The 57671-nt window shown below is 71.8% G+C and carries 45 protein-coding genes and 1 pseudogene (2 of these 46 cut by a window edge); 34 read left to right on the forward strand and 12 right to left on the reverse strand.

The genetic code is table 11. The features are described 5' to 3' along the window. Positions 1 to 1895 carry the 5' portion of a PhoX family protein gene (locus ABD332_RS40980; protein ID WP_344509039.1) on the reverse strand. It extends 232 nt beyond the left edge of the window, so only the first 1895 of its 2127 coding nucleotides appear in the window; its start codon is at positions 1893 to 1895; its stop codon lies off the left edge, out of view. Positions 1896 to 2038: 143 nt separating this feature from the next. Between ABD332_RS40980 and ABD332_RS40985 the strand changes: the two genes are divergently transcribed. Both ABD332_RS40985 and ABD332_RS40990 read left to right on the forward strand, forming a co-directional pair. Beyond that, positions 2039 to 2563 carry a sigma-70 family RNA polymerase sigma factor gene (locus ABD332_RS40985; RefSeq protein WP_344509041.1) on the forward strand — a complete coding sequence of 175 codons (525 nt, stop codon included), beginning with the start codon at positions 2039 to 2041 and terminating at the stop codon, positions 2561 to 2563. A 19-nt stretch (positions 2564 to 2582) separates the two neighbouring features. Continuing rightward, a complete protein-coding gene (locus tag ABD332_RS40990; protein ID WP_344509043.1) occupies positions 2583 to 3344 on the forward strand; it encodes an anti-sigma factor family protein in 762 nt (253 codons plus the stop codon). A 15-nt stretch (positions 3345 to 3359) separates the two neighbouring features. On the opposite strand, the gene rarD is transcribed toward ABD332_RS40990, so the two are convergent. The 3 genes and pseudogenes from rarD to eccE all read right to left on the reverse strand — a co-directional run bounded on the left by rarD (position 3360) and on the right by eccE (position 7348). Beyond that, complete coding sequence (gene rarD, locus ABD332_RS40995) at positions 3360 to 4286, reverse strand: EamA family transporter RarD (protein WP_344509045.1); 927 nt, start codon at positions 4284 to 4286, stop codon at positions 3360 to 3362. Between the two features lie 139 nt (positions 4287 to 4425). Further along, a pseudogene (locus ABD332_RS41000) lies at positions 4426 to 4785 on the reverse strand (phage holin family protein); the annotation flags it as partial. Between the two features lie 655 nt (positions 4786 to 5440). After that, positions 5441 to 7348, reverse strand: a complete 1908-nt coding sequence (eccE, locus tag ABD332_RS41005; RefSeq protein WP_344509046.1) for a type VII secretion protein EccE — start codon at positions 7346 to 7348, stop codon at positions 5441 to 5443. A 68-nt stretch (positions 7349 to 7416) separates the two neighbouring features. On the opposite strand from eccE, the gene eccB reads away from it, so the two are divergent. Then, positions 7417 to 8724: a type VII secretion protein EccB gene (gene eccB / locus ABD332_RS41010; protein WP_344509048.1), complete on the forward strand. Its 1308-nt coding sequence runs from the start codon at positions 7417 to 7419 to the stop codon at positions 8722 to 8724. Here eccB and ABD332_RS41015 read toward each other — a convergent pair. Further along, positions 8711 to 9508, reverse strand: a complete 798-nt coding sequence (locus ABD332_RS41015) for a DNA adenine methylase (RefSeq protein WP_344509050.1) — start codon at positions 9506 to 9508, stop codon at positions 8711 to 8713. The two genes, eccB and ABD332_RS41015, sit on opposite strands and share 14 nt — an antisense overlap. Positions 9509 to 9634: 126 nt before the next feature. Here ABD332_RS41015 and ABD332_RS41020 point away from each other — a divergent pair, with 126 nt between their 5' ends. Both ABD332_RS41020 and ABD332_RS41025 read left to right on the forward strand, forming a co-directional pair. Beyond that, the gene (locus ABD332_RS41020) at positions 9635 to 9952 is read left to right on the forward strand and encodes a WXG100 family type VII secretion target (protein ID WP_344509052.1); all 318 of its coding nucleotides are present in this window, start codon (positions 9635 to 9637) and stop codon (positions 9950 to 9952) included. Positions 9953 to 9968: 16 nt separating this feature from the next. Then, positions 9969 to 10265, forward strand: coding sequence for a WXG100 family type VII secretion target (locus ABD332_RS41025; RefSeq protein WP_344509053.1), 297 nt, complete (start codon positions 9969 to 9971; stop codon positions 10263 to 10265). A gap of 184 nt (positions 10266 to 10449) precedes the next feature. On the opposite strand, the gene mycP is transcribed toward ABD332_RS41025, so the two are convergent. Continuing rightward, a complete protein-coding gene (gene mycP, locus ABD332_RS41030; protein WP_425552375.1) occupies positions 10450 to 11697 on the reverse strand; it encodes a type VII secretion-associated serine protease mycosin in 1248 nt (415 codons plus the stop codon). Between the two features lie 181 nt (positions 11698 to 11878). Between mycP and ABD332_RS41035 the strand changes: the two genes are divergently transcribed. Both ABD332_RS41035 and ABD332_RS41040 read left to right on the forward strand, forming a co-directional pair. Then, positions 11879 to 16348 (forward strand): SseB family protein, encoded by a 4470-nt coding sequence (locus tag ABD332_RS41035; protein WP_344509057.1) that lies wholly within the window; start codon positions 11879 to 11881, stop codon positions 16346 to 16348. Beyond that, on the forward strand, positions 16345 to 16707 hold the full coding sequence (locus ABD332_RS41040; protein ID WP_344509059.1) for a hypothetical protein: 363 nt from the start codon (positions 16345 to 16347) through the stop codon (positions 16705 to 16707). Before ABD332_RS41035 ends, ABD332_RS41040 begins: the two co-directional genes overlap by 4 nt. Here ABD332_RS41040 and ABD332_RS41045 read toward each other — a convergent pair. Next, on the reverse strand, positions 16704 to 17627 hold the full coding sequence (locus ABD332_RS41045; protein WP_344509061.1) for an alpha/beta fold hydrolase: 924 nt from the start codon (positions 17625 to 17627) through the stop codon (positions 16704 to 16706). The two genes, ABD332_RS41040 and ABD332_RS41045, sit on opposite strands and share 4 nt — an antisense overlap. Before the next feature lie 117 nt (positions 17628 to 17744). On the opposite strand from ABD332_RS41045, the gene ABD332_RS41050 reads away from it, so the two are divergent. From ABD332_RS41050 to ABD332_RS41060, 3 genes are all read left to right on the forward strand, one after another. Further along, on the forward strand, positions 17745 to 18827 hold the full coding sequence (locus tag ABD332_RS41050) for a C45 family autoproteolytic acyltransferase/hydrolase (RefSeq protein ID WP_344509062.1): 1083 nt from the start codon (positions 17745 to 17747) through the stop codon (positions 18825 to 18827). Between the two features lie 278 nt (positions 18828 to 19105). Further along, entirely contained in the window at positions 19106 to 21079 is a 1974-nt protein-coding gene (locus ABD332_RS41055; RefSeq protein WP_344509064.1) for a DUF1800 domain-containing protein, read from the forward strand. A gap of 26 nt (positions 21080 to 21105) precedes the next feature. Then, the gene (locus ABD332_RS41060) at positions 21106 to 22479 is read left to right on the forward strand and encodes a DUF1501 domain-containing protein (protein WP_344509065.1); all 1374 of its coding nucleotides are present in this window, start codon (positions 21106 to 21108) and stop codon (positions 22477 to 22479) included. 990 nt (positions 22480 to 23469) lie between these two features. On the opposite strand, the gene acs is transcribed toward ABD332_RS41060, so the two are convergent. Further along, complete coding sequence (gene acs, locus ABD332_RS41065) at positions 23470 to 25434, reverse strand: acetate--CoA ligase (RefSeq protein ID WP_344509067.1); 1965 nt, start codon at positions 25432 to 25434, stop codon at positions 23470 to 23472. Positions 25435 to 25585: 151 nt separating this feature from the next. Here acs and ABD332_RS41070 point away from each other — a divergent pair, with 151 nt between their 5' ends. Further along, the gene (locus ABD332_RS41070; RefSeq protein WP_344509069.1) at positions 25586 to 26329 is read left to right on the forward strand and encodes an oxidoreductase; all 744 of its coding nucleotides are present in this window, start codon (positions 25586 to 25588) and stop codon (positions 26327 to 26329) included. 239 nt (positions 26330 to 26568) lie between these two features. Here the strand turns inward: ABD332_RS41070 and ABD332_RS41075 are convergent, their stop codons facing one another. After that, entirely contained in the window at positions 26569 to 27381 is an 813-nt protein-coding gene (locus ABD332_RS41075) for an HAD family hydrolase (protein ID WP_344509071.1), read from the reverse strand. Between the two features lie 658 nt (positions 27382 to 28039). Here ABD332_RS41075 and ssd point away from each other — a divergent pair. The 7 genes from ssd (at position 28040) to ABD332_RS41110 (ending at position 33713) form a co-directional block, all read left to right on the forward strand. Further along, a complete protein-coding gene (gene ssd, locus ABD332_RS41080) occupies positions 28040 to 29122 on the forward strand; it encodes a septum site-determining protein Ssd (RefSeq protein ID WP_344509073.1) in 1083 nt (360 codons plus the stop codon). Positions 29123 to 29189: 67 nt separating this feature from the next. Further along, positions 29190 to 30476, forward strand: coding sequence for a TadA family conjugal transfer-associated ATPase (locus ABD332_RS41085; protein WP_344509075.1), 1287 nt, complete (start codon positions 29190 to 29192; stop codon positions 30474 to 30476). Beyond that, complete coding sequence (locus ABD332_RS41090) at positions 30473 to 32080, forward strand: type II secretion system F family protein (protein ID WP_344509077.1); 1608 nt, start codon at positions 30473 to 30475, stop codon at positions 32078 to 32080. Before ABD332_RS41085 ends, ABD332_RS41090 begins: the two co-directional genes overlap by 4 nt. Further along, positions 32080 to 32685 carry a type II secretion system F family protein gene (locus ABD332_RS41095; RefSeq protein WP_344509079.1) on the forward strand — a complete coding sequence of 202 codons (606 nt, stop codon included), beginning with the start codon at positions 32080 to 32082 and terminating at the stop codon, positions 32683 to 32685. The genes ABD332_RS41090 and ABD332_RS41095 overlap by 1 nt, the downstream gene beginning before the upstream one ends. A gap of 55 nt (positions 32686 to 32740) precedes the next feature. Then, complete coding sequence (locus tag ABD332_RS41100; protein WP_344509081.1) at positions 32741 to 32920, forward strand: DUF4244 domain-containing protein; 180 nt, start codon at positions 32741 to 32743, stop codon at positions 32918 to 32920. Then, entirely contained in the window at positions 32917 to 33324 is a 408-nt protein-coding gene (locus ABD332_RS41105; protein WP_344509082.1) for a TadE family type IV pilus minor pilin, read from the forward strand. The genes ABD332_RS41100 and ABD332_RS41105 overlap by 4 nt, the downstream gene beginning before the upstream one ends. After that, a complete protein-coding gene (locus ABD332_RS41110; protein ID WP_344509083.1) occupies positions 33321 to 33713 on the forward strand; it encodes an Rv3654c family TadE-like protein in 393 nt (130 codons plus the stop codon). The genes ABD332_RS41105 and ABD332_RS41110 overlap by 4 nt, the downstream gene beginning before the upstream one ends. Here the strand turns inward: ABD332_RS41110 and ABD332_RS41115 are convergent, their stop codons facing one another. Next, the gene (locus ABD332_RS41115) at positions 33714 to 36497 is read right to left on the reverse strand and encodes a DEAD/DEAH box helicase (RefSeq protein WP_344509085.1); all 2784 of its coding nucleotides are present in this window, start codon (positions 36495 to 36497) and stop codon (positions 33714 to 33716) included. Between the two features lie 155 nt (positions 36498 to 36652). Between ABD332_RS41115 and ABD332_RS41120 the strand changes: the two genes are divergently transcribed. The 6 genes from ABD332_RS41120 to topA all read left to right on the forward strand — a co-directional run bounded on the left by ABD332_RS41120 (position 36653) and on the right by topA (position 45016). Beyond that, positions 36653 to 37015, forward strand: coding sequence for an STAS domain-containing protein (locus ABD332_RS41120; protein WP_344509087.1), 363 nt, complete (start codon positions 36653 to 36655; stop codon positions 37013 to 37015). A gap of 4 nt (positions 37016 to 37019) precedes the next feature. Then, on the forward strand, positions 37020 to 37502 hold the full coding sequence (locus ABD332_RS41125) for an ATP-binding protein (RefSeq protein WP_344509089.1): 483 nt from the start codon (positions 37020 to 37022) through the stop codon (positions 37500 to 37502). A gap of 290 nt (positions 37503 to 37792) precedes the next feature. Beyond that, entirely contained in the window at positions 37793 to 40150 is a 2358-nt protein-coding gene (locus ABD332_RS41130) for a sodium-translocating pyrophosphatase (RefSeq protein WP_344509091.1), read from the forward strand. Between the two features lie 87 nt (positions 40151 to 40237). Then, positions 40238 to 40780, forward strand: a complete 543-nt coding sequence (locus ABD332_RS41135) for a hypothetical protein (RefSeq protein WP_344509093.1) — start codon at positions 40238 to 40240, stop codon at positions 40778 to 40780. Continuing rightward, positions 40777 to 41943 (forward strand): hypothetical protein, encoded by a 1167-nt coding sequence (locus ABD332_RS41140; RefSeq protein WP_344509094.1) that lies wholly within the window; start codon positions 40777 to 40779, stop codon positions 41941 to 41943. Before ABD332_RS41135 ends, ABD332_RS41140 begins: the two co-directional genes overlap by 4 nt. 253 nt (positions 41944 to 42196) lie before the next feature. After that, positions 42197 to 45016: a type I DNA topoisomerase gene (gene topA / locus ABD332_RS41145; protein WP_344509095.1), complete on the forward strand. Its 2820-nt coding sequence runs from the start codon at positions 42197 to 42199 to the stop codon at positions 45014 to 45016. Between the two features lie 1039 nt (positions 45017 to 46055). On the opposite strand, the gene ABD332_RS41150 is transcribed toward topA, so the two are convergent. Beyond that, on the reverse strand, positions 46056 to 47348 hold the full coding sequence (locus tag ABD332_RS41150) for a D-arabinono-1,4-lactone oxidase (RefSeq protein ID WP_344509096.1): 1293 nt from the start codon (positions 47346 to 47348) through the stop codon (positions 46056 to 46058). 225 nt (positions 47349 to 47573) lie between these two features. Between ABD332_RS41150 and ABD332_RS41155 the strand changes: the two genes are divergently transcribed. From ABD332_RS41155 to nadC, 10 genes are all read left to right on the forward strand, one after another. Next, complete coding sequence (locus ABD332_RS41155; protein WP_344509097.1) at positions 47574 to 48119, forward strand: TetR/AcrR family transcriptional regulator; 546 nt, start codon at positions 47574 to 47576, stop codon at positions 48117 to 48119. A gap of 154 nt (positions 48120 to 48273) precedes the next feature. Continuing rightward, positions 48274 to 49293 (forward strand): Rossmann-like and DUF2520 domain-containing protein, encoded by a 1020-nt coding sequence (locus tag ABD332_RS41160; RefSeq protein ID WP_425552376.1) that lies wholly within the window; start codon positions 48274 to 48276, stop codon positions 49291 to 49293. Then, complete coding sequence (gene panC, locus ABD332_RS41165; RefSeq protein ID WP_344509099.1) at positions 49290 to 50102, forward strand: pantoate--beta-alanine ligase; 813 nt, start codon at positions 49290 to 49292, stop codon at positions 50100 to 50102. The genes ABD332_RS41160 and panC overlap by 4 nt, the downstream gene beginning before the upstream one ends. 34 nt (positions 50103 to 50136) lie before the next feature. Further along, positions 50137 to 50559: an aspartate 1-decarboxylase gene (gene panD / locus ABD332_RS41170; protein WP_344509101.1), complete on the forward strand. Its 423-nt coding sequence runs from the start codon at positions 50137 to 50139 to the stop codon at positions 50557 to 50559. An 18-nt stretch (positions 50560 to 50577) separates the two neighbouring features. Beyond that, positions 50578 to 51495, forward strand: a complete 918-nt coding sequence (locus ABD332_RS41175; protein WP_344509103.1) for a septum formation family protein — start codon at positions 50578 to 50580, stop codon at positions 51493 to 51495. A gap of 98 nt (positions 51496 to 51593) precedes the next feature. Beyond that, complete coding sequence (locus ABD332_RS41180; RefSeq protein ID WP_344509105.1) at positions 51594 to 52505, forward strand: septum formation family protein; 912 nt, start codon at positions 51594 to 51596, stop codon at positions 52503 to 52505. A 52-nt stretch (positions 52506 to 52557) separates the two neighbouring features. Beyond that, positions 52558 to 53448, forward strand: coding sequence for a septum formation family protein (locus ABD332_RS41185; RefSeq protein ID WP_344509107.1), 891 nt, complete (start codon positions 52558 to 52560; stop codon positions 53446 to 53448). Between the two features lie 72 nt (positions 53449 to 53520). Continuing rightward, on the forward strand, positions 53521 to 54366 hold the full coding sequence (locus ABD332_RS41190; protein WP_344509109.1) for a septum formation family protein: 846 nt from the start codon (positions 53521 to 53523) through the stop codon (positions 54364 to 54366). A gap of 47 nt (positions 54367 to 54413) precedes the next feature. After that, positions 54414 to 56039: an L-aspartate oxidase gene (locus ABD332_RS41195; protein ID WP_344509111.1), complete on the forward strand. Its 1626-nt coding sequence runs from the start codon at positions 54414 to 54416 to the stop codon at positions 56037 to 56039. 49 nt (positions 56040 to 56088) lie between these two features. Next, positions 56089 to 56967, forward strand: a complete 879-nt coding sequence (gene nadC, locus ABD332_RS41200; RefSeq protein ID WP_344509113.1) for a carboxylating nicotinate-nucleotide diphosphorylase — start codon at positions 56089 to 56091, stop codon at positions 56965 to 56967. 4 nt (positions 56968 to 56971) lie between these two features. Here the strand turns inward: nadC and ABD332_RS41205 are convergent, their stop codons facing one another. Next, positions 56972 to 57671: the final stretch of a hypothetical protein gene (locus tag ABD332_RS41205; RefSeq protein WP_344509115.1), read on the reverse strand. The gene runs 1316 nt beyond the window's last position; 700 of the gene's 2016 nt are visible here — the last part of the coding sequence; the start codon falls outside the window, past its right edge; its stop codon occupies positions 56972 to 56974.

A 57671-nucleotide genomic window follows, 5' to 3' on the forward strand; every position in this document is an offset into this window, starting at 1 on the left:
TCGAGCGGCACCGCGAACAGGCCGTCGTTGGTGCCGAGCGCGTTGCCGTCCGTGGAGATCCACAGGTTGCCGGCGCCGTCGAACGCGACGTTGTCGGGGCAGGAGATCGGCGACACCTGGGCCTTGTCGAAGCCCATGAAGTAGGTCGCCGGGTCCTTCGGGTCGCCGCAGACGATCGGGATCGTCCAGGTGAACGTCGTGCCCGTGTGGTCGCCCTGGTCCTCGGTGATCTCGAAGATGTGGCCGTGCTTGTTGTTCGTGCGCGGGTTCGCCTCGTCGGCGGGCGCCTTGCCGGCCGGGCCGCGCGCGGTGTTGTTCGTCAGCGCGACGTAGATCTTGCCGGTCTTCGGGTTGGGCTCGACGTCCTCGGGGCGGTCCATCTTGGTCGCGCCGACCGCGTCACCCGCGAGGCGCGTGAAGATCAGCACCTCCTCGACCGACATGCCGGGGACCTGCGACCTGCCGTCCTTGACCAGCGCGACCCACTCGCCGGTGCCGTTGAACGCGCCGTCGGCGGGCAGCTTGCCACTGCCGTCGATCTCCGCCGCCGACGTGAAGCCGAGCTTCGCCACGTACAGCGAACCCGACTCCAGCAGCGTCAGGTTGTGCCGGCGGGCGAAGTAGGACTTCCCGCTGTCGAACTTCTTGTCCGACACGAACTTGTACAGGTAGTCGAAACGCTCGTCGTCGCCCATGTACGCCACGGCCTTGCCGTTCTTGGCGATGATGATGTTGGCGCCCTCGTGCTTCACGCGGCCCAGCGCGGTGTGCTTGCGCGGGGTGGAGCCCGGCGTGAACGGGTCGATCTCGACGACCCAGCCGAAGCGGTTGGCCTCGTTCGGGTTCTTCGTCAGGTCGAAGCGGGCGTCGGCGCGGTCCCACTTGCGGCTGCCTGACGGGTAGTGGTTGACCGTGTCGATGCCGTACCGGTTGAACCGGGTCTTCGCCGGCTCGACGGCGGTCTCGGCGCCGACGAAGTACTGGTTGAAGTTCTCCTCGCCCGACAGGATCGTGCCCCACGGGGTCACGCCGCCGGCGCAGTTGTTGAGCGTGCCGATGACGTCGCGGCCCGACGGGTCCGCCGCGGTCTTCAGCAGGGCGTGGCCGGCCGCGGGGCCGGTCATCTTGAAGTGCGTCGCCAGTGCGGTGATCCGGCGGTTGTACCGCCGCGACCCGCGCGACACCGGGGTCCAGCGACCCGAGTCGCCGACCCGCTCCAGCTCGACCACCGACATGCCGTGCGCCGCCATCGCGGTGCGCAGCTGCTCGACCGACAGCCCGTCGATGCCCGGGAAGTTCGGGAACATCAGGTCTTCGTTGGTGTACTCGTGGTTGCACACGAGCAGCGCCCGCTCGCCCCGGCGGTCCAGCGGCAGCACCGCGACGAAGTCGTTGTTGTAGCCGAACTGCTTCGACTGCGCGTCGGCGGACTGCTTCGCGACGTTGAACCGCGGCGCGCCCGGCACGACCTCGTCGCCCCACTTGATGACGACGGCGTGGTCGTACCCGTTGGGGACGACGATGCCGTCGACCTGGTTGGGCGTGACCGCCTTGAACGTCAGCTGCGACGGCTCGGGGCTCTTCGCCGCGAACGTGTCGACCTCGGGCACCACCACGTCAGGCTCGACGGCCTCCCCAGCCGGCGCGGCGAACGCGGGCGTCCCGACGGCGGCTCCCGCCCCGGCCAGGCCCAGCACCAGCGCGCCGGCGCGCATGACGCCCCGCCGCGACACCGCGTTCACCTGGTCGGTGAAGTACGGGTTGTCGGACTGGTTCGGCACCGGGTGCTCGCAGGCGTTGCCACAGCGGTACAGGCAGGTCATTCGGTCACGGCCGCCGTGCGTCACGTTGGCCGCGCCGATGAACGGTAACGGCCGGCGATGGGTATCCGACATTACGGGCTCCTGATCCTGATCAGCGACGGGGGGATGACACGCGACCCTAGGGATGTCGGGTGAATGACATGTGACGCCGCCTTGAACCGCTGTGCGTATTAGTGCGTAGAAGCCAGTGGAAGGGATGCGGATAGTGCCAAAGCGTGAGTACAGACGATGCTGACCTGCTGCTGAAGGCGCTCCACAAGGAGCACGGAGACGCGCTGCTCGCCCACGCGCTGCGAATGACCGGCGGAGACCGTCAACGGGCCGAGGACCTCGTGCAGGAGACCCTGCTGCGGGCCTGGCAACACCCGGAGGCGCTCGACCCGGCGCGCGGCTCGGTGCGGGCCTGGCTCTTCACCACCGCTCGGAACCTTGCCATCGACGCGTGGCGGCGACGCTCCGCGCGGGTCGGCGAGGTCTTCACCGACCAGCTGCCGGAGGCTCCGGTCGCGGTCGACGAGACCGAGCGCGCGGTGGAGTCCTGGGTCCTGGCGGAGGCACTGAACCGGCTTTCCCGACCGCACCGCGAGGTCCTGGTGGAGTGCTTCTACCAGGGACGCTCGGTCGCCGAGGCGGCCGAACGACTGGGCGTGCCCCCGGGCACCGTCAAGTCGCGGACGTACTACGCACTGCGTTCGCTGAAGGTCGTCCTGGAGGAGTTGGGGGTGGGCAATGAGGTGTGAACACCTCCATGACTCGGCCGTGTACGTGCTCGGGGCGCTGTCGCCCGAGGAGCGCGACACGTATGAGCGGCACCTGGCGGGCTGTGCGGAGTGCCAGGCGGAGGTGGCGGAGTTCGGCGACCTGCCGGAGCTGCTCGGCAAGCTTGATCCTGGCGTCGCTTCGTGGGCCGGTCCCTCGGCTGTGCCGCCGTCCTCGCCCTCGTCTTCGTCCTCGTCTTCGGACCTTTCGTGGGCCGGTCCGTCGGTCGCGTCTTCGCCTTCGTCTTCGTGGGCCGGTCCGTCCGCCGTTCCTTCGCCGGCCGATGCTTCGGGGGCTGATCCGCTGCTGCCGCGGGTGCTCGACCGGGCGCGGCACAGCCGGCGCACCGAGCGGCGCCGCCGTCGCTGGCAGACCGCGGGGACGGCGCTCGTCGCCGCCTGCCTGGGCGTGCTCGCCGTGCTCGGGGTGCGGTCCGCAGGGCTCGGACAGCCCGATTTCGTGGCCATGCAGGAGGTCGCGGCGACGGTACCGGTGACCGCCAGCCTCGCGATCGAAGGGCTCGACGACGGCACCCTCGTGCGGATGCGGTGCGCCTACAAGCCCGGCGGTGGCTACGGCAAGTGGACGTACAAGCTCTACGTCGTGCCGAAGTCCGGCGCGCCCCAGGAGCTCGACTCGTGGACCGCCGGTGCCGGCGACGAGTACGAGCTCAAGGCGCACAGCCAGTTCCGGCGCGACAACATCGAGAAGATCGAGATCCGCGGGGCGGACGGCACGCCTCTGCTCGCCCTCGACGCCTGACCTTCGTCGTCTGACTCACACCGCTTCACGGACGGCGGTCGCCGGCTCCTTCACGGCGGCCGCCCTTCGCTTGTGGGTGTGCCGGATCGCGTCGGCGGTGAAGATCGCGAGCGCGCACCACACGACGGCGAACCCGGCCAGCCGCACCGGCGGCATCGGCTCGTGGAACACCAGCACGCCCAGCAGCAGCTGCAGCGTCGGCGTCAGGTACTGCAGGATCCCGAGACCCGACAGCGGCACCCGGTTCGCCGCCTCCGCGAACAGCAGCAACGGCACCGCGGTCAGCAGGCCGCTGCCCGCCAGCATGATCGTGTGCCAGGTCGACACTGTGCCGAACGTCTCCTGGTGCCGGCTCGCCAGCCACGCCAGGAACGCGAGCGCCGGCAGCGTCAGCACCGCCGACTCCAGGAACAGCCCCTCACCGGCGGGCAGCCCGAGCCGCTTCTTGATCAGGCTGTACGTCCCGAACGAACCGGCCAGCGTCAGCGCGATCCACGGCAACCGCCCGTTGTCCACGCTCAGCACGACGACGGCGACCAGACCGACGCCGAGCGCGACCCACTGCAGCCGCCGCAGCCGCTCGCGCAGCACCAGCACGCCGAGCAGGATCACGAACAGCGGGTTGATGAAGTACCCCAGCGACGCCTCGACCACGTGGTCGGTGTCGACGGCGAAGATGTAGACACCCCAGTTGACGGCGATGAACACCGCCGCCGCGGCGATCCCGGCGAGCCGCTTGCCGTCCTTGACCAGCGCCTTCAGGGTCTTCCACCGCGACAGGACGGTCAGCAGCACCGCCACCGAGATCAGCGACCACACGATCCGGTGCGCGAGCACCTCCACCGCCCCCGCCGGCCGCAGCGCCCGGAAGTACAGCGGGAACACGCCCCACATGATGTTGGCGGACAATGCGGACAAATACCCACGGCGCAGCGGTTCCACGCCTCTTACCGTAAGGGGCGGTCGGCCAACCGCCCCTCACCGGGTCGTTCGCCTACCTGTAGTTGCGGGGGTAGTACTGCTGCTGCCGCGACGGCGGGGGCTGCCGGCGCTGGTTTCGGTCCTTGTCGCCACCGTCCGGGATCACGAGGTTGATGACCCAGCTGACGATCCCGATGAACAGCGCCCCGAGCACCGCCGACGGCCAGAAGTTCTCGACGTGGAACGCCAGGTCCAACTGCTCGGCGATCCAGCTCGTCAGCATCAACAGCAGCCCGTTGACGACCAGCGAGATCAGTCCGAGCGTCAGCAGATACGCCCAGCACCCAATGGTCTTGATGATCGGGCGCAACACCGCATTGACGATCCCGAAGATCGCGGCGACGACGAGCACGGTGAGCACCGTCCGCCCAGTCGTCCCCCCAACAGTGATGCCCGGGATCACCAGCGTTGCCAGCCACACCGTGAACGCACTCACGCCGAGCCGGATCAGGATTCCCATGCGGGTGATCGTGCCACGCCCCACCAAGGTGGTGCTAGCTGCGCCGCTGTACTTCCGCCGCTGTACTTCCGCCCCACCGCTGCGCGGCGGGTCCCGGCGGGGCTTCCCACCCGACCGCTGTGCTTCCGCCCCACCGCCGGCGCGGCGGGTCCCGGCGGGGATTCTCACCCGCACCCCAATGCTCGCTGCGCTCGCACCGCCGGCCACGCTGCGCTTACCGCGCGCCTTCGGCGCGAGGCGGCGGCTTCCGCGCATGCGCGCCGCATCCGGTGCCCGGCGTCCGCCGTGCCCCATCGAGTCCAGCCATCGACCCTCGCCGTTTGCCCCAGCCGGCTGCACCGAACAAGCGCCGACGGCCGTCAAGCCCGATCGGGACGCGGTGAGCTGCTGCATCCTGGTGCCCTTCTGCGCATCTCCAAGGCCCGGGCGTTGCATTCCCGGGAAGCGTCGGTGGATTGGAGCTTGGGGGAATAGGCGACTCCTGCATTTGGACCAGGGACATCGGCGGCGACAGCGGCATTTGCTCGGGTCAAGGGTTCGAGAAGGACGAGGCCGGTGTGGTGGGCCGCGATGTGCGTTGTGGAGTTCGTGGATGTTGGTAGCGGTCGCGGTCCGTTGGGTCAGGACGGAGTGGCCACGCGCAAGGTGGCCTGGGTCAGCGGGTGGGGCGGCCGATGAGCTGGAGCTCGATGGGGGTTGGGGACAGGTGGGTCCAGCGGAGGGTGTGGTGGTTGATCACGGTGCCGAGCATCTCGGGTGGAATGCGGGTCAGCCAGGAGGCTGAAGCGGTCAGGCCGAGGACGTCGGTGGCGATGGTGGCCTCGGCTGGGGTCAGGGGCTGAAGGAAGACGAGGTCGGCCTCGGTCAGCAGGTCGGCATCGGCGAGCGTCAGCCCGTCACGGATCACGAGGGTGGCGCGCCAGGCGGACTCGGTCGAGATGGCGGGGAAGCCGGCTCCGACAACGAGATCTGCGTCAGGGCCATCGACGGGAGTGGGAGTGAAGCCGGTCGACGGCGCAGGTGTGGACGTGAGAGCGGGTCTGGGGGCGTTGGCGCGAGCAGGGGTGGCGGCAGGCCTGGAGCCGACGGTGGAAGGGGGCGCGGGAGCGGGTTCATGGCCGTCGGCGTGAGTAGCGGCGGCGGGCCTGGAGCTGGCGGTGGGAGTGCGGTGAGCAGCGGCCGCGGGTCGGGCGGTGGGGGCGGCGTCGAGGTCGAGGATCAGGAGTTGGGGGTGGGTGGGGGTTGGGGTGGGGAGGGCGGCGGGCTGGGTTGCTGGGAGCAGGGTGATCTGCTCGCCGGTGAGGGAGCGCAGGAACGGGGACCAGGTGTCGGGGCGGGACGACTGGATCGTGACGTGGGCGCCGACGGCCAGGGCGCGCAAGGTCAGGAGCTGGACGCAGCGGGCGCCGCCGATCAGGACGGCGCGGGTGGGCTGGGCGCGGAACGGGTGGATGACGGCGGGGGCGCCGCGGCGGTCGCGGCCGAGCATCAGGCCGGCCGGGGCGGGGGTGGGCTGGAGGGAGGCAAGGTCGGCGGCGGTGACGGGTCGGGCCGGGGTGCCGTCGGGGGTCAGGTCGTCGCGGCCGGTGAGCAGGCCGGCGAGCGCGGCGGTGCTCGACGGGGCGCCGCCGCCGAGGGGGAGCGTGGCGGCCAGCCCGTCGAGCTGGGCGCCGCGCAGGCGGGTGACGGCGGCGTCGTGGGTGGTGGCCAGGCGGTGCAGCGCGGCGGTCGCCCGGTCCAGGGCGGCCGGGGTCGGGGCCGCGAGGCGGATCGTCAGCTCGGCGCGGCACGGGTCGTCGCCGGCGGCGGTGAGGGCGACCGTCACGGCGGCGCACGGCAGCGTCAGCAGATGCGTGGCGAACGGGCCTTCCCGCGGGCGGCGGCGCAGCCTGAACACCGCCTGGTGCAGGCCGCCGACCTCCAGGCCGCGCCTCGTCTCGCGGGTCGGCAGGCCGGGCCGGTCGCCGGCGGTCTCCGCGAGCGCGGCCGAGGCCGACGGTGCTGAGAGGGGGTGGGCGGGCAGGTGGGCCTTGGTGAGCTGGCGGCACACGCGGCGGACCGCGGCGACGAGGGTGTGCTCCAGGTCCTCGCGCTGAAAGCCGCCGGCGCGGCGGGCGCGCACGCACAACAGGACCCGCTGGTGTGCGAGGACCTGGCCGTCGGTGAGCTGCCGGTAGGACACCGCGGAGGGGGACGCGTCGCGGTCGAGGGCGGCGGTCGCGCTGATCAGCAGCTGGACGCGTAGCTCCGGAAGGTCCGGGGCGGGCGGGGGCAGCAGCGTGCTCAGTGGCGGGAGCGGCGGCGGGGCGTCGCCGAGCAGGTCGGACAGGTTGCCGACCTGGATCATCGCGGCCAGCCCGTCGGCGTCCTCCACCACGCCCGCGGCGACGCCGTCGATGTCGACGGACGTCATGAAGGGCCGGACAGCGGTGCCACGCGAGCGGGCGAGCAGGCCGACCGGCGCCACCACCAACCCCAGGGCCCACGCCGGGTGCACCGTCCACGCCAGGACGGACAGCGCCAGCGCGGCCTGCACCAGCACCACGTACAGGACCTTCCTCATATCGCCCCCCGCCTATGCGATCCACGAAATATCGTAGAGCGCCGGTACGACATTTTCGGAGGGGCTGCATGGCGTCGCGGCAGGACCAGCTGCATTCGTATCAGTTCATGGTCCAGCGGGTCGTGGCCGCGTTGGTCATGCGCGAGGGCGACCCGCCGAGATCGCCGTTTCGGCGCGTAGCAGGGGCAACGCTGGTCGGCGTGCTACTCGCGGCGCTCGGCATCGGAGGCGCCGCGGCTTATGCGCTGATCGTCCCCGGCACCTCCGGCAAATGGCGCGACGAAACAGCGATCATTGTGGAGAAGGAGTCGGGCGCACTATTTGTGTATCGCGACCAACGCGTCCATCCAGTCCTGAATCAGGCGTCCGCGCTGCTCATCATCAACCGCGCCGGAGCGAAAACCGTGTCGGTCGGCAGGAAGGCGCTGGCCGGGGCGCCCCGCGGCGCGCCGCTCGGCATTCCGGGCGCGCCCGCGTCGCTGCCGCCCGCGAAGAGCCTCCACCGCGGGGCGTGGGCAGTCTGCGCGCGGCAGGGCGAGTCGGTGCTGTTCGTCGGCGCGAACGCGCCACGCGACGGCGCGCCGCTCGGGACCGGGGCGCTGCTGGCGAAAGGAACGACAGAAAGCCTGTACCTGGTCGTACACGGGCGAAAACACCTCATCAGACAGCCTGGGAGCGTCCTGCCCTCGCTGGTGTGGTCGGGACGCGGCCAGGCCAAGGTCGCCCAGGCGCTCCTGCACGCCATCCCATCAGGCCCTGACCTGGTCGTCCCCGACATCGCCGACCGCGGGCGCAAGGTCGCCGCGGGCACGGTCGGGCAGCTGTTCGAGGTCCGCACCGGGGACAGGGCCGACGCGTTCGTCGTGACGGCCGGCGGGCTCGCCTCGGTGACCCCGCTGCAGGCCGCGCTCCTGCAGGTCAGGCCGCAGCCGCTGACGCCGGGGGAGTTCGCCGCGCTGGTCGGGGACCGGCCCGTCCACCCGCTCGCGTCCGGCGCCGGCCTGCCCTCCGAGGTGCCGGAGCTTCTCGACGATGTCTCCGGCGTCGCGTGTACGACCAGCGAGGCCGCCATCACGACCGGCAATACGCTGCCCGACCTCGGGGCCGCACTGCAGACGTCCTCGGCGTCGGCCTCGGGCGCGGTGCTGGCCGACCGGATCGTGGTGGCGCCGGGTGGGGGCGCGCTGGTCCGTACCGACTCCGGAAGCCTCACACTGGTCACCGATCTCGGCCGCAGGCACGCCCTTCCCGTGGCGAGCGTCCTGTCCGGCCTCGGCTATCAGGGCGTGGAGCCGGTCATGGTGCCCGGCGAGTTCGTCGCGCTGCTGCCGGCCGGACCGGCGCTCGACCCGGAGGTCGCGCTCAGTAGTTCGTGAGGATCAGGTCCGAGCTGGCCCGCGCGTCGGACCGCAGGTTGATGTCGCGGCGCGTGGCCATCGTCGTGGCGGTGAAGTCGCCGTAGATGCGACGGGTGGCGTCGGTGTCGCTGTTGGTCATGGTGACCAGGACCCCGCGTCCGGTGGCGGCCCGCATCGCGGCGGCGAGGCGCTCGTGGTCCGTGTCGCGGAACTGCCCCGGCGTGTACCGCTTGAAATCCGCGAACCCGCCCTCGGGCAGATACGGCGGGTCGAGAAACACCCAGTCGCCCGCCGCCGCCTCACGCAGCGGCTCCTCGAAATCGCACAGCCGGATGTCCACCCCGGCGAGTGCCGCCGACGCCGCGAGCAGCGTTTCCCGGCGATAGTACGGGCGGTCGTAAGCGCCATAAGGTGCGTTGAACCCGCCCCGTCGATTGACCCGCCAAAGCCCGCGAAACGCGGTCTTGTTGAGGTAGATCACCCGGGCGGCCCGCTCGATGTCGGTCAGATCGTCGGGATTCTGCGCCCGGACCGCGGCGAACCGCTCGGCCGTGTTGGGCAGCGCGTCCAGCCGCCGCATGACCGCTTCCGGATGCGCGGCCACGGCGCGGAAACAGGCGACGAGCTCGGGATTGGCGTCCGACAGCACCGCCTTGGCCGGCCGCAACTCGAAGAACACCGCGGCACTGCCCATGAAGGGCTCCCAATAGCGCCCCGTGAACGGTGGCGCCATCGCGATCAACTGTGTCGCATACCGGGTCTTCCCACCGGCCCACTTGATGAACGACCGGCCATCCGCCACGCGCACCATCGTAAAGGAGCGGCGAAATGCCGGAAGTTATCCACAGGGAGGAATCACGTCTGGTTGCGGATCGGTGACTGCCGATACGGTCGGCGAGTCCGCGACACGAGAGACGGGGTGAGCACCGTGGCACAGACGACACAGGCGCAGCAGGCCGAGCTGCAATCGGCGGCACAACGGTTCGAGCAGGTCAACGGCGAGCTGCAGACCATGCTCAGCACGCTGATGCGCGAGCTGGAGACGACGAGGACCGGCTGGCAGGGCGCGGGCGGCCGGTCGTTCGACACGGTCAAGCAGGCATGGCACCGCGACCAGGACACGCTCAACAAGAACCTGCTGGAGACCGCCGAGGGCCTGCGCTCCACCGGCCGCAACTACGAGGTCTCCGACACCGACGCCGGCGCCCGCTTCCGGGGCATCGGCACCAAGCAGCTGCCGCTCTGAGCCGGGGGAGACACTCATGGACGACACACTGGTGGTCAACTTCGCCGCCATGGACCACGCCGGGCAGTCCATCCAGAGCGCGCTCAACACGCTCACCGCCCGCCTCGACGAAATCTCACAGCTCGGCCGGCGCCTGACCGCCGGCTGGCAGGGCGAGTCCCAGCAGGCGTACGCCGCCCGCCAGGCCAACTGGGAGCGCGCCGGCGCCGACCTGGCCGCGACGCTGCGGGAGATCAAGGTCGCCCTGGACGAGTCCATGCGCCGCTACCTGGAAACGGAGCAGCGCAACAGGCACCTGTTCCCCCAGCGCTGAGGCGCCCGGAGACGGCCCGGTCCGCACCTGCTCGCGGACCGGGCCCCTGCCATGCCCGTCGCCTCGCGGTTTGCGGGCAGGTTCGACGAGCGTCGGGGGTCGCCCCCGGCGCTCGCCGGTTTGGGAGAGGCCCGTGTCTTTCGTCCGAAGGGAAGCGAACGGCACGGTGTTTCTGGCCGGGTTGTCAGCGGCGCGGGGTGAAGGCGGGGGCTGAGCGGTCGGGAGTGGTGTCGGTGGGTTCGGGGAGGCGTTGGAGGCCTGGGCGCCAGCGGCGGTTGCGGCCGCGGGGCAGGACGACCGCGGTCAGCAGGAGCAGCGCGGCCGCGCCGGTGGTCAGGGCGGCGAGGAGGAGCGTCCGGTGTTCGGCCGCGGCGCGCTCCGCTGCGTGTGCGTCCGTGGCGATCGGAGGGAGTGGCAGGCCCGCGCGGGTCGGATGGGCGCCGGTCTCCTCTGTCAGTGCGCGGTAGGGGTTCAGCACGCCGGCGCCGTAGCCCGGGCCTGCCGTGCCGCCGTCGGCGGTTGCCGTGAGGCGGGCGGCGATCTCCTGTGCCGTCAGTTCCGGGTGGTACTGGCGGAGCAGGGCTGCCGTGGCGGCGACGTACGGCGTCGCGAAGCTCGTGCCCTCCACCGTGGCGAGGCCGCGGGGTGGGGAGGCCGTCACGACGCGGCCGCCGGGGGCCACGAGGTCGACGTGCGGGCCGGTCTGCGAGCCCGGCAGGCGCTGGCCGTCCGGGCCGATGGCACCGACGCCGATCACACCGTCGTACGCGGCGGGGAACGGGGTCCGGTTGCCCTCCGCGAACCTGTTCCCGGCCGCGGCGACCAGGACCACGTCGCGCGACACCGCGAAGCGGACCGCCTCACGTACGCCGGGATTGTCCTGGTACGACACCAGCGACAGGTTGATCACTCCGGCGCCCAGCTCGACGGCCGACCGGATCGCCGCGGCGACGCCTGCTGGGGTGCCGCGCCGGCCGGCGGTGCTGCCGTCCTCGAGCTCGACCAGTTCGCTCACCCGGATCGCCAGGATCGTCGCGGCCGGGGCGAGGCCCCGCAGCGGTGAACCGGCGACCGGGCGCGCGGCGATGATGCCCGCCACGCCCGTGCCGTGGCCGACGCAGTCGACCAGCGAACCGCCCTCCTGGAACTGGTCTGGACCCTCCCGCACCGCGCCCTGGAGCTGCGGGTGCCCGGCGTCGACACCCGAGTCGACGACGGCGACCGTCACGCCGTGGCCGTCGGCGAGGGGGTCGAGCTTGCGGTGGTCGTACATCTGCGAAGGCCAGGGAAGCGAGGTCGGGGCGGGCGCGGGTGGCCGGATCGGGGCCGGGCAGGCAGATGGAGCGTGCGCCTCGACCGTCGGAGGTGCGACAAAGAACGCGACGAAGCAGCATGAAACACTCAGAAAGGCCGTTCTGACGGCTCCTGGCATGCGCAGATCGTAGTCGTTCGACCCTCGGACGGTGACGCTCGTGAGACAGGCCTGGGTTCGGAGGCGGTTGGATCGCTATGCTGGCCGGAGCGCTTGCAGGGTCGCACCCCTCGGATTGCCGTGGCCGTATAGGTTAAGTTTCGCGAGCGCGGCGGTTCCGAGCCCGACAGAGGGGGTGGCCGTGAGCGAGTGGCAGCCGGCCACCGAGGCTGAGGGCGCCATGCGTGACGCCCTGCGCGCCAATGACCAGGAGCAATACTTCCGCATCCTGGCGCGGACGGACATCTTGCTGCCCATCGCGCCCGAGGGCGTGCAGAGCGGCGACTCCGGCTGGGGCACCTGGACGACCGAGGGCCGCACGCACGTGCTGGCGTTCACGTCGCCCGAGGCGCTCCGGGAGTGCCTCGCCGGGCATCCGGGCACGCATCGGCGGGTGCCGTTCCGTGACCTGTCCGGCATCTGGCCCAACGTCGAGTGGTGGCTGGCGGTCAACCCCGGCCTGCCCATCGAGGGCTACCTGCCGTCGTGGTTCGTGACCCAGATCACTCGCGGCGACGTCCGGCTGCCCGGGCGCACGCTCGGGGCCCGGGCGAGGATCGAGCAGGCGTCCGGCCCGCGGGCCAGGGCGACCGCGCAGGTGCCGGTCCGCGGCGTGCCCAACCAGCCCGCCCCGACGCCGATCGAGCGCCATCGCATGAAGGCCGCCGAGTCGTCGTCGCCCGCACCGACCTCCGCGCCGCCCGGTTCCGGGCCCGGGGCTGCTGGAGCGGGCGGCGCCCGGTCCGGGATGCCTGGTGCCGGCGCCGGTGCTCCGGGAGCTGGTGGTTCGGGGGCCGGTGGGTTCGCGGGCGCGGGGCAGTCGGGGCTCGCCGGGCGGTCGCCTGCGGGGCCGCCGCCGAAGCGGGACGTGCCGCCGCCTGACGTGGCGCCGCCCGGGGCGTTCCTGCCGACGCGGGCCGATCGGCCGATCAACTACGAGCGCACGACTGGGGCCGCGGGCTATGACCGGCCCGCCGACTTCCGCCGTCCCCGGCCGCCGGTGACGCCCGCTGCCGCTCCGCCGCCGGTGCCGCCGCCGACGGGCCGGTCTGGGCTCTTCGACGATTCGGACCGTTCGTCGCTGGACGTGCCGGGCGAACGCGAGCTTTTCGGCGACCTGCAGTCCGAGGCGCCCAGCCGCGCGCCGGGCTGGTCACCTGGTGCCGACACCCGCCCGGCAGCGCAGTCCAAGTCGTCCGGCCTGCCGATGCGGCCGACGTCGCCCGCTCCCGGGTCCGCCGGTTCGTCTGGTCTGCCGACGCGGCCCGGCGCCGGTGAGGCCGGTTCGCAGGGCTTCGCGGCGCGTGCCGAGGCAGGCCCCGGTGGCCTGCCGATGCGCCCGACGTCGCCTGCTCCCGGGTCCGCCGGTTCGTCTGGTCTGCCCATGCGGCCCGGTGCCGGTGAGGCCGGTTCGCAGGGCTTCGCGGCGCGTCCGGGTGGTGCCGAGGCTGGTCCTGGTGGCCTGCCGATGCGCCCGACGTCGCCTGCTCCCGGGTTCGCCGGTTCGTCTGGTCTGCCGATGCGACCCGGTGCGGAGCCTGGTGCTTCCGGGCTGCCCACGCGGCCCGGTGGCGAGTCCGGCCTGCCGACGCGGCCTGGTGGTGGTGAGTCCGGTCTGCCGATGCGGCCGACGTCGCCGGCGGGGGGCTTGCCGTCGCGGCCGTCCACGGCGCTTGGTGGTGGCTCGGCGTCCGCTCCCGGGCGACCGCAGTCCGGTGGCCTGCCCTCACGCGGTGCTGACGCTCCTGGGCAGGACGACCGTGAGGGCGATCCGCGCCGGTACTGGCCACGCCGCGAACCCGCACGCAGCCTCGGCGAGATCTTCACCGAACACGCCGACCCGGTGATCCCGGCGGCGTGGCAGCCGCCCCCGGACCTGCCGCTGTCGACCGCTCCGCCGCTGCCGACCCGCCAGCCGGGTGGGCGCGGCGAGGCCGACGTGCCGGCCGCGTTCCGGTCTGGAGAGGGCGGCTCGCTGCCGTCCCGGCCGACCCCCGGTGGCGGCTCGCTGCCGTCGCGACCCGGTGCCGGCGAAGGTCCTCAGCCCGGCGGTCCGGGCGCTCTCCCGCAGCGGCCCGCTGGTCAGGGCGCGCCGGGTGGGTTGCCGGTGCGTCCCGGGCTGGTCGACCCCGGCGCGTTCCGGCCCGGTGAGAGCGCACCGCGTGAGGGTGGGTTCCCGCAGCCTGCGCCGGGTGGGTTCCTGGGCGGGCGGGACAGGGACGAGGAGCCCCGCCCGGGTCAGGGCGAGAGCGGGCCGCAGGAGCAGGGCGGTTTCCTGTCCGCACCCGCGGGGTCCCGTGCCGAGGAGCCGCGGCGGCCGCAGACGGAGCCGCCGTTGCCGTTCGACCGGCCGGTGTTCGACCGGCCAGGGTTCAGCCGGCTGGACATCGAGGCGCCCGAGGTCGATGAGGCGCCCGCGCCCGCCGACGAACCTGCCGCGCCGGTGGACGAGCCGAGTTCGCTCTTCGGGCCGGTCAAGGGGCGAGCCAAGGCCGCCGGGTTCGGGCGGGTCTCGGACCTGGACGATCACCCGTTCTTCGCCGATGCCGAGCCTTCCGGGTTCGACATGCCGGGCCGCTCGTCCGGGCTGTCCGACCGCGCGCCGCACGAGCAGGTGCCGTGGGGCCCGGACGCGTTCGAGCAGAGCAACCGCGACCAGATGGCCCAGGAGATCGCCGCCCAGCAGGCCGCCCGCGAACAGGCAGCGCGCGAACAGGCCGCCCAAGAGGCCCGCGAGCAGGCGGCCCGCGAACAGGAAGCCCGCGAACAGGAAGCCCGCGAGCAGGAAGCCCGGGACCGGGCCGCTCAGGAGGCACGCGAGCAAGAAGCCCGGGAGCAGGAAGCCCGGGAGAGGGCCGAGCGCGAAGCCCGTGAGCGGGCCGCCCGCGAGCTGGCCGAACAGGAAGCCCGGGAACAGGAAGCTCGGGAGCAGGAGGCATGGGAGCGGGCCGAGCAGGAGCGGGCCACGCAGGAGGCCGCCCGGGAGCTGGTGGCCCAGCAGGCCCGCGACCTCGAAGCGCAGGAAGCGGCCCGTGCGCAGGCAGAGCGGGACGCCGAGGCGGCGGCCGCCCAGAGCACGTTCGAGCCGTGGCGGCCGTCCGACGAGGCGACAGGCCTCGACCTGGCGGCCGAGCTGCGGGCGATCGAGGAGCGCGCCGCCCAGGCCAGGGCGGCCGAGGAGCAGGCCGCCCGCGAGCTGGCCGAGCAGCTGCGGGCGATCGAGGAGCGCGTCGCCCGGTCCAGCGCCGTCGAGGACGCCCGCCGCCGCGCCGAGGAGGCCAGCGGCCGAGCCACGGCAACGTCTGAGACAGGCAGCGGCGCCGCGTTCAGCCACGCCGACGCCGACGACGCGGTAGGCAGCTGGACCGGCGCGCAGGACACCCCCCGAGGCGGCAGCGAATCGACCCAGGCGATCGGCCGGCCCGCTGAAGACACCCCGATCTCGTTCTTCGCCGCCGGCGCGGCCGCCGGTACAGCAGCCGAAAACGCAACGGGAGCGGCGCCCTCGCACGAGGTGAGGTCCTTCTTCGAGTCGGTCTACGAGCCCGAGCTCGTCGACGAGCCGCCGATGCGGCTGCACGCCGAGGTCGTCGACGCGGAGGTCGTCACCCCGCCCGCGACGGTGCCGGTGAAGTCGGCCGCGGCGCAGGCGCGGGACTTCCGGCCGGCCAACACGGTCGAGCAGGACCTGTTCGAGGCGGTGCAGGCCAACAGCACCGACCGGTTCCTGTCGACGCTGCTGCTGGCCAAGGTCCTGGTGCCGGAGTGGAACGGTGAGGGGCTGATCGACCCGGCGTCGTGGCGGACCGAGCACATGAACGGCCTGCCGCACCTGGTCGTGTTCACGTCTGCGGAGCGGATGGCGGACCGGCTCGGCGCGGACCCGCAGGGTAGCTGGATCAAGTTCACGCGGCTGATCCGCAACTGGCCGCCGGGGGACCAGCTGGCGTTCGCGGTCAACCCGGACTCGCCGACCGGGGCGGTGCTGCCGGGCACGGAGGTCGTGCAGCTCGCGACGTGGGCCGCCGAGCTGGGCCTGGGCGTCGACGAGCCGGAGCCGGTGCAGCCCGCGGCGGCGGCGAGCCCCGTGCAGCAGCCGAGGCCGGCGTTCGAGCCGCCGGCGGCCAGCGGGCCGCTGCTGATGCAGAAGCCGATCTCGCCCGAGCAGCTGTCGTACTACCTGGAGCGCGGCTACGACCGGGTGTCGGGCTTCGTGCACCGCGCCGGCGAGGTGGCGCATCTGCAGACGCCGGAGCAGCTGTATCAGGCGCTGGGTCTGGGGTACGCGGGCTCGTCGTTCAAGCCGGACGCCGAGGAGGCGTACGTGCTGCGCTGGAAGGCGTACCGCGGCGACCTGTACCGGATCCCTTACGGCGGGTCGCACGAGGCGGGGATGCGGGCGATGGAGGGCTGGGTCATCGAGCGCCCGCCGTTCCGGGGCAACGGGTTCGCGCCGAGCGAGACCAGCGATGTGATCGCCGAGTTCAAGGTCGACAGCGCCCGGCTGCCGCACCACGCGGAGCTGTGGCGGCTGCGGCGCGACGGCAGGCAGGAGCTGATCGCCCGCCTCGACGCCGACGGGCCGGCGTGGCGGAAGGGCCAGGAGCTGTGATCCGGGACGGTTACGCGGCCCGCTGGCAGGGCGCGGAGTACGAGGCCAGCCCGGACGGCGACAACGTCCGCCTGTACCGGCCGGATCCGAGCGACGGCTTCGAGGAGGTGCGACCCGGGCGGTTCCGGCGGGTGGTGCCGCTCGGCGAGGTCGACTTCGCGTACGTCCGCACGACGTGCTTCTGGCGCGACGAGCCGTTCATCGTGCTCGGCGAGCACGACGGATGGCTGCGCGTCGAGTACACCGGCGGCAAGGCGACCGTGGCCGCCGAGCTCGGCCTGGAGGAGTTCGACTACGGCGTGTATCAGGGCTGGGCCCCCCGCGCCGACGTCAGCGAATTACGGGAATATCGGGTCTAGCCCGTTTTGATCCACCGCAGGATCTCCCCGGTCACGAGCTCCGGCTGCTCGAGATGCGGGAAGTGCCCGACATCGGGGATCAGTCGCCACTCGTACTCGGCCTGCGCGTAACGGCCCGAGCCCTGCGCGGTCCGCGGCAGCACCGCCGTGTCCAGCGCGCCGTGCAGCTGGAGCACGGGCGCGGTGATCGGCGTCTGGAGCTGCTTGACGAAGCGGTACCCCTGCAGCCGCAACGCCGACCGCGCCGCCCACCGGTAGGTCTCCAGGGCGCAGAACGCCGCCTGCGGGATGCGCATCGCCTGCCGGCAGCAGTGCTCGTAGTCGCGGTACTCATCGGTGCCGACCCACGCCGGCCCGCCCCACATCGCCAGGTACTCGCCGACCAGCGCGGCGTTGTCGCGGGTCAGCACGTGCTCGAAGCGCGGCAGCTGAAACTTCAGCACCGGTCCCGCGGCCGCGAGCTGGCCGCGGGGGTCGGTCGCGAGCGCCGCCCGCAGCCGCAGCGGGTGCGCCGCGCCGAGCACGACCAGGCGCCGGACCAGCTTCGGGTGGAACGCCGCCGTCGCCCAGCCGATCATGCCGCCGTACCCGGCGCCGACGAGGTGCGCGGTCCGCTCGCCGAGCGCGCGGATCAGCCCGGCGACGTCACCCGCCATCGTGTACCCGTCGTAGCCGCGCGGTGGCTTGTCGCTCGCACCGTAGCCGCGCAGGTCGACGGCCACCGCCCGGAAGCCGGCGTCGGCGATCGCGCTGAGCTGGTGGTGCCACGCGTACCAGAACTCGGGGAAGCCGTGCAGAAACAGCACGAGCGGACCGGTTCCGGCCTCCACGACGTGGAACCTCGTGCCGTTGGCGCTGACGAAGCGGTGCGACCACGGCCCGTCGAGCATGACGCACGTGTCGTCTACCGCGGGGTTCATGTAGCTCAGCGTAGGGCCCCGGAGCCCGGATCCCTGCCAGGCGACCGGGTGTGATCCGCCGCTCCGGGGAACGCCGAGGGTTCTCGGCAGGGGTGGGTCACGCTTAGCGTGCAGCGCATGAGCCTGCCGTTGCCGCTGATCGAAGTCTCGGGCACACCTGGTGAGTGTGGCGTCGCTTACGGTGCTGCCGCCCGTTCGATGATCGCGGCGAACACCGCCAACTACATCGAGCGGTTCGCGGCGACGGGGCTCGACCGCCCGGCCGTCCGGCGCGCCGGCAGCCTGTTCCGCGCCGCGTCCCGGCAGCACGCCCCCCGCGTGGCGGAGATGCTCGACGGTGTCGCTGAGGGTGCCGGTGTACCGGTGGAGGAGATCTACGCCCTCAACGCGCGCACGGAGCTGCTGTACGGCAACACGGAATGCACCTCGATCGGCGTGCTGGACGCGCGGACGGCCTCCGGTCACACCCTCCTGGCGCAGAACTGGGACTGGCACCCGGCGCAACGCCCGTACACGCTGCTGCTGGCGACCCGGGACGAGCGTGGATCGACGGTGCTCACGCTGACCGAGGCCGGCATGCTGGCCAAGACGGGGTTCAACGACGCCGGCCTGGGCGTGTGCGTCAACATGCTCACCAGCGACCGCGACGGCCGGCCCGGCGGCGTGCCCTATCACGTCCTGCTCCGCGCAGTGCTGGAGGAGGACGTGCTCGGCGCGGCGCTGCGGGTGGCGTGCTCCACGCCGCGCAGCGCGAGCATCAACCTGCTGCTCGGTCAGGCGTTCGCCGCGGGTGTACCGGGGGAGCTGATCGATCTGGAGGTCGCTCCCGGTGACGTCGGCGTACTGCATCCGGTCGACGGCGTGATCACCCACGCCAACCACTTCGAGGTGCTGCCGACGGTGCGCGACACGTTCCGCGACTTCGGCGGCTCGTCGTTCTTCCGCGGCGCCCGGGCGCGCCGCCTGCTCGGCACGCTCCCTGTGGATGAGAAGCACCTCCAGGCGGTGCTCGCGGACCACGGCGGCCACCCGCAGGCGATCTGCCGGCACGACGTGAACGCGCCGACGGAGGAGGACCGCTCGGAGTCGCTGTACGCCGTGATCCTCGACCTCGACGAGCGCCGGATGTCCATCGCCGCCGGCCCGTCGTGTCAGGCCGACACGTATCACGAGGTCCGACTAACCGGACTTTTCGCCTGACCGCTGCGGTGCAGAACCACCTTAAATGTATCTGTGCTGATGAGGCTGTTCCGGCGGCTGGCCGCTGCCGTCAGAAGGCCTGTTTCCGCAGCTCAGCACGGTTAAGCCCGGCAGGTCCCCGGTGATCTTCGCGGTGGGTGGTCGCGCGACTCCTTAAGTCCTGGTCAGAGCGCTTCATACGCGGCTTGTCGGTGCTCTTGGCACCTACTACCTTCCCGATCGACGCACGTGAGCCCCCACCTCGTCGGAATCGGGATTTGTAGATGAACGAGCGAGACGTGCCGAGACGGCGCCCGGGACAGGGCCCTGACGGTAATTACGACCCGTACGCCGACTCGTACTACGAGTCCGGCTACGAGGACCAGACCGGCAGCGGCCGGCGTGGTTACGACCGCGCCATGCCCGCCGACCGCGGCGGCTCGGGCCCGCACTTCTACGACCCCAGCACCGCCGCCCGCAACTACGGCGCGGGCCTGCCCGACATCGATGACGAGGACTTCGACGACGAGCAGCCGTCGAACTGGCGCCGCCGCACGGCGATGATCGCCATCGGCGGTGGAGCGGCAGCCCTCATCGGTGGTGGCGCCTACGCCGTCACGCAGTTCTTCGGCGAGGGCACCCAGCCCTCCAACGTCGGCGCCGAGACGCCCGTCGACACCGCCGCCCCGGCGTACGTCGACCAGAACCAGAGCCTGATGAACGGCCAGGCCGGCCTCGGCATCCGCAAGAACACGCCGACCACGGGCAACTCGTTCGGCACCCCCGCCGACGCCGCCAAGAACGCCAAGGTCACCGCGAAGACCGTGCTGCCGACCAAGGACCCGGTCCGGCACCTCGCTTCGCGGCTGACCTTCGGGCCGAACGCCAAGACGGTCGCCGACATCAACAAGCTCGGCATCAACGGCTGGATCGCCAAGCAGCTGAAGCCCGAGACGATCCCGCTCACGCGCGGCGAGCAGAAGGCCGACGCCGAGCTGGTCACCTGGGCCATGTCGTACGAGCAGCTGAAGGCCCAGCGCGAGGACCTGGACAAGAAGGGCATCCAGGCCGACGACCAGAACGTCCGCTACGCGATCGCCAAGCAGCTCTTCTCCGACCGCCAGCTCTTCGAGATGATGGTCGACTTCTTCGGCGACTACTTCCACGTCGCGGCCTTCCACGACGGCAACGAGCTGATCCGCGCCTCCTTCGAGCGCGACGTCATCCGCAAGCACGCGCTGGGCAACTACGTCGACATGTTCGTCGCCGGCAACAAGCACGCGGCGCTGCTGCGGTACCTCGACCAGGACGAGTCGACCAAGGACCAGATCAACGAGAACCTCGCCCGCGAGAACCTCGAGCTCTACACGGTCGGCGCCTTCAACGGCTACACCGAGACCGACGTCCGGCAGGCCGCCATGCTGCAGACCGGTCGCAGCATCCGGGACAACCAGTACGTCTACCGCCCGGAGCAGCACTACGTCGGCCCCGTGAAGATCATGGGCTTCTCGCACGCGAACGGCGACGCGGCCGGCGGTGAAGCGGTCCAGGAGGCGTACTTCCGCTACATCGCGCTGCACCCCAACACCGCGCGGTACATGGCGCAGAACCTCGCGACCCGCTTCGTCTCCGACGTGCCGCCGAAGACGCTGGTCGACGCCATGGCGAAGACCTACCTGGACAAGAAGAGCAACATCCCGGCCGTGCTCATGACGATGCTGAGCCGCACCGAGTTCTGGGAGTCCGTCGGCCAGAAGGTGCGCCGCCCTGGCGAGTACCTCACCGCGACCTACCGCGCGCTGGACATCGGCGCCGAGGCCCCGGCCGGCTTCACCTCCAACAACATGAACGTCAGCCCGATGGTCCAGGGCCTCGGCGACATCAAGCGCAAGCTGGAGGAGTACGGCCACGCCCCGATGGAGCTGCCGACCCCCAACGGCTACCCGGACGTCTACGTCGCCTGGACCTCTGCTGGCACGATGGTCAACCAGTGGAACGACGCGTACGGCGCCGTCACCGGCGGCCGCCGCCAGTTCACCTGGCAGAAGCCCGAGGCGATCATCGCCGCGCCGCCGGCGACCGCGGGTGCCTACCTCGACGCGCTGACCAAGAAGCTCATCAACGTCACGCTCGACAACGACCGCCGCCTGGCGATCCTGCACATCCTCGGCCCGGCGACGACCGCGAGCACCCCCGTCGACGCCACGTTCAACGGCGCGATCGCCTCCATCGTCCGGGCGATCTTCGCCACTCCCCACCACCACCTCCGGTAAGTCGAGGCATACCAATGGAGAAGACAGTGCGCGCACAACACCCGTCACTGCACCCTGAGTGCCCCGACCTGCTGAAGCTCGGCCCCAACCGGTTCGAGGCCGCCCTGCGCGCCGAGGCCGTCGCGGTGCAGGAGGAACAGAAGGCGACCCGCGACGAGTACCTCGAGCTCGCCCGTCAGGAAGACGAGCAGGACGATGGCAAGGGCGTCACCCGCCGCCGGTTCTTCGTCGGCGCCGCGGCCACCACGACCGCCCTCGCGACCAGCCAGTTCCTGACCACGCAGGCCTCGTTCGCGGCCACCCCGACCGGCACGCTCATCCACGTGTTCCTGTACGGCGGCGCCGACGGGCTCTCGCTCTTCGCCCCGATGAACGACGCGGTCCTGCAGCGCGTCCGCCCCAGCTTCACGCTGCCGGAGAACGGGTCCATCCCGCTGGACCGCGGGTTCGGCCTCAACCAGTCCTTCGCCCCGCTGAAGAAGTACCTGGACGGGGGCCAGCTGGCCTTCATCCCGGCCGTCAGCGACCGGCGCCTCGACCGCAGTCACTTCGCCGCGACCGACATCTGCCAGCTCGGCGGCCTCCCCGCCGAGACCGGCGGCATGGGCTGGCTGACCAACCTCGCCGACAAGCTCGGCCCGGGCACCGCCTTCCGCGCCATCGGCATCGGCTCGACCCTGCCCCGCTCCCTCGTGGGCGGCGGCGGCGCGCTCGCGCTCAACAGCGTCGGCTCCCTCAACGTGAACGGCGACGGCAAGTACAAGCAGGCCACCGTCGACGCCATTCAGAAGCTCTTCACCGGCACCAACCACCCGATCGAGGCCCCGGTGAAGGCCGGCATCGACGCCCTCACTCTCGCCTCCACGCTGGCGCAGAAGGGCTACACCCCCACCGAGGGCGTCAAGTACACCGGCGTGGGCAACGCCTTCAAGGAGCTCGCCCAGCTCATCAAGGGCGGCGCCAACGTCCGCATCGCCACGATCGGCATGGGCGGCTACGACACCCACGAGAACCAGGGCACCCGCGGCGGCTACCTGGCCGGGCGCTTCGGCGAGCTGGCCGCCGGCATGGCCGCCTTCTTCGACGACCTGGGCGACCTGGCCGCCAACATCACCGTCATGGTCTCCACCGAGTTCGGCCGCCGCGTCGCGGAGAACGGCGGCGGCACCGACCACGGCAAGGGCGGCGGCGTCATCGTCCTGTCCGGCAAGAAGCTCGCCGGCAACCTCCTCGGCAACTGGAACGGCCTCACCACCCTCACCAACGGCGACGTCCCCGAGTACAACAACATGTTCAGCGTCTTCGGCTCAGTGGCCCAGGGCCGCTTCGGCCTGACCGACGCCGAGGTCGGGCAGATCTTCCCGCGCCAGACCTACACGCCGGTCAAGATCTACGCGTAGCTCCACCTACGCGTAAGTAGGGGCGGCCCCGGTCCCGGGGGCCGCCCCGCTGTTCTTGTTCTTCCCCCCACCGCTGTTGCGGCGGGTCCCGGCGGGGATTCTCACCCGACCGCTGTGCTTCCGCCCCACCGCTGCGCGGCGGGTCCCGGCGGGGATTCTCACCCGCACCCCAATGCGCCGCTGCGCGGCGCACAGCCGACGCTTGCGCGTGGCTGGAGTTGCGCATACGCGCCCATCCCGTGGTCACCCGCCGCCGCGCCCGGGGGAGAGCCACCCCGACGCCGACAACCGGGGCCATCCGCCGCGACTGGTGATCGAAGGACAATCGTGGCCGTGCGGGCGACCGCAACGCGACTTGGATCATGTGTGGTGGCCGCTGTGGGCGTGATTGTTCTTGGGCCTGGTCCGTGTGCGATTGCTGGTCTGGGCCGAGGGGCGTTCGCGGCGTCTGGTGATCGAAGGACGGCCGTGGCTGTGTGGGCGACCGCGACGCGACTTGGATCACGAGTGGGGACTACGCCGCCAGGTGCATCCGGCCGAGACGGGCTCGCGCGCCATCCATTGCCCGCCAGGCTGCGGGCCGAACCGGCTCTGCTGTTGATCCAAGACGGCCGTGGTTGTCCGGGTGGGCCACTACGCGAGTGGAATCACGAGCGGCGGCCGGAAGCGCCCGAACGCATCTATCCGACAGGCGCGCCACCCATCGGTCCCGGCTCGATGGAGTTGGGCTCGCTGCCTTCTGACCGCCGGCCACGTAGTCGTCTGGCTTGGCTCGGCCGGCTCCGGCTGACGACAGGCGCGCCCTTCGTCGGTCCTGGTCCGTGGAGTGGGGCTCGCTGGCTTCGTGGTCGTCTAGCTGTTGGCTCGCCCGGCTCCGGCTGACAGCAGGCTCCGCGTCAGCGACCTCTGGCTCGGTTGGCTTCGGCGGATGGCTGGGCTTCGCGACGGGCCGGCAGCGGTGAGACACTGCCGGCCCGGGAAGCGGGGGTGTCAGTCCTCGGACTTGCCCGACTGGAGGCCGGACGAGATCAGGTCCATGACGGTCGAGTCCTGCAGGGTGGTGACGTCGCCCAGGCTGCGGTTCTCGGCGACGTCGCGGAGCAGCCGGCGCATGATCTTGCCGGAGCGGGTCTTCGGGAGCTCCGGCACGAGCATGATCTGGCGGGGCTTGGCGATCGGGCCCAGGGTCTTCGCGACGTGGTTGCGCAGCTCCTGGATGAGCGCCTCGCCCGCGTCGCCCTCCGTGTCGACGCCGCCGCGCGGGATGGTGAACGCGACGATCGCCTGCCCAGTCGTCGGGTCGGTGGCGCCGACGACCGCGGCCTCCGCGACCTTCGGGTGGCTGACGAGCGCGGACTCGACCTCGGTCGTGGAGATGTTGTGACCCGAGACGAGCATGACGTCGTCGACGCGGCCGAGGAGCCACAGGTCGCCGTCGGCGTCCTTCTTGGCGCCGTCACCGGCGAAGTACATGTCCTGGAAGCGTGACCAGTACGTCTCCTTGAACCGCTCGTCGTCGCCCCAGATGGTGCGCAGCATCGACGGCCACGGCTCGCGCAGGACCAGGTAGCCGCCACCGCCGTCGGGGACGGACTGGGCCTGGTCGTCGACGACGTCAGCGGAGATGCCCGGCAGCGGCCGCATGGCGCTGCCCGGCTTGGCGGCGGTGACGCCCGGCAGCGGGGAGATCATGATGGCGCCGGTCTCGGTCTGCCACCAGGTGTCCACGATCGGGCAGCGGTCGCCGCCGATGTGCTCCCGATACCACATCCAGGCCTCGGGGTTGATCGGCTCGCCCACGGAGCCCAGCAGGCGCAGCGAGGAGAGGTCGAACCCGGCGGGGATGTCGTCGCCCCACTTCATGAACGTGCGGATCGCCGTTGGCGCCGTGTACAGAATGGTGATCTTGTACTTCTGGATGAGCTCCCAGAAGCGGCCACGGTGCGGCGTGTCGGGCGTGCCCTCGTACATGACCTGCGTGGCGCCGTTGGACAGCGGCCCGTAGACGATGTAGCTGTGCCCGGTCACCCAGCCGATGTCGGCGGTGCACCAGTACACATCGCTGTCGGGCTTGAGGTCGAACACCGCGTTGTGCGTGTAGCTCGCCTGGGTCAGGTACCCGCCGGTGGTGTGCAGGATGCCCTTCGGCTTCGCCGTGGTGCCCGACGTGTAGAGGATGAACAGCGGGTGCTCGGCGTCGAACGCCTCCGCGGTGTGCTCGGCGGAGGCGGTCTCCACGACGTCGTGCCACCACAGGTCGCGGCTGTCGTCCCAGTCGACGTCCTGGCCGGTGCGGCGCACCACGATGACCTTCTCGATGCTCGGCGACTTGGCCGCGGCCTCGTCGACGATCGCCTTGAGGCCGCTGGGCTTGCCGCGGCGGAAGCCGCCGTCGGCGGTGATGACGACCTTGGCGCTGGCGTCGTTGACCCGGCCGCCGAGCGCGTCGGCCGAGAAGCCGCCGAAGACGACGCTGTGGGTCGCGCCGATGCGGGCGCAGGCGAGCATCGCGACCGCGGCCTCGGGGATCATCGGCATGTAGATCGCGACCCGGTCGCCGGCGGTGACGCCGAGGTCGGTCAGCGCGTTGGCGGCCTGGCACACGGAGCGGTGCAGGTCGGAATACGTGATGGTGCGGGTGTCGCCGGGCTCGCCCTCCCAGTGGATGGCGACCTTGTCGCCGCGGCCGGCCTCGACGTGCCGGTCGACGCAGTTGTACGCCACATTGAGCTGGCCGCCCACGAACCACTTGGCGAACGGCGGGTTGGTCCAGTCAAGGACCTGCTCCCACTCCTTGGCCCAGCTCAGCCGGTGGGCCTGCTTCTCCCAGAATGCGAGCCGGTCCTGCGTGGCCTCTGCGTAGGCACCCTCCGTCACGTTGGCGGCGGCGGCGAACTCGGCAGGCGGGGGAAACTGCCGGGTCTCGTTGAGAAGGTTTTCCAAGGTCTCGCTCATCGGTGATGGCTCCTCGATGTGGTCCAGCTCTCGCAAGCAGGCTAGTTGGGGGGTGTGACAGTTTGCGAGTGTTCTGCGCTGAGTGGCGCCTGTGAAGCGCCGGGCTCTTCTGTAAGTATTGTTACCAGTAGGGGCACGATACCGTTTGCCCGTGCAAGATGACCCACTCGCTCCGCTGTTGGATCTGGCCGATGTCCGGCCGGCGTTCGACGCCGCGCGCGTCGCCGTCGACGCGGCCATGCGCCACCGTGCCCTGCGCCGCTCCGGCGGGCCCGTCGCCGCCGAGGTCGCCCTGCGTTCGTCGGTCGCCAGCGCGGCGCTCGACACGCACGGCTTCGACCTCGAAGGAGTGCGGGCCGGTGTCGTGACCGACCCGGTGGTCCACGGCGCGCTGCGGGCGACCGCGGCCCTCGACGGGCTGACAGGCACCTGGTCGAAGGCGCCCCGCCAGGCGCTCGCCCGGCTGCACACGCTGGTCGCCCGCGACGTCGTGCCCGAGGCGTCGCTCGGCCGGCCGGTCAAGCCGGAGGCCGCGACGCGTCTCGATGCACTGTCAGCGCTCATCACCGGCGGCACGAAGGTGCCCGTGTTGGTGTTGGCGGCAGTCGTACATGGTGAGCTTCTGGCTCTGAAGTCTTTTGACGGGCCGAACGGTGTGGTGGCGCGTGCGGCGGCGCGGCTGACCTTGATCGGCGGCGGGTTGGACCCCCGGGGCCTGCTGGCGATGGATGTGGGCCACCGTAGCCGCGAGCCCGAGTATGTCGGTGCGGCCAACGCCTTCGCGACGGGCACGCCGGATGGTCTGCGCTCCTGGCTGCGCCACTACGCGACGGCGGCCGAGCGGGCGGCCGAGGAGCTGGTCGAGATCTGCGACAGCGGCGCCTACGTACAGTGAACGGCGCCCCATCGAGAGGCGCCGTCACACACGTCCTACCGGGTTACCATGCGTGCACTTTGAGTCCGTTGTCGGCGGTCCTTGTGGAGCCGCCGCAACGCGCCTACCGCGGCTGATCGCTCGTGGGTGCCCGGTGGCCGTGCACGAGATCCGTGCAGATCCCGCTCTTCTGTTCTACGCCGCGACCTCCATGAGCGGAAGTCCTCGGCGGCAGAATGTGACGGATGGTGCTGCTGTGATCATGCCGCGGTGAGGGCCGCCTTGGTCCGGCGGTGCTTGCTGTACAGCGCGAACGCGATCGCCAGCCCGACACCGACGCCGATCGCGGCGGCCGTCACGGGCACCGCCGGCCGCTCCCGCAGCCGCCGGCTGAGCGGGATCGGGTGCCGGAATGCGAGCATCGGCCAGCCGCGCTCAATCGCGATCTTGCGAAGGCCGCGATCGGGATTGACGGCCGTCGGGTGTCCGACGAGGCTCAGCAGCCCGGCGTCGGTGACCGAGTCCGAATAGGCGAAACAGGCAGCGAGGTCGTAGTCACGCTCCGCTGCGAGCTCCTTGACCGCGACGACCTTGTTGGGTCCGGCGGCGTAGAAGTCGACGTCACCGGTGTAGCAGCCGTCCTCGCCGATGACCATGCGGGTCGCGACGATGTCGGTGACACCGAGCTGCTCGCCGATCGGCCGCACCATCTCGTCGCCCGAGGTCGAGACCAGGACCACGTCCCGGCCGGCGGCGCGGTGCTCCTCGATGAGCAGCACGGCCTCCGCATAGATGTACGGGCTGATCAGCTCCTCGAGCGTCTCCCGCACGATCTGCCGGACCTGCTCGGCGCGCCAGCCCTTGACCAGGGCCGCGAGGTAGTCCCGTGTCTTCGCCATGGTCTGCTCGTCGGAGCCGCCGCCGACGCGGAAGAGCAGCTGCGCGTAGGCGCCTTTGATCACGTCGCGGCGGTTGATCAGCCCATCGCGATAGAACGGTCGACCGAAGGCCAAGGCGCTTGACTTGGCGATCACCGTTTTGTCCAGGTCGAAAAACGCGGCGCTACGCCCCACGGCGGGCAAGTGTAGCGTTGTCGGACATGGTGTGGGGGCCGGACGCCGCAACCCCGACTACGGATCACGCTGGGCGTGTGCTCGATCACGCAAGATTACCGGCGGGCGAAATATTGATTGGCGTTCCGGGCGTGTTGCGGGCCGGGCCTACTCGACGTATGGCGGTCCACTCAGGCATGCTTATGTTTACGACGCGGTTTCACGTCGACGCGACAACGATCTGCTATTGACTCTCAGCGGTTGCACCCCCCGTAGCCGCTGAGTGGGTTCGGCTCGACCCCCCCGGAGCCGAACCCCCGGCGACCCCCGTCACCCCCCGGCGGGGGTCGTCCCCTTTGTATCTCGACTGCCACATGGCGTTTTGCCGGGTGGCCCGGCGATTGGTCGGGCTAAGGGCATTGACGCTCGATGCTTTGTTGAGCGTTCACGGTTAGGCATCTCCTGCCGTTTTGATTTTCCTCCACGGTACTGCCGGCGCACCGCAACGCGGCATTACACCCGATTTGTCCGTACTGCTGTAGCAGATCGACTGATGGTGCGGGAGATATCCACAAGCGGCGGGTTATCCACAGAAACGAGTCGGCGGTCGAGCGGCCGCAGCGAGGTCGGGGCGATGGTGTGCGGAGTCCACCAGCCCGTCTAGACCGTGGAGCACGCCGTGACCCGTCACCGACCGCTGCTCGTCACCGCCGACGTCGACCTCCTCGACGACGTGCTCGCCCTCGCCGCCGGGGTCGCCCTCGACGTCGACGTCGAGCACGGACCCGAGCCGGCCAGGGCCCGATATCCCCACGCGCCGATCGTCCTGATCGGCGACGCCGCGGCGCAGGCGTGCGCCCGGGCCCACCTGCCGCGCCGGCGAGGCGTCGTGCTGTTGACCCGCGACCACGGGACGGACCGCCTGGCGGCGCTCGCCGACGCGGTCGGCGCCGAACAGATCGTCCGCTTCCCCGACGGCGCCGCATGGCTCACCGAGCGCCTCGCCACGGTGGCCCACGGGCCCGCCGTCACCGTCTCCGCCCGCGGCAGGATCCTCGCCGTCCTCGGCGGGCGCGGGGGCGCGGGTGCCAGCGTCCTCGCCGCCGCCCTGGCGATCACCGCCGGCAACGTCGGCCTGCGCTCCCTGCTCGTCGACGCCGACCCCCTCGGCGGCGGCGCCGACCTGATCCTCGGCTGGGAAAACGTCGCCGGCCTGCGCTGGCCCGCGCTCGCCGCGACGAGCGGCGCCGTCGACCCACCGGCGCTCGTCTCGGCCCTGCCCAGCCGCGGCGACGTGGCCGTCCTGTCCTGCGACCGCGGCCAGCCCGGCGGCCTGTCGCAGGACGCGATGGCCGCCGCGCTCGACGCCGGCAGCCGCGGCCGCGACCTCGTCGTCACCGACCTGCCCCGATCGCTGGACGACGCGGCGGTCCTCGCCCTGCGCGCCGCCGACCGGGTGCTCCTCGTCGTGCCGGCCGAGCTGCGCGCCTGCGTCGCCGCCGCCAGGGTCGCCGCGACCGTCACGCCACACACCGACGAGCTGCGGCTGGTCGTCCGGGGCCCCGCGCCGGGCCGGCTGCGCACCAGGGACATCGCGCGCTCGCTGGGCATGCCGGTCGCCGGCACCCTGCGCGCCGAGCCCGGCCTCACGCGCCGGCTCGAGAAGGGCAGCCCACCGGCCGGCGACGGCCGCGGCCCCCTCGCCCACCTCTGCCGCCGCATCATCGGCGACCTCGGCCTGGCGACCGGAGCGGCGGCATGAGCGCGCCGCGGATCGGGACTGCAGGTCTTTGCTCAGGCGGGCGCTGGGGTGCAGCGGAGGCGACGGCATGAGCGCATTGATGCTCGACGAGCGCAGCAAGGCGGCGCCGGGCAGGCGGATCGTGACGGCCGGCGGAGGGGTCGTCACGAGCTCGCTCGACGAGTTCGCCGAGCGGGTCAGGCTGCGGATGACCGTCGGCAGCGTCGAGCCGACCCCGTCGGCGGTGCTGGAGGCGGTGCGCGCCGAGCCGGGCGCCGCGCTGCTCGGCGAGAGCACGCTGCGGCAGGTCGCCGACCGTCTCATCGGCGAGATGATCGGCGCGGGCGGGCTCGCCCCGCTGCTCGCCGACCCGTCCGTGACCGACGTGCTGGTCAACGGTGTGGAGGTGTGGGTCGACCGCGGCGCGGGGCTGCGGCGGGCCGGCGGACGGTTCGGCGACGCGACCGAGGTGCGGCGGCTGGCGCAGCGGCTCGCGGCGAGCGCCGGGCGGCGGTTGGATGACGCGTCCCCGTTCGTCGACGCGCAGCTGGCCGACGGCACCCGGCTGCACGCGGTCCTGCCGCCCATCGGCCGGGAGGGGCCGTATCTGTCGCTGCGGACGTTCCGCCGGCAGACGTTCACGATCGACGAGCTCATCGCGCGCGGCACGTTCGACCCCGGCGCGGCCCGGCTGCTCGCCGCGATCGTCGCGGCGCGGATCCCGTTCCTGGTGACCGGCGGCACGGGCACCGGCAAGACCACCGTCCTGGCGGCGCTGCTGTCCCTGGCCCCGCCCACGGAGCGGCTCGTCGTCGTAGAGGACGCCGCGGAGCTGCGACTCTCGCACCCGCACGTCGTGTCGATGCAGTCGCGGATGTCCAATGTGGAGGGCGCCGGCGAGGTGACCCTCCGCGACCTGGTCCGCCAGGCGCTGCGGATGCGCCCCGACCGGCTGGTCGTCGGCGAGTGCCGCGGCGCGGAGATCGTCGACCTGCTCGGCGCCCTCAACACCGGGCACGAAGGCGGAGCGGCCACCCTGCACGCCAACTCGCCGGCCGACGTGCCGGCCAGGCTCGAAGCGCTCGGGCTGCTCGGTGGCGTGCCGAGAGCGGCGCTGCACGCCCTCGCCCACGCGGCGCTGCGGGTCGTGATGCACCTGCAGCGAGCCGGCGACGGCAGCCGCCACCTCAGCGAGATCTGCCTCCTGGAGGCGCATCCGGAGCAGCGCACCACCGTCATGGCCACCGCCTGGCGGCGCGGCACCGGCAGGGCGGCCGCGGCCGACCAGCTGGAGACGTTGATCGCCGCCCGAGGCATCACACCGCCCCGCTCCTCGGGGCCTTGGCGCTATGAGAGAGGAACGGGCTGGCAATGAACGCCATCGACCTGGCCCTCATGACCGGCGGCGGCATGACCGTCTTCTGTGGACTGTTCGTGCTCCGCCGGCGCCGGGCGCGCGCCCGGCTCGACCGCATCACCCGGCATCGCAGGACGACCATCGCCGCACGATGGCCGAAGACGGACCGGCTGCAGGCCGCGCTCGTCGACCGTCCCCGCGCGACCATCACCGCCGGCTGCGTGGCCGCGGCCGGGATCGGGCTGCTGAGCGGTGGCCCGGTCGCCGCCGTGCTGGCGGGGGCGTATGCGGCGGTCGGGCTGATCGGTGTGCGCCGCCAGCTGGCACGCCGGGCGGCCGACCGTGCGGTCGCCGAGCTGCTCGACACGATCGAGGACGCGGTCGGAGACCTGCGCGCGGGCATCGTGCCCTTTGCCACCGCCGCGCCTTATCCGGGCGGGGCGGACGTGGAGCTGTACACCACGCCGAGCCCATTCCGCACGCCTGGTGCGGGCGGCCTCGGGGCGACCGTCCGCCGGATCTGGGACGCCGCCGACAGGCAGGACGGTCAGCCCACCGGCCGCGACCGGAATGCGCAACGGCGCCGGCCCCCTGCAGGTCGGAACGCTGCCGAGGCCGCACTCGCTGCGAACCGTCGCCACACCGGTCGGGGCGCCATCACCGGCCGGGCTGCCGTTGGCGGCTGGGCTGCTGTCGATGGCCGGGCTGCGGTCGGCGGATCGGCCGGGGCGGATGGCTGGCCCGCGATCAATGGCCGGTCTGCGGTCGATGGCTGGGCTGCTGTCGATGGCCGAGCTGCGGAACGTGGCCGGTTCGCAGGCGGCTGGCAGATGACGAATGACCAGGTTGCCGAACATGGCGGGGTTGCCGACGGCTCCCCGACGGTGGTGAACGGCCGGGCCACGGGCGATCTCCCCGCAGCAGATGGTGGCCGGGCGGTCGGCCGGTATGGGGTCGAGAGCGGCCGGGCAACGACAGGCTGGCCGGCGGCGGGAACTGGTCAGGTCGCGAATGGCCGGTCGGCCACGAGAACTGATCGGACTGCGAGTGGCCGGGATGCGAGTGGCCGGGATGCGAGTGGCCGGGATGCGAGTGGCCGGGATGCGAGTGGCCCAGCCGCGAGTGGTCGGGCTGCGAGTGGTCAGGCTTTGGGTGACCGCGTGGCGGGCGGGGGCGTGGTGTCGAGCGGTGGTCTGGTCGGCGGCGGGGTCGGGGCGGCCGGGTCGTCTGGTCGAGCGCGCGGCGGGCGGGCGCGGAGGCGCGAGGAGGCTGCGGTCGCGGTCGCGATGGCGCGTCTGGAGGCCGCGCACCGGGTCAGTGAGGCGCTTGGCACGCCGCTCGCCGATCTCCTTGACCAGGTTGAGGCCGACCTGCGGGCGGGGCAGGCCGTCCGGCTCAACCTCGCGGCGCAGACGTCCGGGGCGCAGACGACCACGACGCTGCTGGTCGGGTTGCCGGTGGCGGGGCTGTGGCTCGGCGCGAGCATCGGGGTCGACCCCGTCGGCCAGCTGCTGCACACGCCGCTCGGTGCGGCGTGCGCGATCGTCGCGGTCGCGTTGCAGTGCGCCGGGATGTTGTGGACCGGGCGGATGGTCGGGTCCGTCGTCGCGGAGGTGCGGTGATGGGCCGGGGGCGACGGTGGCTGTACGCGATCGGTTGTGGCCTGGCCGCCGGGCTGCTGCTGGGCGGGCTCGTGGGTGTCGTGGCCGGCGTCGTGTCGGCGGTCGCGGCGGAGCGGATGCTGCGGCGGGTCGAGTCCCCGCACGTGCGGCGGGAGCGGGCGATGGCCCGGGGTGACCTGCCGTTCGCGACGGATCTGCTCGCCGCCGCGTTGAGGACCGGCGCGCCACCCGATCGTGCGGCGATCGTGGTCGGGGAGGCGGTCGGCGGGCCGGTCGGGACCAGGTTGACGCTCGTCGGACGGGCACTGCGGCTCGGTGCGACGCCGCGGGATGCCTGGGCGCACCTGGCCGACCTGCCCGGCGGGCGGCGGCTTTCCCGGGTTGCCGCCCGCAGTGCCGACCGGGGCACGGCGCTGACGCAGGCGCTGGAGCGGCAGGCGGCGGACCTGCGGGTCGCGAAGGCCGCGGCCGGCGAGGCGTCGGCACGCCGGGTCGGCGTGCTGGTGGTGCTGCCGCTCGGGGTGTGCTTCCTGCCCGCGTTCGTGCTGATCGGGGTCGTGCCGGTGGTCGCCGCCATCATCCGCGACGTGGTGGGTGCCCTGTGATTCGTATTCCAGTTCATCGATCGGTTTGGTTCAGCGTCATCGTGAAGGAGCAGCAGTGCACAACCTCCGCGCCCGTCTTCGTGCCTTCCGCCGGGAAGACCGTGGGTCGCACAGCATCGAATACGTCCTGGTCATCGGCGTCGGGGTGGCGCTCGCCGCGGTGCTGCTGAGGGTGGTCGTGTCGGATTCGACGTACGACGCCATGTTCCGCCTGATCGGCGGTGCGCTGGCATGAGAGACGACCGGGATCGTGGCGCCTGCCGTGGGGGTCCGTGGCGCCGGCGGAGATGGACGCTCCGCAACGGCCGGGCCGACGACCGCGGATCGGCGACGGTCGAGTTCGCCGTGACACTCCCCGGGGTCGTCGTCCTGCTGCTGATCTTCGTCGCCGGGTGGAGCGCCTTCGCGGCCAAGGTGCGCCTCACCGACGCGGCGGGGCTGGCGGCACGGGCGGCGGCCCGCGGCGAGCCGGTGGCGTCCCGCGGCGCTATGCCGGCGGGCGCCACGATCTCGGTCCAGCGTGACGGCGACCTCGTCCGCGTGACGGTGCGCCAGCGGGTCGGCCTCGGCCCGCTGCCGTCGATCACGTTGCAGGAGGAGGCCGCCGCCCTGATCGAGCCCGGAGCGGAGTCCTCATGACCGGGCGGCGACAGGCGGCCGGGGCCCGGGATCGCGGGTCGATCTCGCTGCTCATGGTGGTGATCGGGGTCGCGTTCGTCGGGGCGCTGCTCGCCGGGATCGGCCTGGGCGGGGCCAAGGTCGCGTGGCACCGGGCGCAGAACGCGGCCGACGCGGGTGCGCTGGCCGGGGCGGTGTGGGCGATCGACGGTCCGGCGGTGGCCTGCGCGGTCGCCGGCCGGGCGGTCACGGCCAATGACGCGAGTCTGGTCAGCTGCGCGGTCGACGGGTTCGAGGTGTGGGTGACCGTCGAGGTCCGCCTGGGCGACGGGATGGCCGGCGGCAAGGCGAGCGCCCGCGCGGGGCCGGTGTGGTCCACCGGTACCGGCGACGCTGACGACGACAGATGACTACAGCGACGCGAGGACGAGCGAGAGGACCTGGACCGCATCGTGCTTGTTGAGGGGGTTGTTGCCGTTGCCGCACTTGGGGGACTGCACGCACGAGGGGCAGCCCTGCTCGCAGCGGCACTCGGCGACGACGGCACGGGTGGCGCCGAGCCAGTCGGTGGCCACGTCGAACGCGCGCTCCGCGAAGCCGGCGCCGCCGGGATGGCCGTCGTAGACGAAGACGGTCGGCAGCCCGGTGTCGGCGTGCAGCGCGGTCGACAGGCCACCGATGTCCCAGCGGTCGCAGGTCGCGACGAGCGGCAGCAGGCCGATCGACGCGTGCTCGGCGGCGTGCAGGGCGCCGGGCCAGTCGACCTCCGCGATACCGGCCTCGTCGAGCGCCTCGGGCGACACGGTCCACCAGACGGCGACGGTCTTCAGGATGCGTTCGGGGAGGTCGAGCTGGCAGGTGTCGATGACCTCGCCGCTGGTGATGCGGCGGCGCTGGTAGCTGACGACCTGGGAGGTCACCTCGACCTCCCCGAGCGAGAGCGTGACCGGGCCCGCCGTGCGGGTCTGGCGGACCGACAGGACGGTGAGGGAGGTGACGTCGCGGGGATGGGTGCTCCAGTCTGGCTCCTCGGCGTGGACGAGCGCGACGGAGTCGGCCAGGTCGAGCTTGTCCACGACGTACGAGACGCCCTGGTGCAGGTGGACCGCCCCGGTGTGGACCTGATGGTGCGCGGAGCCGGTGTCGACCGTGCCGAGCAGGCGGCCGGTGGCCTCCTCCACGACGGCGATCGGCCCGCCGCCCGCCCCGCGGAGGTCGACGTCCGGGCGGTGGCGCTCCGTCCAGTACCAGCCGCTGGGCCGCTTCCGCAGGATCCCCGAGGCGACCAGGGCGTCGAGCGTGGCCTCGGCGGTCGGCCCGAAGAGCGGCAGGTCCGCCGGGGTGAGCGGCAGTTCGGCGGCGGCGCAGCACAGTTGCGGCGCGAGGACGTGCGGGTTGCCGGGGTCGAGGACCGTCGCCTCGACCGGCTTGCCGAACAGGGCCTCCGGGTGGTGCACGAGGTACGTGTCGAGCGGGTCGTCCCGGGCGACCAGCACGCACAATGCGTCGCGGCCCGCCCGGCCGGCCCGGCCCGCCTGCTGCCAGAGGGAGGCGAGGGTGCCTGGATAGCCTGAGATGAGGACCGCGTCGAGACCGACGAGATCGACGCCGAGCTCCAGGGCGTTGGTGGACGCCAGGCCGAGCAGGGTGCCGTCCATGAGGTCGCGTTCGAGGGCGCGGCGCTCTTCGCGGAGGTAGCCGGCGCGGTAGGCGGCGACCCGGTCGCCGAGGCCCGGCACGGCCTGGTCGAGCGAGCGCCTTGCCATGCTCGCCACCACCTCGGCGCCCTTGCGGGACCGGACGAAGGCGAGTGTCCGTACGCCGGCGATGACCGCCTCGGTGAGCAGGTCGGCGGTCTCCCGCAGTGCCGACCGTCGCACCGGCTCCGCGTCCCGCCCGGCGCCCGCGAAGTCGCGCGCCGCCCCGGCGACGCCGCCCGCTGCGGTTGCGACGCCGCCCGTGGGTGTGGACCTGCGCGCGGTTGCGGAGGCGCCGGCGGTGGTGGAGCTGTGAGCTGCGGTCGGGTTGGCCGCGGTCGTGGAGCCGCGCGTGGGTGCGGAGGCACACGCGGTCGTGGAGCTGTGCGCGTTTGCGGAGTCGCCTGCGGTCTTGGCGTCGGCAGTGGTTGACAAGCTGAGGGCGGTTGTGGGGCTCTGCGCCGAGGTCGTGGGGCTGGCCGCGGGTGTAGAACCGGCCGTGGTTGTCGGGGTGGCCGCGGTCGTGGAGCCGCGCGCGGTTGTGGAGTCGCCTGCAGTCGTGGGGGCGGGGATAGAGGTGTGCGGTGTGGCGGAAGGGCGGGTGGCGACGGCGGGTGTGGTGCGTTCCGCGACCGTGGTCATGAGGGTGGGGTCGTCAGGGAGGAGGAGTTCGGCCTCGCCGATGCCGGAGAAGTCGGGGGGCGGTGGGAGCAGTGGGGGTTCCCAGAGGGCGAACGTCACCCCGCCGCGTGGCGATGCGTCTGTGGTCACGGCGGTCATCGGCAGGCCGGTCAGGCGCGAGCCGGAGGACTGCGGGTCGCCTGAGGTGGCGGACGCCAGGACGAAGCACGGGGACGGCAGGCCGCGGGGCGTGTAGCGGGCGGTCACCCGGCGCAGGCGGCGCAGGACGTGGGCGACGTGGGAGCCGAAGACGCCGCGGTACGTGTGGCACTCGTCGACGACCACGAAGCGCAGGCCGCGCAGGAAGCGGGTCCACGAGGCGTGGTTGGGCAGGATGCCGTGGTGGAGCATGTCGGGGTTGGTGAGGACGACGCGGGCGTGCTGGCGGACCCAGTCGCGTTCCTCGCGGGAGGTGTCGCCGTCGAAGGTGGCGGGGCGGGTGTCCGGCAGGTCGAGGGCTTGCAGCGAGCGGAGCTGGTCGGCGGCCAGGGCCTTGGTCGGCGAGATGTAGAGCATTGTGGCCTTGGCGTCGCGCAGCAGGGCGGAGAGGGCCGGCAGCTGGTACGCCAGGGACTTGCCCGAACCGGTGCCGGTGGCGACGACGGTGTGGGTGCCGGACCACGCGAGGTCGGCGGCGGCGGCCTGGTGGGTCCACGGGAGGGCGACGCCGCGGGCCTCGAAGGCGGTGCGCAGCGAGGGCGGCGCCCACGACGGCCACGCGGCGGTGGACCCGGCGCGGGGCGGCACGTGCTCGACGTGGGTGAGCGACTCGGCGCGGTGGGACGGTAGGAAGGAGTGCGGAAGTACGGCCGTCACGTCGAGCACTCTAAGACAGATGTTCGAAGAAGATGGCGTGATACACGTGTGGCAATTGTGGGAAACAGGGTGGACGCGTCGCCTTGTGGAGGCGTCGATGGTTAGATGCCCGTGAGACTCATTGTGCGCAGCACCCGCCAGAAGAGGAGGTCCGCATGGAGCTGTCGTTGTCGACGTACGACTCCGGCGACCACACAGTGCTCGAAGTCGGCGGTGAGGTGGATGTGTACACCGCGCCACGGCTTCGCGAGAAGCTGGTCGAGCTCGTCGAGACGGGTGCCCGCCATGTCGTGGTCGACCTGAGCCGGGTGGAGTTCCTCGACTCGACCGGGCTCGGTGTGCTCGTGGGCGCGTTGAAGCGGCTGCGGGCGGTCAACGGCACGTTCGGGCTGGTGTGCGCGCACGAGAGGCTCCTGAAGATCTTCCGGATCACCGCGCTGGATCGGGTGTTCTCCCTGTACGACTCCGTGGCCGCCGCGACCGCCGCGGCCGGCTCGGACACCGAACCCACGGCGTAGGTTCATGCCCACAGTCAGGCTGTCGTTCTCGCCGGCGGCCGCACACGTCCGCACCGCCCGTCTGGTCGGTGTGGCCGTCGCGCGGCGCGCCGGTGTCGCCGAGGAGCTGCTGGAAGAGGTCAGGCTCGCCATCGGTGAGGCGTGCTCCCGTGCCGTCGCTCTGCACCGCTCGCACGGGCTGGACGACCTGGTCGACGTCGCGATGGCCGACGGCGACCGGTTCACCGTGCTGGTGGTCGACCGGGCGGCGAACGGGGCGATGGTGACCCGCGCCGAGGGTGAGACCGGGGATGAAGTCATGGTGCTGTCGGACCCGGCGCTGCCGCTGACCACCCCGCCCGACCTCCTCGCGGAGGAGGCGGTCGCGGCGAGGATGGGGCTCGCCCTGCTCGCCGGGCTCGTCGATGACCTCAACGTCTCCGAGCTGGGCGAAGGCGTCGGCACGCAGGTGCGCATGTCGTGGCCGCTGGAGCGTCCGACGGAATAGAGCCGCCGGGGCGCCCGGCGGGACGGCCGTGGGAGCGCTCAACGGAGTGGCCACCTGGAACGCCCAATCGAGTGAAGCGCGCCACAAACCGGACCATCGACAAAAAGCGATCTCTTGAAACGCGCAAGTCGGTGTGACCACAGACACGCTCTGCGGCTAGAGTACGGCGATCGTGTATGACGGGCCTGGTCATTGGGTACCTCGACCGTCCAGCACGGCTCCCTTGGGAGAACCCGCCGCCGGCCTGACCGCTCGCGGCGCTGTCATGTGTCGGTACAGGAGGACAACGAATGTCCGCAACACTCGTCGCAGCCGACGAGATTTCCCTCAGCGGGAACAACCTGACCTACGTCGTCGTCGCGCTCGTCATCGCCTTCGTGGCGCTGGGCTTCGCGGCCGCGCTGGTCAAGGCTGTGCTCGCGACTGGTCGGGGCACCCCGAAGATGCAGGAGATCGCCGGGGCGGTGCAGGAGGGCGCGACCGCGTATCTCACTCGCCAGTTCAAGACCCTCGGCATCTTCGTCGTCATCGCCGTGGTGGTGCTGTTCCTGCTCCCCGTGGGTGACGTCGGGGACAACGAGACCATGGTCAAGATCGGAAGGTCGGCGTTCTTCATCGTCGGCGCGGTCTTCTCGGCCTTCATCGGCGGCGCCGGTATGGCGCTGGCCACCCGCGCCAACCTGCGCGTCGCGGCGGCGGCCCGAGAAGACGGCGGCCGGGAGAAGGCGATGAAGATCGCCTTCCGCACCGGTGGCGTCGTCGGCTTCCTCACCGTGGGCCTCGGCCTGTTCGGCGCGGCGCTGGTCGTGCTGATCTTCAAGAGCGACGCCCCGACCGTGCTGGAGGGCTTCGGCTTCGGCGCCGCGCTGCTCGCGATGTTCATGCGGGTCGGCGGCGGCATCTTCACCAAGGCCGCCGACGTCGGCGCCGACCTGGTCGGCAAGGTCGAGCAGGGCATCCCGGAGGACGACCCGCGCAACGCCGCCACCATCGCCGACAACGTCGGCGACAACGTGGGTGACTGCGCCGGTATGGCCGCGGACCTGTTCGAGTCCTACGCCGTGACCCTGGTCGCCGCGCTGATCCTCGGCCGGGCCGCGTTCGGCGAGCAAGGCCTGGTCTTCCCGCTCATCGTCTCGACGATCGGTGTCATCGTCGCGATCCTCGGTGTGGCGCTCACCCGGCTGCGCCCCTCCGACCGCAACGGCCTGGTCGCCATCAACCGGGCGTTCTACATCTCCGCCGCCGTCTCCGCGGTCCTGGTGGCCGTCGCCGCGGTCGTCTACCTGCCCAAGACGTGGGCCGGCCTGCACGGCCAGACCGACTCGCTCAAGGCGATCGTCGGGCTCACCGGCGGCGACGCGCCGCCGTTCGGCCCGCACGTGACCGCCATCATCGCCTGCATCATCGGCATCGTGCTCGCCGCGATCGTCCAGGCGCTGACCGGGTACTTCACCGAGACCGAGCGCCGCCCCGTCAAGGACATCGGCAAGAGCGCCCTCACCGGTCCGGCCACCGTGGTGCTCGCCGGCATCAGCGTCGGTTTCGAGTCGGCCGTCTACTCCGCGCTGGTCATCGGCGCCGGCGTGTTCGGCGCGTTCCTGCTCGGCGGCGGCTCGATCACCCTGTCGCTGTTCGCGGTCGCCATGGCCGGCACCGGCCTGCTGACCACCGTCGGCGTCATCGTCGCCATGGACACGTTCGGCCCGATCAGCGACAACGCGCAGGGCATCGCCGAGATGTCCGGCGACATCGACGAGCGCGGCGCCCGCACGCTGACCGAGCTCGACGCGGTCGGCAACACCACCAAGGCGATCACCAAGGGCATCGCGATCGCCACCGCGGTGCTCGCCGCCACGGCGCTGTTCGGCTCCTACACGGACTCGATCCTCAAGGAGTTCAGCCAGGTCGAGGTCGACAAGTTCCTGAACGTGGCCAACCCGGGCAACCTGGTCGGCCTGCTCATCGGCGCGGCGGTCGTGTTCCTCTTCTCGGGCCTGGCGATCAACGCCGTCGCCCGCTCGGCCGGCGCGGTCGTGTTCGAGGTGCGCCGCCAGTTCCGCGAGTTCCCGGGCATCATGGACTACAGCCAGCGCCCGGAGTACGGCAAGGTCGTCGACATCTGCACCCGTGACGCCCAGCGTGAGCTCATCACCCCGGGTCTGCTCGCGGTGATGGCGCCGATCGCGGTCGGCTTCGGTCTCGGCGTCGGCCCGCTCGCGGCGTACCTCGCCGGTGCGATCGGCACCGGCACGCTGATGGCGGTCTTCCTGTCCAACTCGGGTGGCGCGTGGGACAACGCGAAGAAGCTCGTCGAGGACGGCACGCACGGCGGCAAGGGCTCCCCGGCGCACGCCGCGACGGTCATCGGCGACACCGTCGGCGACCCGTTCAAGGACACCGCCGGCCCGGCGATCAACCCGCTGATCAAGGTCATGAACCTGGTCGCGCTGCTCATCGCGCCCGCCGTGGTCGTCTACACCACGGGCGACGGCAGCCCGGCGGTCCGCTTCGCGATCGCGATCGCGGCGACGCTCGTCGTCGCCGTGGCCGTGCTCATCAGCAAGCGCAAGCCGGTCGCGGTCGACGCCGGCAACGGCGACGACTCCAACGCGCAGGAGACGACGCCGGAGCGGGTCACCGCCTGACCCTCCACCGATCCGACGCCCCGGCCGGGAGCATCCGGCCGGGGCGTCGTATTTGTCGAACAGACGATCGGTTCTAGGCTTCCATCCATGCACTTCCGCGCCGTCGCCACAGCCGCCCTCATTGTCGTCGTTTCGACGGGTATGAGCGGCTGCGGCGACGACGGCAGCGGCGACATCGCCCCCAAGCACTGGGCGCTGCAGGTGTGCACGGCGCTCACCCCCTGGCGGACCGAGATCGCCGACCTGACGACGAAGGCCCAGCAGCAGCTGCAGTCGGCGACGACCGCCGCGCAGACCAAGACCAACATCGTCGACCTGCTCGCCGGCGCCGAGACCTCGAGCGAGAAGGCCCGGGCCGGGATCAGCGGCGCCGGCGTGCCCGACGTCTCCGGCGGCGACAAGGTCGCCCAGCAGTTCACCGGCTCGCTCGCGAAGGCCCGCGACGCGTATGGCAACGCGAAGCGCTCCGTCCAGGGCCTGCAGACCGCCGACGCGAAGGCGTTCTACACCTCGGTCGGGTCCACGTTCGCGGTGCTCAAGGAGGAGTACGAGCAGAGCGCCATCGACCCGCAGCACGTCAAGCAGAAGGACCTGCAGAAGGCCTTCAACGAGGTGCCCGAGTGTCGGTGACGCCGGCTCGGAGCCGGCAACTGTCGCTGTTCGGGGTCGAGGCGCGCCCGCCCACCCCGATGGACCTGGAAGGCCTGCTCGCCGGCGCGGGCGAGGTCGGCAGGATGGGCGGCACCGCGAAGGTGTCGATCGAGGTCGAGGACGCCTGGCGGGCCGACGTGCTGCGCGCCGAGTGCGAGCAGCGGGGCCTGGTCGTGTCCTGCGAGCCGACCGGCGTCGAGGACCGGTGGACCGTCCGGACGGCGTACGCGGCGCTGCTGGCCCCGCTCGCGGCCCGCTGGCTCGACGGCACCGCGAAAGTTTCCCCACCCGACCTGGTGCTCGACGGCCGGCGGCTGCGGCTGTGGGTCGCGGCGGCGGGATCCTGGGACGGCCAGCGCGCCTACCTGCTCCGCCTCGCCCCGAGCCGCCCCGCCCTGACAGACGAGGACGTCGATCCCGAAGCGGCGGACGACCAGGTCATCCCGTTCGACCCGTCGGGCGACATCTCGGAAATGTCCGAGGCGGGGAGCGGCACGGACGCCGACGGCGTCGGAGCGGGAAGCGAGGCGCGGCGAACCGGACGAAGCGGCGCCGGCCAGGGTTCGGCGGGCGCGGCGGACGTGGGTGATGCCGGCGACGACGGGTCGGCCGCGGCCGGCGTCGAAGCGGTCGAGGGCGCGTCGGGCAAGCCCCGAACAGGAGACGGGGCGGAGCTGGTCGGCGACGAAGGCCTCGACGAGATCGAGGACCTGCCCGGCAAGCCCCGGGTGAAGGCGAAGAAGAAGGCCGCACCGCTCATCTCCGGGTTCGATCCCGGCCCCGTCGACCTGGGCGTGGAGGTCGAGGACTGGGTCGACGACGTCCGCGACGAGTGGCCCGACTCCGGGGTCGCCGACCTGCCCACCGTCGAGCTCGACGCCGTCACCGAACCGCCGGCCGAGGCTCCCGCGGTACCGACGCAGCAGGACAAAACCGATGAAACCTCCATCAACAGGAGAATCGCGGACAACTGGGTCGCTATCGGAGATGCCCTGTCGGCCGTCGGATTGATCGCGGTGTTCGTCGGTCCCAAAGCCGGCGGGCCTGCGTACCGGATCGTGGGACTGCGACGCGTGACACGTCTCGCGGAGCTCGTCGGTGAGCCACCGGCCGGGGCGCCGAACGCGAGTTGGCCGAGGTGACCGCGGGGTAGGCTGGTCAGTCGGCGCGCAGTGTGATTCCACCCGCCATCGGGGTCACCGCCGTACGACAAAGCGTGACAAATACGGCAGCCGATGCGACACGATCGCAAGATCGGGCAGGTAGCGCTTCTGCTTGGGTGTACCGTGGCGCCGATCGGCGTGTCGCGAGCCGACCGCCGGGTGCCGCATTGCGCAACTCGGCGCGAGAGCGCGCGTTACGTTTGACACATGTCCGTCCGCACCGGGGAGAGCTGTGCCGAACTCCGCCAACACGAAGCGGCTGGTGATCGTCGAGTCGCCGGCGAAGGCCAAGACGATTTCGGGCTACCTGGGCCCGAATTACGTCGTGGAGGCGAGCTTCGGCCACGTCCGTGACCTGCCTGTGGGCAAGAAAGACATGCCCGAGGACCTCAAGAGCAAGCCGTGGGCCTACCTGGGCGTCGACGTCGACAACGATTTCACCCCGGTCTATGTCATCTCGGCGGACCGGCGTAAGCAGATCACCCGGCTCAAGGAACTGCTGAAGTCGGCCAGCGAGGTCTACCTCGCCACAGATGAGGACCGCGAGGGCGAGGCCATCGCCTGGCACCTCTTCGAGACCTTGAAGCCGAAGGTCCCGGTCAAGCGGATGGTCTTCCACGAGATCACCCGGCCGGCGATCCAGGCCGCCGTCGCCAACCCGCGCGAGATCAACCGCGCGCTCGTCGACGCCCAGGAGGCCCGGCGCATCCTCGACCGCCTCTACGGCTACGACCTGTCCACCGTCCTGTGGAAGAAGGTCCAGGGCGGCCTGTCCGCCGGCCGCGTGCAGTCGGTCGCCACCCGGATCGTGGTCGAGCGCGAGCGGCAGCGGATGAAGTTCCGCTCCGCCGAATACTGGGACATCCTCGCCAAGCTCCTGCCCGACGGCGACACCCGCACGTTCAACGCGACGCTGCTCGCCATCGACGGCGACAGGGTCGCCACCGGCCGCGACTTCGACCCGGAGACCGGCAAGGTCCGGCCCAACGCCGGCGTCATCCACCTCGACGAGCAGGGCGCCCGCGGCCTCGCCGCCCGCCTGGAGGGCCGGCCGTTCACGGTCACCCGGGTCGAGGAGAAGCCGTACCGGCGCAAGCCCGCCGCGCCGTTCATCACCTCGACGCTGCAGCAGGAGGGCTCGCGCAAGCTGCGCCTGTCCAGCGCGCAGACCATGCGGATCGCGCAGCGGCTGTACGAGAACGGCTACATCACGTACATGCGAACCGACTCGGTGAACCTGTCCGAGGCCGCGATCGCCGCCGCCCGCAAGCAGATCCTCGACCTCTACGGCCCGAGCGCCGTCCCGCCGCAGCCGCGCCGCTACACCGGCAAGGTCAAGAACGCGCAGGAGGCGCACGAGGCGATCCGCCCCGCCGGCGACAGCTTCCGCACGCCCGGCGACGTGGCCAAGGAGCTCAGCGCCGAGGAGCTGCGCCTGTACGAGTTGATCTGGCAGCGCACCATCGCGTCGCAGATGACCGACGCGGTCGGCAACAGCACCTCCGTCCGGATCAACGCGACCACCCCCGCCGGCGAGTCGGTCGACTTCAGCACCACCGGCAAGACCATCACCGATCCCGGCTTCCTGCGCGTGTACGTGGAATCCTCCGACGACGAGAACGCGGAGGCCGAGGACGCCGAGCGGCGCCTGCCGGTGCTGGTCAAGGGCCAGACGCTGACCGAGAAGGGGCTGACCGCGACCGGGCACACCACCCAGCCGCCGGCCCGCTACACCGAAGCCTCGCTGGTCAAGGTGATGGAGGAGCTCGGCATCGGGCGCCCCTCCACGTACGCCTCGATCATGGAGACGATCAACAACCGCGGCTACGTGTTCAAGCGCGGCCAGGCACTGATCCCGTCGTTCCTGGCGTTCGCCGTGGTCGGGCTGCTGGAGAAGCACTTCCCGCGCCTGGTCGACTACGACTTCACCGCGTCGATGGAGAACGTCCTCGACGAGATCGCCAACGGCGACGAGAGTGCCGTGGACTTCCTGCGCCCCTTCTACTTCGGTGGAGACACGGGCGACGAAGGGTCGGTGCCCCGCCAAGGCGGGCTGAAGCGCATGGTCACCGAGCGCCTCGGCGAGATCGACGCCCGCGGGATCAACTCGATCCCCCTGTTCCGCGACGAGGCCAACCGCGACGTCGTCGTGCGCGTCGGGCGGTACGGGCCGTACCTGCAGCGCTTCCTCGCCGACCAGCCCGAGGGCGACGAAGGCGACCGCGCGACCGTGCCGGACGGGCTCGCCCCGGACGAGCTCACCCCCGAGAAGGTCGCGGAGCTGTTCGTCGGCGGCGCCAGCGGCGAGCGCAAGCTCGGCGAGCACCCCGAGACCGGCGAGCCGATCGTCCTCAAGTCGGGGCGCTACGGGCCGTACGTGTCGACCGGCGAGAAGAACTCCTCGCTGTTGTCCACCCAGTCGCCGGAGCACCTGACCCTCGAAGAGGCCCTGCAGCTGCTGACCCTGCCGCGGCTCGTCGGCAAGGACCCCGACGGCGTGGACATCATCGCCTCGCCCGGCCGGTACGGGCCGTACATCAAGCGCGGCACCGACACCCGTTCGCTGGAGAACGAGGGCCAGCTCTTCACGATCTCGCTCGACGCGGCCATGGTGCTGCTGCAGCAGCCGAAGACCCGCGGCCGCGCCGCTGCCAAGCCGCCGCTGCGCGAGATGGGCCCCGACCCGGCGACCGAGAAGCCGCTGGTCATCAAGGACGGCCGGTTCGGCCCGTACGTGACGGACGGCGAGCACAACGCGTCGCTGCGCCGCAACCAGACGGTCGAGTCACTCTCGGTGGACGAGGCGAGCGAGATGCTGGCCGAGAAGCGGGCGAAGGGCCCGGCGCCGAAGAAGCGCGCGGCGAAGAAGGCCACGAAGAGCGCCGAGGACGGTACGGCGGCTTCCGCTTCCACTTCCGCGAAGAAGACGGCGGCGAAGAAGACCACGGCGGCGAAGAAGACGACCACCGCGGCGAAGAAGGCAACCCCGGCCAAGAAGGCAGCCCCGCGGAAGGCCACCTCGGCGAAGAAGTCGACCCCGCCCGGAGAGTGATCAGCCAGCGTCGCCGACGCACAGCCACCAGTCCGGATACGCACGGTCGCCGCATCGACGCGATGGCGACCGTGCCGGCCTGGAGATCGCTGTCACGACGCGACAAGGCACTCGCTCGGTTACAGCCGGTGCCGAGCCCGGAGGCCGATTAGACCGGCGGTGTTACCGTCGATGTGACCGGCCAGGCGTCGGCGGGGCGAGGCGTTCTCAGGCGTCGAGCCGCGACCTGTGCAGGCATTGGCCAAACGGCCAGTCGGGTGCCGGTCGGGTGACGCGCCAGGTCGGGTGACGCGCCAGGTCGGGCGAGGCGCCAGGCGGCGGGGGTGTGCACCGCATCGCATTGCGTCGGGGTCCTGCGGGCTCCGCAGATCTCGTCGGTCCGGCAGCAGTGTGCCAGGTGAGCGGGGCGTAGCGCTTACCGTGGTGTGCCTGCCGCGTCGCCGAATGACAGCCGCGTGTCCGGCGAGCCGCGCTCGACGACCTGCGCGCCGACCTCGGCCGCCCGGCGTCTTGCTCACTGCGGTGTGCCTGCTGCACTGCGGTGTGCCTGCCGCGTCGCGGTGACGGCAGCCGCGTGTCCGGCGAGTCCGGCGGCCCGCCTTTCGGATCGCGTCGGGGTCTGCGAGGGCGCGCGGATCGCCGCAGGTGGGCGCGGTGGCGCGGGTCGTGCAGGCGTTGGTCGAACGGCCGGCTGGGCGTCGATCGCGGTGAAGGGGCAGGTGTCGAGGGCGTGGCCACCGCATCGCGCCCGTGGGTCGCGGGTCCCACAGGTCCGGTGGCGGCGCAGGTGCGGTGACGCGATCCGCGCAGGGGATCGCGTCCGTGGACACCAGGCCCGGTGGCGGTGTGGGTGACGCGATCCGTGCAGTGGATCAGTGGATCGCGCCCGTGGACGGCAGGTCCGGTGGCGGTGGCGGTGTGGGTGACGCGATCCGTGCAGGGGATCGGCGTCCGTGGACGGCAGGTCCGGTGGCAGTGTGGGTGACGCGCGATCCGTGCAGGGGTGGTGACCAGCTGGTCAGGCGCCGGTGGAATGGGGTCAGGCGCCGAGGACGCGGTCCGTGTAGGTGTTGGCGAACAGGCGGCCCGGGTCGAGCTTGTCGCGCAGTGCGGTGAAGTCGGTGAAGCGTGGGTAGGCCGCGGCCAGTGACTCTGCGTCGCGGAAGTTCATCTTTCCCCAGTGTGGGCGGCCGCCGAGGGGGGTGGTGACGGCCTCGAAGCGGCGGAAGTACTCCTCGAACGGGGCGCCGACGTACTGGTGGATGGCGATGTAGGCGTTGTCGCGGCCGTGGCCGTGGGAGAGCCAGATGTCGTCGGCGGCGGTGAAGCGGACCTCGACCGGGAACTGGATCTTGTACGGCAGGCCGGCGATCACCGAGCGGAGGCCGTCGAAGGCTTCGCGGAGGGCGGCGCGGGGCAGGCCGTACTCCATCTCGACGAAGCGGACCCGGCGGGGGGTGCAGAAGACCTCGTGCGAGGCGGCGGTGTACGTGCGTGCGGACAATGCCCGGGCCGACACACGGCTGATCGTGGGGACGGTCGAGGGCAGGGCCCGGCCGAGCCGGCACGCGCCGCCGAAGACGGTGTTGGACAGGAAGTCGTCGTCGAGCCAGCGGCGCCAGCCCGCGAGGGGGTGGTCGGAGGCGGGCACGATGTTGTTGCGCTTCATCTGGACCCGGTCGGTGTAGGGGAACCAGTAGAACTCGAAGTGGTCGTTCGAGGCGATGTGGGTCTCCAGGCCCGACCACACGTCGGACAGCGGCGCCGGGCGCTCGTCGGCCTGCAGGATGAAGGCCGGCACGCATCGCAGGGTCACCTCGGTGAGCACGCCCAGGGCGCCGATGTTGACCCGGGCGGCGGCGAACAGGTCCGGTTGGGTGGACGCCGAGCAGCGCACGACCGCACCGTCGGCGGTGACCAGCTCGAGGGCCTCGATGAATGTCGAAAGGCACCCATATGCGGCGCCTGTCCCGTGTGTACCGGTGGACAGCGCCCCCGAGATGGTCTGCGCGTCGATGTCGCCGAGGTTGGGCATGGCCAGGCCGTGCGCGGCGAGCGTGGCGTTGAGGGTCGCGAGTTTCATGCCGGCCTGGACGGTGACGAGGTTGCCCTCGACCCGGACGAGTGACGCCATCTGGTCGAGCTCGATCCGCACGCCGTCCGTCAGAGCGGTGGGTGTGAAGGAGTGCCCGGAGCCGACGGCCTTGACCCGGAGCCCCTCGTCCGCCGCGGCGCGGAGCACAACGGCCAGCTCAGCGGTGGTCGACGGGTGTGCGACACGCGTCGCCCGCGCGGTCTGGTTGCCGGCCCAGTTGGCCCACGGAGAAGTCACGAAACCTGAGTACCCTTCACGTATGCCCGCCGTCAATGACCCGTTGAACCACAAGAGTGAAATGGGCTATCCGCCGATCCCGCCCGCTCGTTGACGTGAGTAGGTTTCAGAGGGACGAGCTTGAGGGGGGACTGCCGGGTGGCGACGCAGACAGTGGCCAGTGCCGGGACGAAGCCACTGCGCCGGGTTCCGGTGCAGGGGCGCAGTGTGGCGAGGGTCGGGCGGATGCTCGACGCGTGCGCCGAGCTCGTCGACGAGGTTGGCTACGACGGGTTGACCACGACGCTGCTCGCGGAGCGGGCGGGGGTGGCGATCGGCTCGGTCTACCAGTTCTTCCCGGACAAGCGCGCGATCGTGCAGGCGCTCACGCTGCGCAGCTTGGAGGGCTACCTGGAGCGCCTCGGCGCCCGGCTGGCCGACGAGGACATCTCGCACTGGTGGGACGCGGTCGACGCGGCCATCGACGAGTACATCGACATGCACCGGACGGTGCCGGGCTTCCGGACGCTGCACTTCGGTGACGTCGTGGACATCCACCTGCTCGACGACGAGCGGGACAACAACGACGTCATCGTGTCGCAGCTCGCGGCGCTGCTCATCGGCCGGTTCGGCATCGTGGACGCCGAGCGGCTCCAGTTCGTGCTGGCGATCGCGGTCGAGGCCGCCGACGCGCTGATCAAGATGGCGTTCCGGCGCTCGCCGGACGGCGACCGCGCGGTGCTCGGCGAGGCCAAGGCCCTGATCAAGGACTACCTGCACCACCGCCTCTGACGACGTCGTTCGGACCCTTTATCGGCTGCTCGCGAGGCCGGTAAAGGGTCTGAAACCTCGTGTTGACAATCCCACACGTCCTGTCCGCTTTGCCCCGCACGACGCATACTCGTGGTCGACCGGTACCCCACTTTCGAGGACTGGATCCACCGCGATGAACAGTGCTCTGAACAGCCAAAAGAGCAGCCAGAAGAGCAGCCGGAGCATCGGCATCATCGGTGCCGGGCGGGTCGGCGCGGTGCTCGGCGCCGCGTTCGTGAACGCCGGCCACCAGGTGGTCGCCGCGGTCGGTGTCTCGACCGCCTCCAAGGCCCGCGCGGAGCAGCTGCTCCCGGGCGTCGCGCTCCTCCCCGCCGACCAGGTCGCCGCCTCCGCGGACCTCGTGCTGCTGGCGGTCCCCGACGACGTGCTCGCCGGCCTGGTGCACGGGCTGGTCGAGACCGGCGCGCTGCGCGCGGGGCAGATCGTCGCGCACACCTCCGGCGCCCACGGCCTCGACGTCCTCGCGCCTGTCACGGCAGCCGGCGCGCGCCCCTTGGCGCTGCACCCGGCGATGACGTTCACCGGCACCGCCGTCGACCTGAGCCGGCTCGCCGCCGGTGTCTCGTTCGGCGTCACCGCCCCCGACGACCTGCGTGACCTCGCCGCCTCCCTGGTCGCCGACCTCGGCGGTCAGGTCGAGTGGATCGAGGAGGAGCGGCGGCCGCTGTACCACGCTGCCCTGGCCCACGGCGCCAACCACCTCGCCACCCTCGTCAACGAGGCACTCGACCGGCTGCGCGACGCCGGCGTCCAGCACCCGGAGCAGGTCCTCGCCCCGCTGCTCGGCGCCGCGCTGGACAACTCGCTGCGCCTCGGCGACGCCGCCATCACCGGCCCGGTGTCCCGCGGCGACGCCGGCACGGTCGCCAAGCACCTCAGGGCGCTCGACGCGGTCGCCCCGGAGTCGGTGCCGCCCTACCTGGCGCTCGCCCGGCGCACCGCCGACCGGGTCATCGCCGCCGGCCGGCTCCGCCCGATGGACGCCGAGCCGCTGCTCGACGTGCTCAGCGGCTCCGGGCATAAGGGCGGCGACTCCGGACAGAAGGAGGGCTCAGCGCAGAAGCAGGTGCCGGTGGTCGCCGCGCAGCGCGGCGGCCGCCGGAAGGCCAAGGGCACCGGAGGTAAGCCATGATCGTCGCCGAGACCCGCGAGCAGCTCGCCGTCGCGCGGGCGGGAGCGCGCGGCGCCGTCGCTGTCGTCATGACCATGGGTGCGCTGCACGAGGGGCACGCCGAGCTCCTGCGTGCCGCACGCGCCGAAGCGGACACGGTCCTGCTCACGATCTTCGTCAATCCGCTGCAGTTCGCGCCGGGTGAGGACTTCGAGCGCTACCCGCGCACCGTGGAGGCCGATCTGGCGATCGCGGAGCGGGCCGGTGTGGACATCGCGTTCACGCCGACGCCGGAGATCATGTACCCGCAGGGTGAGCCCGCGGTCCGGGTCGACCCCGGGCCCGCCGGCAACGAACTCGAGGGCGCCAGCCGGCCGGGGTTCTTCCACGGCGTGCTGACGGTGGTCAACAAACTGTTCCAGCTGACCCGCCCCGACGTCGCGTACTTCGGGGAGAAGGACTACCAGCAGCTCGGCATGATCCGGGCGATGGTCCGCGACTTCGACCTGCCGATCGTGGTGCGGGGTGTGCCGACGGTGCGGGAGCCCGACGGTCTCGCGCTGTCCAGCCGCAACCGCTACCTCGCCCCGGCGGAGCGGCAGGCGGCGCTGGTGCTGTCCAGGGCGCTCACGAAGGCGGCGCGCAGCGAGGACCCCGTCGCCGTGGGGATCGCCGAGTTCGCGACGGAGCCCGAGGTCAAGCTCGACTACTTCGTCCTGACCGACCCGATGCTGGGCCCGGCACCCGCGCACGGCGCCGGCCGGCTGCTGACCGCGGCCTGGGTCGGCGGCACCCGCCTGATCGACAACATCGCGGTGGACCTGCCGTGATCCGTACCAGAGGCGACAAAGCAGTGGAGATGCCGTGATCCGTACGATGCTCAAGTCCAAGATCCACCGGGCGACGGTGACACAGGCCGATCTGCACTATGTCGGTTCGGTAACGGTCGACGAGGATCTGATGGACGCCGCGGACCTGCTCGCCGGCGAACAGGTCGCGATCGTGGACGTCACCAACGGGGCGCGGCTGGAGACCTACGTGATCGCCGGGCCCCGCGGCAGCGGCGTCATCGGGATCAACGGCGCCGCTGCGCACCTGGTCCACCCGGGTGACCTCGTCATCCTGATCTCCTACGCGCAGCTCGACGACGCCACCGCCAGGACGTACCAACCGCGGATCGTCCACGTCGACGCCACCAACGGAATCATCGAACTCGGTCACGATCCCGCGGACGCCATACCGGGTATGGTGGGCGAGCCTGTGAGGGGAGACCTTCTCCGGGCGTAAGCACCTGGGGAGGTGGCGGTGCGGCGCGCGGTCGTGCTGGTCGTGGCGGTGGCGACACTGCTGAGTGCCTGCGCGCGACCGACCCCGGCCGGCACCGACAAGGACCTGGTCAACGGCTGGCCGATGCTGCCGGCCGCCGTGCTGCAGCAGCCCACCGCGCCGGCGTGTTACGCGCTGCCGGCGGGCACCGCGAGCGCCGCCGTCACGAGCTGGCCGGCGCCGGTCGGCTGCACCGAGCCGCACGAGGTCGAGCTGATCTCGGTGGGCCGGTTCGCCGGTGCGGACGCCGAGCGGGCCACCCCGCCGAACGTCGGGAGCCCGGCCATGCGCGACGCGTACCGACGCTGCGCCGACGACGCGAAGACACTCCTGGGCGCGGACTGGCGCACCGGCCGGGTGTCGCTGAGCGTGGACGTGCCGAAGCCGTCGCTGTGGGACGCCGGGGCGCGCTGGTTCCGCTGCGACCTGCAGGCGCTCCAGGACATCGACCGCTTCAGCGTCGCGACCCGCACCGCGTCGCTGCGCGGCACGCTGCGCCCCGACGGCGGGGAGCTGCGCATCGGGTGTGTGAAGGTCACCACCAAGGCGGGCGGCGCCGCCGGCGACATCGACCGGATCTTCCCCGCCTCGTGCACGACCCCGCACGAGGGCGAGTTCGCCGGCCTCTACGAGCCCCCGGACGGTGAATACCCGGCCGACAGCGAGGCCCGCAGCAACGCCAACCTCGCCGGCTGCCGCCCCGTTGTGGCGGGCTTCACCGGCGTGCCGGACGACGTGAACTTCCGCTCCCGCACCGGTCTCGTAATGTGGCCCTATGACAAGGCGGCCTGGGAGCTCGGCAACCGCGGGGTGCGCTGTTTCGTGTGGCCGCCGAAGCCGGTGACGACGTCGTTGCGGGGCGCGGGTACAAAGGGTCTACCGATCACAATCGCGTAGATGCTGTCCTAGATCTGGCAGTTGGGCCGGGTTGCCAACCACATTGATCATTGGCACACTGCACCCGCGCTGTGTGCGCCGGGGGAGGGGTTGGAATCATGGTGCGTTTTCGACGGCTCGCCATGGCGGTGGCACCGGTCGCCGCCGTCGTGATGCTGGCGGGCTGCTCGACGCCCGCGGGTGTCGACAAGAACCTCGTCGACGAATGGGCCATGCTCGCCGCACCCAAGGTTCCCTCGCCGCCGGTCGGTGCGTGCTACGACACCACCGTGCCGTACTTCGAGACGGACACCCTCACGGTCTTCTCCTTCACGGCCGTGGCCTCCTGCACGACCGCGCACATCAGCGAGACGTTCTTCGTCGGCGAGCTCAGCGGCACCGCGGCCAGCGCGTCGTCGCCGCCGAAGGGCGCGGACCTCAAGGACGCCTGGGCGAAGTGCAACACCGAGGCGCAGACCTTCCTCGGCGGCGACTACCATGACGCCCGCCTCGAGCTGATCGTGCTGCCCCCGTCGACGACGCAGTGGAGCGGCGGCGGGCGCTACTTCCGCTGTGACCTCGCCGAGGTGCAGAGCGACGCCGGCAAGCCGATCAGCCGCACGAGCAGCCTCAAGGGCAACCTCACCGGCGACAAGCCGATCGCGCTGACCTGCGCCCAGGAGATCTACGAGGCCGACGGCAAGACCTGGGACGACTACGAGCCGAGGGCGTGCACGCAGACGCACAACATGGAGTACGTCGGCACGTACCTGGCCGGCGAGCGGGCCTTCCCGAAGAACGCCGACGAGCGGCGCGCCGCGATGCGGACCGGCTGCGAGGCGCTCGGCGCCAAGTTCCTCGGCATGACGCAGCAGATGCTGGACAACCACCAGGAGGTCGGCATCGGCTTCTGGATGGTCGACGAGGAGAACTGGCTGCGCGGCAACCGCACCGCCCGGTGCTACGCGATGCTCTACGGCACCAAGAGCACGATCCGCTCCCTCAAGGGCCTCGGTCAGAGCAAGATTTGATCCCCTCTGCGAGACTGTGGGGCCCGTGCTACGAGGTGAGGGAGTTCTGCCGATGAAGCGGTGGACCGCCGGGCTGTCAGCGGCGCTGGTGCTGTTCGCCGCGGGCTGCGGCAATCCGGCGGGCACGGACGGCGACCTCGTCAACGGCTGGACCGCCCTCGCGGCGCCGAGCGTGCCCAAGCCCTCCGCCGGTGAGTGCTGGACCTTCTCGGGTGACGCCGACAAGCTCGCCGTCGGACCCGACCTGGTCGAGGTCGAGTGCACCGCGTCGCACGCCAGCGAGACGTTCAAGGTCAGCGAGTTCACCGGCGCCATCGCGCAGAAGTCGACGGTGCCGGCCGACGCCGACCTGATCGACGCGTTCACCGCCTGCCAGGCCGAGGCCATCAACTTCCTCGGCGCCGACTGGCACGACGGCCGGCTGATGCTGCGGGTGCTGCCGCCGTCGTCGAAGCAGTGGACCGGTCAGGCGCGCCACTACCGGTGCGACCTGATCGAGGTCTCCGACGACACGTACACGATCGCGCCGCGCACGACGAGCCTCAAGGACACCCTGCGGGGCTCCAAGCCGGCCCTGCTCCGCTGCGTCAAGGTCGCGACCGACAGCAAGGGTGGCATCGAGGACTTCATCCCGGTCCAGTGCGACACGCTGCACAACGGTGAGTACACGGGCACCTTCTACGCGCCGGACGCGCGGCCGTATCCGAGCGACGCCGCGGCCCGCCGTTCGCTGCTGCAGCCCGGCTGCAAGACGATCGTGGCGCGCTACCTGGGGCTCACCGACGCCGAGTACGACCTCAACAAGCAGATCTCGTTCGCCTGGTCGACCGCGACGCCGACCCGGTGGGGCTACGGCGACCGCACCGCCCGCTGCTACCTGATGCTGGATGGCAACCTCTCGGTCAGCCGCTCCCTGCTGGCGAACGGTAACCGCCCGGTCTAGGAGCGAGCCGGTGACGTCCCGGTCCAAGACGGGTCGTGACGTTACCGGCCGGTAATGGCACACTGCTTCCTCATGAGGCGGGTCATCTTCATCGTCGTCGTGCTCGCGCTCGCCGGGGGCGGCGCCTACTGGCTGCTGCGCGACGGCGACCGGAAGATCCCCAAGAACCCACCCGCCGCCGCGCCGCAGGCCGGCTCCTGCTGGTCGGTCGACGCGGCCGGCGCGAAGGCCGCCTTCCCGTGGGCCGGCGGCCCCGTCGACTGCGCCGCCGCCCACACCGCCGAGGTGTTCCACGTCGGCCAGGCCACCGAGGACCTGCTGCACCGCCTCGACAAGGCCAAGGGCCAGGACGTCGCGATCGCCCAGAACCTCCTGTACGCCCAGGCCCGCCGCGCCTGCGTCGTGCAGGGCACCGCGTTCCTCGGCGGCAACTGGCACGAGTCGAAGGTCCAGATCCTCGCCTCGTGGATCACGCCGGCCAAGGACGGCTTCTTCGGCTGCGCGGTCGCCCCCGTGACCGGCCCGGCCGGCGACGAGTTCGCGACCCGCGAGGGGAGCCTGGCCAAGGCCGGGCCGAGCCTGCCGATCGAGTGCATCTCCGCGCTGAAGTACGTCGGCTGCGCCGGCCCGCACGACGGCGAGTACTCCGGCAGCTACTCGATCGCCCCGATGGACGCGCCGTTCGACGAGACCGCGGTGCGCAACGCGTCGGCGAAGGGCTGCACGAGCGTCGGGCTGCGGTACCTCGGCCTGGCGGAGACCGCTGACCGGGCCGACCTGTCCGCCGCCGCCGTCGGGCCCAAGACCGGCTCCGCCTGGCTCGGCAGCGACCAGACCTTCGCGTGTTACCTGATGAGCGCGCGCCCGCTGAAGGGAACCATCCAGAAACTGGGCACGGGCCCTTTGCCGTTCGCGTGATTCTCGGCACGGCGCGGAATGCCTGGTTGTGATGTTTGACTGGAGTGATGGAGCTGCCCGTACTACCGCGCCGACTCGCCGGGCCCCAGCCGGGGTGGGCCGAGCCGACCGACGTCGTCGTGATCGGCTCCGGCGTCGCCGGGCTGACCGCCGCCCTGCACCTGCGCGAGGCCGGCCTGCACGTCACCGTCGTCACGAAGGTCAACATCGATGACGGCTCGACCCGCTGGGCCCAGGGCGGCATCGCCGCGGTCCTCGACCCGCTCGACACGCCCGAGGCGCACGCCCAGGACACCCTCGTCGCCGGCGTCGGGCTGTGCGACACCGCCGCCGTCGACGTGCTGGTCCGGGAGGGGCCGACCCGCGTCCGTGAGCTGATCCGCTGGGGTGCCGAGTTCGACCGCAACAACGACGGCTCCCTCATGCTGACCCGCGAGGGCGGCCACCACGCCAACCGGATCATCCACGCGGGCGGCGACGCGACCGGCGCGGAGGTGCAGCGGGCCCTGCACGCCGCCGTCCACCGCGACCCGTGGATCCGCCTCATCGAGCACGCCCTCGTCCTCGACCTGCTCACCGACGCCGCCGGCCGGGCCTGCGGGGTCACCCTGCACGTCCTCGGCGAAGGCGCGGAGGACGGCGTCGGCGCGGTCCTCGCCCGGGCCGTCGTGCTCGCCACCGGCGGCATGGGCCAGATCTACTCCGCCACCACCAACCCGATCGTCTCCACCGGCGACGGGGTCGCGCTCGCCCTGCGCGCCGGGGCCGCCGTCACCGACATCGAGTTCGTCCAGTTCCACCCGACCGCGCTCGCGCTCAACAACCGCGACTCCCAGCAGCCGCTGGTCAGCGAGGCGCTGCGCGGCGAGGGCGCGTACCTGCGCGACGGCGACGGCAACCGCTTCATGGTCGGCCGCCACGAGCTCGCGGAGCTCGCCCCGCGCGACGTCGTGGCCAAGGGCATCTACCGGGTCATGCGCGCCGAGGGCACGAACAACGTCTGGCTCGACGCCCGCCACCTCGGCCGGGACTTCCTCGAGGGCCGGTTCCCGACGATCGTGGCGTCCTGCCGGGCGGCCGGCGTCGACCCCGCCGCGGACCTCATCCCGGTGTCCCCGGCCGCGCACTACGCCTCCGGCGGCGTCCGCACCGACCTGCACGGCCGCACGTCGATCCCGGGCCTCTACGCGTGCGGTGAGGTCGCCTGTACCGGTGTGCACGGCGCCAACCGGCTGGCCTCCAACTCACTGCTGGAGGGGCTGGTCTTCTCCCGCCGGATCGCCGAGGACATCGCCCGCGACCTGCCCGCGCAGACCGACCCCGTGGCCGGCGACCTGCCGGCGTGGACCGCCGACCCCGGGCTGCGCGGCCCGCTGCAGGCGGCCATGTCGGCGCACGCCTCGGTGCTGCGCAGCGCCGAGTCGCTCGACCAGGCGGCGCAGGCGATCGCCAAGCTGGCCCTGGACCGCGCCGCGCCCGGCCTCGCCGGCTGGGAGGCCACCAACCTGCTCACCGTCGCGGCCGCCCTCGTCGGCGCCGCCGACCAGCGGCAGGAGACCCGCGGCTGCCACTGGCGCGAGGACTTCCCCGACGCCAGCGACGTGTTCCGCGGCCACTTCCTCGCCGGCCTGTCCGACACCGGCGCCCTGACCGAGACGTGGGAGGACGCGTGACGCCCCTCGTGGCCGCCGCCGGTGCCCTGACCGAGACGTTGGAGGACGCGTGACCCCGGAGACCGAAGCGCTGTTGCGGAAGGTCGGGCTCGACCCGGTCGCCGTCGGCGAGATCGTCGAGCGGACCCTGACCGAGGACCTCGGCCCCGACCGCCTCGACGTGACCAGCGTGGCGACCATCCCGGCCACCCAGACGGACTCCGCCGAGCTCGTCGCCCGCGCCGACGGCGTGGTCGCCGGCCTGGCCGTCGCGGCCGCCGTGTTCGAGGCCGTGTCCCCGTCCGTCGAGGTGGCGATCCACGCCGTCGACGGCTCGTCCGTCGTGCGCGGCACGGTGCTCGCGACCGTCACCGGACCGACCCGCGACCTGCTGACCGCCGAGCGCTCCGCCCTCAACCTGCTGTGCCGCATGTCGGGCGTCGCCACCCACACCCGCCGGTGGGCCGACCTCCTCGCCGGCACCAAGGCCCTGGTCCTCGACACCCGCAAGACCACGCCCGGCCTGCGCATCCTGGAGAAGTACGCGGTCCGCGCCGGCGGCGGCACCAACAAGCGCATGGGCCTCTACGACGTCGCCATGATCAAGGACAACCACAAGCTGGCGGCGGGCGGCATCTCCGCGGCGTACGCCCGGGTCCGTGAGGCGTTCCCCGACGTCCCGGTCCAGGTCGAGGTGACCACGGTCGGCGAGGCGGTGGAGGCGGTCACCGCCGGCGCCACGTTCCTGCTGCTCGACAACATGGCGCCGGACCTGCTGCGGGAGGTCGTGGCGGCGGTCGGCGGCCGGGCCGAGCTGGAGGCGACCGGCGGCCTGACCCTGGAGACGGCGGCGGACTACGCGGCCACCGGGGTCGACTACCTGTCCGTCGGCGGCCTCACCCACTCCTCGCCGATCCTCGACATCGCGATGGACCTGCGGACCCACTGAGCCCCTACGCGGGGAACGCGACGGCGACCAGCGCGGAGAACCGCTGGACCTTCCACGCCGGCGGGACCACCGCGGCGCAGCGTTCGACGCCGGAGACGCACACGATCGCCTGCACCGACGAGACCGGTGCGGGCGGGGCGGACGGGATCACCGACTCGACCGCGACCAGCTCGACGTCCGGCAGGGAGATCTGCAGCGGGTACTCCCACAGGTCCCCGTCCATGACCAGGCCGACCCGCCGGACGCCGCTGGCCTTGATCGCGTCGATCGCCTGCTGGTACGGCACCGCCTGGTCGGGCAGCCGGACGAAGCGCTCCTGCCAGTCGGTGAGGGTGAAGACGGAGCCCTGGCCGACGAGGCGGCGGGGCTGCCCGTACGCGACGGAGATCCCACCGGCCGCGAACGCCGCCGCCATGACGACGACGAGCGCGGCCGCGGTGGCGCGGTGGGTGCGCAGGCGGTCGGCCCAGTAGCCGGCGAGCGGCGCGCCGAGCGCGAACGCGGGCAGGATCAGCCGGTTGCCCCAGTCCTGCCACTTGACGACCGCGGCGGTCATGACGAACGCGCCGAGCACCATGACCGCGTAGCCCCTCAGCAGCGGGGGCAGCCGCCGCCACACCAGCGTGACGACGAGGGCGCTCAGGATCAGCGCGGACTGGACGGGGTACGGCGAGCGGTCCTCGTCCGGCTTCCAGCGCGTGCCG

Origin of the sequence: Dactylosporangium maewongense (genome assembly GCF_039531485.1) — a bacterium.
In the GTDB taxonomy this organism is placed as follows: Bacteria; Actinomycetota; Actinomycetes; order Mycobacteriales; family Micromonosporaceae; genus Dactylosporangium; species Dactylosporangium maewongense.

Coding starts and splice junctions, on each gene's coding strand:
- eccE (WP_344509046.1), bottom strand. CDS start 7,348: ATGAGGAAGGTCCTGTACGTGGTGCTGGTGCAGGCCGCGCTGGCGCTG.
- eccB (WP_344509048.1), top strand. CDS start 7,417: ATGGCGTCGCGGCAGGACCAGCTGCATTCGTATCAGTTCATGGTCCAG.
- ABD332_RS41025 (WP_344509053.1), top strand. CDS start 9,969: ATGGACGACACACTGGTGGTCAACTTCGCCGCCATGGACCACGCCGGG.
- mycP (WP_425552375.1), bottom strand. CDS start 11,697: ATGCCAGGAGCCGTCAGAACGGCCTTTCTGAGTGTTTCATGCTGCTTC.
- ABD332_RS41045 (WP_344509061.1), bottom strand. CDS start 17,627: ATGAACCCCGCGGTAGACGACACGTGCGTCATGCTCGACGGGCCGTGG.
- ABD332_RS41050 (WP_344509062.1), top strand. CDS start 17,745: ATGAGCCTGCCGTTGCCGCTGATCGAAGTCTCGGGCACACCTGGTGAG.
- acs (WP_344509067.1), bottom strand. CDS start 25,434: ATGAGCGAGACCTTGGAAAACCTTCTCAACGAGACCCGGCAGTTTCCC.
- ABD332_RS41085 (WP_344509075.1), top strand. CDS start 29,190: ATGAGCGCATTGATGCTCGACGAGCGCAGCAAGGCGGCGCCGGGCAGG.
- ABD332_RS41090 (WP_344509077.1), top strand. CDS start 30,473: ATGAACGCCATCGACCTGGCCCTCATGACCGGCGGCGGCATGACCGTC.
- ABD332_RS41095 (WP_344509079.1), top strand. CDS start 32,080: ATGGGCCGGGGGCGACGGTGGCTGTACGCGATCGGTTGTGGCCTGGCC.
- ABD332_RS41105 (WP_344509082.1), top strand. CDS start 32,917: ATGAGAGACGACCGGGATCGTGGCGCCTGCCGTGGGGGTCCGTGGCGC.
- ABD332_RS41110 (WP_344509083.1), top strand. CDS start 33,321: ATGACCGGGCGGCGACAGGCGGCCGGGGCCCGGGATCGCGGGTCGATC.
- ABD332_RS41120 (WP_344509087.1), top strand. CDS start 36,653: ATGGAGCTGTCGTTGTCGACGTACGACTCCGGCGACCACACAGTGCTC.
- ABD332_RS41125 (WP_344509089.1), top strand. CDS start 37,020: ATGCCCACAGTCAGGCTGTCGTTCTCGCCGGCGGCCGCACACGTCCGC.
- ABD332_RS41130 (WP_344509091.1), top strand. CDS start 37,793: ATGTCCGCAACACTCGTCGCAGCCGACGAGATTTCCCTCAGCGGGAAC.
- ABD332_RS41135 (WP_344509093.1), top strand. CDS start 40,238: ATGCACTTCCGCGCCGTCGCCACAGCCGCCCTCATTGTCGTCGTTTCG.
- ABD332_RS41155 (WP_344509097.1), top strand. CDS start 47,574: ATGCTCGACGCGTGCGCCGAGCTCGTCGACGAGGTTGGCTACGACGGG.
- ABD332_RS41160 (WP_425552376.1), top strand. CDS start 48,274: ATGAACAGTGCTCTGAACAGCCAAAAGAGCAGCCAGAAGAGCAGCCGG.
- panC (WP_344509099.1), top strand. CDS start 49,290: ATGATCGTCGCCGAGACCCGCGAGCAGCTCGCCGTCGCGCGGGCGGGA.
- ABD332_RS41180 (WP_344509105.1), top strand. CDS start 51,594: ATGGTGCGTTTTCGACGGCTCGCCATGGCGGTGGCACCGGTCGCCGCC.
- ABD332_RS41185 (WP_344509107.1), top strand. CDS start 52,558: ATGAAGCGGTGGACCGCCGGGCTGTCAGCGGCGCTGGTGCTGTTCGCC.
- ABD332_RS41190 (WP_344509109.1), top strand. CDS start 53,521: ATGAGGCGGGTCATCTTCATCGTCGTCGTGCTCGCGCTCGCCGGGGGC.
- ABD332_RS41195 (WP_344509111.1), top strand. CDS start 54,414: ATGGAGCTGCCCGTACTACCGCGCCGACTCGCCGGGCCCCAGCCGGGG.